This window comes from Phaeovulum sp. W22_SRMD_FR3, assembly GCF_052113705.1.
Classification (GTDB): Bacteria; Pseudomonadota; Alphaproteobacteria; order Rhodobacterales; family Rhodobacteraceae; genus JBGQOG01.
In genome coordinates, this window is record NZ_JBGQOG010000013.1 from 54,820 (window position 1) to 111,316 (window position 56,497).

51 protein-coding genes and 1 tRNA gene (1 of these 52 cut by a window edge) are annotated in these 56,497 nt (G+C 65.7%); 17 read left to right on the forward strand and 35 right to left on the reverse strand.

The window, feature by feature from the left end:
• Window positions 1-324: 324 nt before the first annotated feature.
• Genes ACEN2S_RS15710 through ACEN2S_RS15725 form a run of 4 tightly spaced genes read left to right on the forward strand, consistent with a single transcriptional unit; the run spans window position 325 to window position 4,268 of the window.
• Complete coding sequence (locus ACEN2S_RS15710; protein WP_441867581.1) at window positions 325-1,740, forward strand: circularly permuted type 2 ATP-grasp protein; 1,416 nt, start codon at window positions 325-327, stop codon at window positions 1,738-1,740.
• A 6-nt stretch (window positions 1,741-1,746) separates the two neighbouring features.
• Window positions 1,747-2,700, forward strand: a complete 954-nt coding sequence (locus ACEN2S_RS15715) for an alpha-E domain-containing protein (protein WP_441867583.1) — start codon at window positions 1,747-1,749, stop codon at window positions 2,698-2,700.
• Entirely contained in the window at window positions 2,697-3,509 is an 813-nt protein-coding gene (locus ACEN2S_RS15720; protein ID WP_441867585.1) for a transglutaminase family protein, read from the forward strand. The genes ACEN2S_RS15715 and ACEN2S_RS15720 overlap by 4 nt, the downstream gene beginning before the upstream one ends.
• A 33-nt stretch (window positions 3,510-3,542) precedes the next feature.
• Window positions 3,543-4,268, forward strand: coding sequence for a peptidase (locus ACEN2S_RS15725; protein WP_441867587.1), 726 nt, complete (start codon window positions 3,543-3,545; stop codon window positions 4,266-4,268).
• Between the two features lie 89 nt (window positions 4,269-4,357).
• Here the strand turns inward: ACEN2S_RS15725 and ACEN2S_RS15730 are convergent, their stop codons facing one another.
• Complete coding sequence (locus ACEN2S_RS15730) at window positions 4,358-5,377, reverse strand: alpha/beta fold hydrolase (protein ID WP_441867589.1); 1,020 nt, start codon at window positions 5,375-5,377, stop codon at window positions 4,358-4,360.
• Complete coding sequence (locus ACEN2S_RS15735; protein ID WP_441867591.1) at window positions 5,377-5,664, reverse strand: SCP2 sterol-binding domain-containing protein; 288 nt, start codon at window positions 5,662-5,664, stop codon at window positions 5,377-5,379. Before ACEN2S_RS15735 ends, ACEN2S_RS15730 begins: the two co-directional genes overlap by 1 nt.
• Before the next feature lie 76 nt (window positions 5,665-5,740).
• On the opposite strand from ACEN2S_RS15735, the gene ACEN2S_RS15740 reads away from it, so the two are divergent.
• From ACEN2S_RS15740 to ACEN2S_RS15760, 5 genes are all read left to right on the forward strand, one after another.
• Window positions 5,741-6,301 carry a tetratricopeptide repeat protein gene (locus ACEN2S_RS15740; protein ID WP_441867593.1) on the forward strand — a complete coding sequence of 187 codons (561 nt, stop codon included), beginning with the start codon at window positions 5,741-5,743 and terminating at the stop codon, window positions 6,299-6,301.
• A gap of 15 nt (window positions 6,302-6,316) precedes the next feature.
• A complete protein-coding gene (locus ACEN2S_RS15745) occupies window positions 6,317-9,238 on the forward strand; it encodes a helicase-related protein (RefSeq protein ID WP_441867707.1) in 2,922 nt (973 codons plus the stop codon).
• The gene (locus ACEN2S_RS15750) at window positions 9,238-9,609 is read left to right on the forward strand and encodes an RNA-binding S4 domain-containing protein (RefSeq protein WP_441867595.1); all 372 of its coding nucleotides are present in this window, start codon (window positions 9,238-9,240) and stop codon (window positions 9,607-9,609) included. Before ACEN2S_RS15745 ends, ACEN2S_RS15750 begins: the two co-directional genes overlap by 1 nt.
• 107 nt (window positions 9,610-9,716) lie before the next feature.
• Window positions 9,717-10,055, forward strand: a complete 339-nt coding sequence (gene fdxA / locus ACEN2S_RS15755; protein ID WP_441867597.1) for a ferredoxin FdxA — start codon at window positions 9,717-9,719, stop codon at window positions 10,053-10,055.
• Between the two features lie 344 nt (window positions 10,056-10,399).
• The gene (locus ACEN2S_RS15760) at window positions 10,400-10,909 is read left to right on the forward strand and encodes a CarD family transcriptional regulator (RefSeq protein ID WP_441867599.1); all 510 of its coding nucleotides are present in this window, start codon (window positions 10,400-10,402) and stop codon (window positions 10,907-10,909) included.
• A gap of 353 nt (window positions 10,910-11,262) precedes the next feature.
• Here ACEN2S_RS15760 and ACEN2S_RS15765 read toward each other — a convergent pair whose 3' ends face one another.
• From ACEN2S_RS15765 to rlmB, 4 genes are all read right to left on the reverse strand, one after another.
• Complete coding sequence (locus tag ACEN2S_RS15765; RefSeq protein WP_441867601.1) at window positions 11,263-13,113, reverse strand: monovalent cation:proton antiporter-2 (CPA2) family protein; 1,851 nt, start codon at window positions 13,111-13,113, stop codon at window positions 11,263-11,265.
• Between the two features lie 169 nt (window positions 13,114-13,282).
• Complete coding sequence (locus ACEN2S_RS15770) at window positions 13,283-17,539, reverse strand: hypothetical protein (protein WP_441867603.1); 4,257 nt, start codon at window positions 17,537-17,539, stop codon at window positions 13,283-13,285.
• A 302-nt stretch (window positions 17,540-17,841) separates the two neighbouring features.
• On the reverse strand, window positions 17,842-18,273 hold the full coding sequence (locus ACEN2S_RS15775) for a CoA-binding protein (RefSeq protein ID WP_441867709.1): 432 nt from the start codon (window positions 18,271-18,273) through the stop codon (window positions 17,842-17,844).
• A gap of 182 nt (window positions 18,274-18,455) precedes the next feature.
• Window positions 18,456-19,244: a 23S rRNA (guanosine(2251)-2'-O)-methyltransferase RlmB gene (gene rlmB, locus ACEN2S_RS15780; protein ID WP_441867605.1), complete on the reverse strand. Its 789-nt coding sequence runs from the start codon at window positions 19,242-19,244 to the stop codon at window positions 18,456-18,458.
• Window positions 19,245-19,430: 186 nt separating this feature from the next.
• Between rlmB and ACEN2S_RS15785 the strand changes: the two genes are divergently transcribed.
• Window positions 19,431-19,514 (forward strand) — tRNA-Tyr (locus ACEN2S_RS15785).
• A 97-nt stretch (window positions 19,515-19,611) separates the two neighbouring features.
• Here the strand turns inward: ACEN2S_RS15785 and ACEN2S_RS15790 are convergent.
• Complete coding sequence (locus tag ACEN2S_RS15790) at window positions 19,612-20,559, reverse strand: AraC family transcriptional regulator (RefSeq protein WP_441867607.1); 948 nt, start codon at window positions 20,557-20,559, stop codon at window positions 19,612-19,614.
• Window positions 20,560-20,778: 219 nt separating this feature from the next.
• On the opposite strand from ACEN2S_RS15790, the gene ACEN2S_RS15795 reads away from it, so the two are divergent.
• Entirely contained in the window at window positions 20,779-21,777 is a 999-nt protein-coding gene (locus tag ACEN2S_RS15795) for a hypothetical protein (RefSeq protein WP_441867609.1), read from the forward strand.
• Between the two features lie 54 nt (window positions 21,778-21,831).
• Here the strand turns inward: ACEN2S_RS15795 and ACEN2S_RS15800 are convergent, their stop codons facing one another.
• From ACEN2S_RS15800 to ACEN2S_RS15880, 17 genes are all read right to left on the reverse strand, one after another.
• A complete protein-coding gene (locus ACEN2S_RS15800) occupies window positions 21,832-23,049 on the reverse strand; it encodes a DegT/DnrJ/EryC1/StrS family aminotransferase (RefSeq protein ID WP_441867611.1) in 1,218 nt (405 codons plus the stop codon).
• 98 nt (window positions 23,050-23,147) lie between these two features.
• Window positions 23,148-24,455, reverse strand: a complete 1,308-nt coding sequence (locus ACEN2S_RS15805; RefSeq protein WP_441867613.1) for an NAD(P)/FAD-dependent oxidoreductase — start codon at window positions 24,453-24,455, stop codon at window positions 23,148-23,150.
• Window positions 24,452-25,822, reverse strand: a complete 1,371-nt coding sequence (locus tag ACEN2S_RS15810; RefSeq protein WP_441867615.1) for a glutamine synthetase family protein — start codon at window positions 25,820-25,822, stop codon at window positions 24,452-24,454. Before ACEN2S_RS15810 ends, ACEN2S_RS15805 begins: the two co-directional genes overlap by 4 nt.
• Before the next feature lie 64 nt (window positions 25,823-25,886).
• Window positions 25,887-26,576, reverse strand: a complete 690-nt coding sequence (locus ACEN2S_RS15815) for a type 1 glutamine amidotransferase (RefSeq protein ID WP_441867617.1) — start codon at window positions 26,574-26,576, stop codon at window positions 25,887-25,889.
• 259 nt (window positions 26,577-26,835) lie between these two features.
• Window positions 26,836-28,167: a glutamine synthetase family protein gene (locus ACEN2S_RS15820; protein WP_441867619.1), complete on the reverse strand. Its 1,332-nt coding sequence runs from the start codon at window positions 28,165-28,167 to the stop codon at window positions 26,836-26,838.
• Window positions 28,168-28,170: 3 nt separating this feature from the next.
• The gene (locus ACEN2S_RS15825; RefSeq protein WP_441867621.1) at window positions 28,171-29,007 is read right to left on the reverse strand and encodes an ABC transporter permease; all 837 of its coding nucleotides are present in this window, start codon (window positions 29,005-29,007) and stop codon (window positions 28,171-28,173) included.
• On the reverse strand, window positions 29,004-29,885 hold the full coding sequence (locus ACEN2S_RS15830) for an ABC transporter permease (RefSeq protein WP_441867623.1): 882 nt from the start codon (window positions 29,883-29,885) through the stop codon (window positions 29,004-29,006). Before ACEN2S_RS15830 ends, ACEN2S_RS15825 begins: the two co-directional genes overlap by 4 nt.
• 58 nt (window positions 29,886-29,943) lie before the next feature.
• Window positions 29,944-30,663 carry a transporter substrate-binding domain-containing protein gene (locus ACEN2S_RS15835; protein WP_441867625.1) on the reverse strand — a complete coding sequence of 240 codons (720 nt, stop codon included), beginning with the start codon at window positions 30,661-30,663 and terminating at the stop codon, window positions 29,944-29,946.
• A 50-nt stretch (window positions 30,664-30,713) separates the two neighbouring features.
• Window positions 30,714-31,490: an ABC transporter ATP-binding protein gene (locus tag ACEN2S_RS15840; protein ID WP_441867627.1), complete on the reverse strand. Its 777-nt coding sequence runs from the start codon at window positions 31,488-31,490 to the stop codon at window positions 30,714-30,716.
• 207 nt (window positions 31,491-31,697) lie between these two features.
• Complete coding sequence (locus ACEN2S_RS15845) at window positions 31,698-32,141, reverse strand: TerB family tellurite resistance protein (RefSeq protein WP_441867629.1); 444 nt, start codon at window positions 32,139-32,141, stop codon at window positions 31,698-31,700.
• A gap of 229 nt (window positions 32,142-32,370) precedes the next feature.
• On the reverse strand, window positions 32,371-32,664 hold the full coding sequence (locus ACEN2S_RS15850; RefSeq protein WP_441867631.1) for a DUF1330 domain-containing protein: 294 nt from the start codon (window positions 32,662-32,664) through the stop codon (window positions 32,371-32,373).
• Between the two features lie 42 nt (window positions 32,665-32,706).
• Window positions 32,707-33,627: a PhzF family phenazine biosynthesis protein gene (locus tag ACEN2S_RS15855; RefSeq protein ID WP_441867633.1), complete on the reverse strand. Its 921-nt coding sequence runs from the start codon at window positions 33,625-33,627 to the stop codon at window positions 32,707-32,709.
• A gap of 87 nt (window positions 33,628-33,714) precedes the next feature.
• A complete protein-coding gene (gene ppk2 / locus ACEN2S_RS15860) occupies window positions 33,715-34,641 on the reverse strand; it encodes a polyphosphate kinase 2 (protein WP_441867635.1) in 927 nt (308 codons plus the stop codon).
• A gap of 135 nt (window positions 34,642-34,776) precedes the next feature.
• Entirely contained in the window at window positions 34,777-36,420 is a 1,644-nt protein-coding gene (locus ACEN2S_RS15865) for a CTP synthase (protein WP_441867637.1), read from the reverse strand.
• Window positions 36,421-36,665: 245 nt separating this feature from the next.
• The gene (secG, locus tag ACEN2S_RS15870; RefSeq protein WP_441867639.1) at window positions 36,666-37,028 is read right to left on the reverse strand and encodes a preprotein translocase subunit SecG; all 363 of its coding nucleotides are present in this window, start codon (window positions 37,026-37,028) and stop codon (window positions 36,666-36,668) included.
• 225 nt (window positions 37,029-37,253) lie between these two features.
• On the reverse strand, window positions 37,254-38,138 hold the full coding sequence (gene purU / locus ACEN2S_RS15875; protein ID WP_441867641.1) for a formyltetrahydrofolate deformylase: 885 nt from the start codon (window positions 38,136-38,138) through the stop codon (window positions 37,254-37,256).
• Window positions 38,139-38,673: 535 nt separating this feature from the next.
• Entirely contained in the window at window positions 38,674-38,997 is a 324-nt protein-coding gene (locus ACEN2S_RS15880; protein ID WP_441867643.1) for a 2Fe-2S iron-sulfur cluster-binding protein, read from the reverse strand.
• Window positions 38,998-39,234: 237 nt separating this feature from the next.
• Here ACEN2S_RS15880 and ACEN2S_RS15885 point away from each other — a divergent pair, with 237 nt between their 5' ends.
• Window positions 39,235-39,816: a peptidoglycan-binding domain-containing protein gene (locus tag ACEN2S_RS15885; RefSeq protein ID WP_441867645.1), complete on the forward strand. Its 582-nt coding sequence runs from the start codon at window positions 39,235-39,237 to the stop codon at window positions 39,814-39,816.
• A gap of 263 nt (window positions 39,817-40,079) precedes the next feature.
• Here ACEN2S_RS15885 and ACEN2S_RS15890 read toward each other — a convergent pair whose 3' ends face one another.
• The 11 genes from ACEN2S_RS15890 to ACEN2S_RS15940 form a co-directional block, all read right to left on the reverse strand.
• Window positions 40,080-41,573 carry a DegQ family serine endoprotease gene (locus tag ACEN2S_RS15890; protein WP_441867647.1) on the reverse strand — a complete coding sequence of 498 codons (1,494 nt, stop codon included), beginning with the start codon at window positions 41,571-41,573 and terminating at the stop codon, window positions 40,080-40,082.
• A gap of 269 nt (window positions 41,574-41,842) precedes the next feature.
• Window positions 41,843-42,742 (reverse strand): protease modulator HflC, encoded by a 900-nt coding sequence (gene hflC / locus ACEN2S_RS15895; protein ID WP_441867649.1) that lies wholly within the window; start codon window positions 42,740-42,742, stop codon window positions 41,843-41,845.
• A complete protein-coding gene (gene hflK, locus ACEN2S_RS15900) occupies window positions 42,742-43,917 on the reverse strand; it encodes an FtsH protease activity modulator HflK (RefSeq protein WP_441867651.1) in 1,176 nt (391 codons plus the stop codon). Before hflK ends, hflC begins: the two co-directional genes overlap by 1 nt.
• Before the next feature lie 57 nt (window positions 43,918-43,974).
• Window positions 43,975-45,336, reverse strand: a complete 1,362-nt coding sequence (gene gor, locus ACEN2S_RS15905; protein ID WP_441867653.1) for a glutathione-disulfide reductase — start codon at window positions 45,334-45,336, stop codon at window positions 43,975-43,977.
• Window positions 45,337-45,338: 2 nt separating this feature from the next.
• The gene (gene rpiA / locus ACEN2S_RS15910; protein ID WP_441867655.1) at window positions 45,339-46,127 is read right to left on the reverse strand and encodes a ribose-5-phosphate isomerase RpiA; all 789 of its coding nucleotides are present in this window, start codon (window positions 46,125-46,127) and stop codon (window positions 45,339-45,341) included.
• A gap of 72 nt (window positions 46,128-46,199) precedes the next feature.
• Complete coding sequence (locus ACEN2S_RS15915) at window positions 46,200-46,805, reverse strand: DUF1638 domain-containing protein (RefSeq protein WP_441867711.1); 606 nt, start codon at window positions 46,803-46,805, stop codon at window positions 46,200-46,202.
• A 126-nt stretch (window positions 46,806-46,931) separates the two neighbouring features.
• A complete protein-coding gene (locus ACEN2S_RS15920) occupies window positions 46,932-47,090 on the reverse strand; it encodes a hypothetical protein (protein ID WP_441867657.1) in 159 nt (52 codons plus the stop codon).
• A 103-nt stretch (window positions 47,091-47,193) separates the two neighbouring features.
• A complete protein-coding gene (locus tag ACEN2S_RS15925; RefSeq protein WP_441867659.1) occupies window positions 47,194-47,886 on the reverse strand; it encodes a corrinoid protein in 693 nt (230 codons plus the stop codon).
• 237 nt (window positions 47,887-48,123) lie between these two features.
• A complete protein-coding gene (gene bmt, locus ACEN2S_RS15930) occupies window positions 48,124-49,137 on the reverse strand; it encodes a betaine--homocysteine S-methyltransferase (protein WP_441867661.1) in 1,014 nt (337 codons plus the stop codon).
• Between the two features lie 477 nt (window positions 49,138-49,614).
• Window positions 49,615-51,642 (reverse strand): phosphatidylglycerol lysyltransferase domain-containing protein, encoded by a 2,028-nt coding sequence (locus tag ACEN2S_RS15935; protein WP_441867663.1) that lies wholly within the window; start codon window positions 51,640-51,642, stop codon window positions 49,615-49,617.
• A gap of 340 nt (window positions 51,643-51,982) precedes the next feature.
• On the reverse strand, window positions 51,983-52,297 hold the full coding sequence (locus ACEN2S_RS15940) for a DUF1476 domain-containing protein (protein WP_441867665.1): 315 nt from the start codon (window positions 52,295-52,297) through the stop codon (window positions 51,983-51,985).
• A 261-nt stretch (window positions 52,298-52,558) separates the two neighbouring features.
• On the opposite strand from ACEN2S_RS15940, the gene purC reads away from it, so the two are divergent.
• The 5 genes from purC to ACEN2S_RS15965 all read left to right on the forward strand — a co-directional run.
• On the forward strand, window positions 52,559-53,320 hold the full coding sequence (gene purC / locus ACEN2S_RS15945) for a phosphoribosylaminoimidazolesuccinocarboxamide synthase (protein ID WP_441867667.1): 762 nt from the start codon (window positions 52,559-52,561) through the stop codon (window positions 53,318-53,320).
• Between the two features lie 14 nt (window positions 53,321-53,334).
• Window positions 53,335-53,574 (forward strand): phosphoribosylformylglycinamidine synthase subunit PurS, encoded by a 240-nt coding sequence (gene purS, locus ACEN2S_RS15950; RefSeq protein WP_441867669.1) that lies wholly within the window; start codon window positions 53,335-53,337, stop codon window positions 53,572-53,574.
• 107 nt (window positions 53,575-53,681) lie between these two features.
• A complete protein-coding gene (gene purQ / locus ACEN2S_RS15955) occupies window positions 53,682-54,350 on the forward strand; it encodes a phosphoribosylformylglycinamidine synthase subunit PurQ (RefSeq protein ID WP_441867671.1) in 669 nt (222 codons plus the stop codon).
• A 237-nt stretch (window positions 54,351-54,587) separates the two neighbouring features.
• The gene (locus tag ACEN2S_RS15960) at window positions 54,588-56,300 is read left to right on the forward strand and encodes a sensor histidine kinase (RefSeq protein WP_441867713.1); all 1,713 of its coding nucleotides are present in this window, start codon (window positions 54,588-54,590) and stop codon (window positions 56,298-56,300) included.
• Between the two features lie 6 nt (window positions 56,301-56,306).
• Window positions 56,307-56,497, forward strand: partial view of a sigma-54-dependent transcriptional regulator gene (locus ACEN2S_RS15965; RefSeq protein ID WP_441867673.1) — the 5' portion only. Its footprint extends 1,141 nt past the window's final position; 191 of the gene's 1,332 nt are visible here — the first part of the coding sequence; the start codon lies at window positions 56,307-56,309; the stop codon falls past the right edge of the window.

Below are 56,497 nucleotides of genomic sequence, written 5' to 3' on the forward strand. Positions count from 1 at the left end.
TGGGGCGTTGGGCCCGGTGGAACAGGCGTCGGGCGCAGGCGGCAGGCGGCAGTCTGGCGGAAGTCTGGCTGCGGTCAGCGCGACAGCTGCCGGTGCGCCAGATGCGGGCGCTGAACCGGCGACGCAGGGGGCAATGGGGCCGCCGTTGAGGGGAAGACGACCGATGGTGGGGCATTTTGGCGGAAAATATGCCTAAATTTTGGGCAAATGCGCGCAATCGCGGCGTAAAACGAGAGGGTTGACGTCAGAACGCCGGGGCCCGCCTTTCCTTCCCCGGGACGCTGCCTAATGATTGGACATCAGCCGGAGGAATCAGCGCGAGCCATGCCAGCCGAATTTTTCAATGAAATGTATCAGGGGGGCGCCGTTCGTGCCCCATACGCGCAACTGGAAGACTGGATGCGGGCGATGCCTGCGGAATTCCGTCAGATGAAACAGGCCGAGGCCGAAGCCCTGTTCAGGCGCATCGGCATCACCTTCGCGGTCTATGGCGAGGGCGGCGATCCGGATCGGCTGATCCCGTTTGACATGTTCCCCCGGGTCTTTACGCAGCATGAATGGCGCAAGCTGGAAAAGGGCATCCGGCAACGGGCCCGGGCGCTGAACGCCTTTCTGCTTGACGTTTATGGCCGCGGCGAGATTGTACGGGCGGGGCGGATCCCGGCGCGTCTCGTCTATCAGAACGAGGCCTATGAGGCCGCCGTGGTGGGCTTTGCCCCGCCGCGCGGGGTCTACAGCCACATCGTCGGCATCGACCTTGTGCGCACCGGCCCCGATGAATTCTATGTGCTGGAAGACAACTGCCGCACCCCCTCGGGCGTCAGCTATATGCTGGAAAACCGCGAGATCATGATGCGGATGTTCCCGGCGCTCTTTCAGCAAAACCGGATCGAGCCGGTGGATGGCTACCCGGACGCGCTCCGCCGCACCTTGGCCAGCGTGGCACCGGCGAAATGCGACAGCGACCCGACGATTGCCATTCTGACGCCGGGCCATTTCAACTCGGCCTATTACGAGCACAGCTTTCTCGCCGATCTGATGGGGGTCGAGCTGGTCGAAGGCGCCGACCTTTATGTCGAGGGCGGCTTTGTCTGGATGCGCACAACGGAAGGCCCGAAGAAACTCGATGTGATCTACCGCCGGATCGATGACGCCTATCTGGACCCGCTGTGCTTCCGCCCGGATTCGATGCTGGGCGTGCCGGGGCTGATGGATGTCTACCGCTCGGGCGGGGTGACCATCGCCTCGGCGCCGGGGGCAGGGGTGGCCGATGACAAGGCGATCTACACCTATGTGCCGGAAATGATCCGCTTCTACCTTGGGGAAGAGCCGATCCTGAACAATGTGCCCACCTGGCAATGCGCGAAAGCGGATGAGCTGAAATATGTGCTCGAACATCTGGGCGAATTGGTGGTGAAAGAGGTGCATGGCTCGGGCGGCTACGGCATGCTCGTCGGTCCCGCTTCGACCAAGGAACAGATCGAGGCGTTCCGGGCGCGGGTGATCGAGAATCCCTCGAACTATATCGCGCAGCCGACGCTGGCGCTTTCCACAACGCCGACATTCGTCGAAAGCGGGATTGCGCCGCGCCACGTTGACCTGCGACCCTATTGCCTTGTGGGCGACCGGATCGAGCTGGTGCCGGGCGGTCTGACCCGCGTGGCGCTGACCGAGGGCAGTCTGGTGGTGAACTCGTCGCAAGGTGGCGGCGTCAAAGATACCTGGGTACTGGCGGAGTAAAACATCATGCTAAGCCGGACGGCGGAAAATCTCTTTTGGATCGGGCGCTATATGGAGCGCGCCGAGACCATGGCGCGGCTTTTGGAAGTGGGCGCCCGCATCGCGCTGATGCCCTCGGCGGGGCATGGCTACCGCAATGAATGGGACAGCCTGTTGCAGGCCTCGGGCACGGCCGATGGCTTTGCGGCCAAATATGGCGACCCGGTGCAGCGCAACATCGAAAGCTATCTGTTCTTTGACCGCGACAACCCCTCCTCGGTGGCCTCCTGCCTCGACAAGGCGCGGGAGAATGCGCGCATCGTGCGGACCGCGCTGACCACACAGGTGTGGGACGCGCTCAACACCGCCTTTCAGGAGATGCGGCAGCTGGAGCGCAAGGCGCGCTCGGAACTCGAGCTGACGCATCTGACCGAATGGACGATGCGGCATGCCGCGATGATGCGCGGCTCGATCGACGCCACGCTTTTGCGCAACGATGGCTATGATTTCCTTGGCCTCGGCTATGCGCTGGAGCGGGCCGACAACACCGCGCGGCTGATGGATGTGAAATATTACGTCCTGTTGCCCCGGGTGGATTTCGTCGGCTCCGGCCTCGACAATTACCAATGGCAGACGCTGTTGCGCGCGCTTTCGGCGCACCGGGCCTTTCACTGGGCCTATGGCGGCGACATCACCGCCCGCAAGATCGCCGATTTCCTGATCCTGAACCCGCAATGCCCGCGCTCGATCGTGACGGCGACGGGGCAGGCGCTGGAGCATCTGGAGCGGCTGGCGCGCGGTTATGGCACCAGCACCGATGCGCAGGTGCAGGCCCGTGTGTTGCGCGCGAAACTGGCCGATACATCGGTGGAGGACATCTTTGACGAGGGGCTGCACGAGTTCCTCTCGCGTTTCGTGCGCGAAGTGGGCACGCTGACCAGCACCATCCAGGATGCCTATCTGAGCGGGGGAGCCAGATGATACTGACGGTCAATCACGTCACCACCTACCGGTATGAAGAGCCGGTGCGCGGTGCGATGCAGAGCCTGCGGCTGTTTCCGGCCAGTTTTGAGGGCCAGAAGGTGCTGGATTGGGAGGTGGACGTGCCGGGCGGTGTGCGCGGCGGTACCTTCCGTGACGGCGCGGGCGACAAGGTTGAGGGATGGTCGGTGCGCGGGCCGCTGGAGGCCGTCTCGGTGACCGTGCGCGGCACGGTGGAAACCGCCGATACCGCAGGCGTTCTGCGCGGCCTGCGCGAGGTGATCTGCCCCGAGGCCTATCTGCGCGGCACCAAGGTGACCGAGGCGGATCTGGCGCTGACCGAGCTGGCGCGCGGCATTGCCGCCGAAACGCAGGAACCGCTGGACCGGGCGCATCGTCTGGCCGATGCGGTGGCGGGGGCCATCGAATATGTCTCGGGCAGCACGCAGTCGCACACCAGTGCCGCCGAGGCGCTGGCGCAGGGCAAGGGGGTCTGTCAGGACCATGCCCACGCGCTGATCGCCTGTGCCCTCGTGCTCGAGATGCCCGCCCGCTATGTCTCGGGCTATCTTTACGCCAACAAGGACGGCCAGGCCGAAGAGGCGGCGCATGCCTGGGCCGAGATCCATGTGCCGGGGCTGGGCTGGGTCGGCTTTGACGCCGCCAATGCCTGCTGCCCGGATGAACGCTATATCCGCCTGGGGTCTGGCTTTGATGCCCGTCTGGCGGCACCCATTCGCGGCGTGGCGCGCGGGGGCGGGGCCGAAGAGATGGAAGTCGCCGTTGCAGTTGTTGCGTCGCAGCAATAAGGTGCGGCGATTGCGCCGAGCGGAGTTCCGGAAATGACCTATTGCGTGGGATTGCTGTTGAACGACGGGATCGTTCTGCTGTCCGACAGCCGGACCAACGCCGGGTTGGACAATATTGCGACCTACCGCAAGATGTTCATCTTTGAGGATGCGGGCGAGCGGGTGATCACCGTGCTGACCGCCGGATCGCTCTCGGTCACGCAAACCACCATCGCGCGGCTGCGCGAGGCGATTGACGATCCGAACGCCAGCGCCGATAGCTCGATCATGCTGGCGCCGACCATGCTCAAAGTGGCGGAATTGATTGGCAATACCTTGGCCGGTGTCCGCTCGGACATTGATTGCAAGATGAATGCCGCCAAGGTCTCGACCTCGGCCTCGATGATCGTGGCGGGGCAGCGCGCGGGTGGCGCCATGCGGATGTTCCTCATCTATCCGGAGGGGAATTTCATCGAGGCCACCGAGGACACCCCCTTCCTGCAGATCGGCGAGCATAAATATGGCAAGCCGATTCTCGACCGGGTGGTGCGACCGGAAACCAGCCTGGCAGATGCGCAAAAGGCGGTGCTTTTGTCGATGGATTCGACCCTGCGCTCCAACCTCTCGGTGGGCATGCCGCTCGACCTCGCGGTGATCGAGCGCGACGATTGCAAGGTGACCATGCGGCGGCGGATCGAGGCGGGCGATCCGGATTTCGCCCGGATGAGCGAAGGCTGGTCCAAGGCGCTCCGCGACGGGTTCACGCAGATCAAACTCTGACCGCCGGGCGCCGGAGGCCTGTTGGTGCCGCCGCCGGACCGTCTGTGCGCGGGCCTCGCGCGCAGGAATTGGCCTCGGCTGCGGTTCGATTATACCGCGCTGGGCGCTTCCGGCACCATCGGCGCGGTCGGGTCATCATCTTCGTGCCGCGCGCCATAGAGCAAGGCCGCCGCATCGTAATAGCTGGCGCGGCGCGCCGGCGTTTCCATCATCACCTCGTGCTCGCCGCCCTCGATCAGCATCAGATGGCCATTGGTCCAGCGGCCCATCAATGCGCGCACCGGGGCAGGGTCGATGATCCGTTCATCGGTGCCGATGCTGGCAAAGGCGGGCAGGTCGGGGGCGGGCAGCGCGGCCAAGGCGGCGCATTCGCGCAGACCCGCGCGCAGCCAGCCAAAGGTCGGTCCCGCCAGCGTCAGCGCCGGAACCTCATGCAATTGCCGCACCATAAAGTCCCACATTTCCGGGTCTTTGGTCAGCATATTGTCGGCATAAGGCACTTTCAGCACATAGGTCACGGGACCGGTGCCGGGGGCATAGGTCCGCCCAAAACCCAGACCGCAGAGCAGGTTGGCAAGGGCGGGCGCGATGGCGGCTACCGGGGGCGGCAGCAAAATGCCCCACATCGGCGCCGAGAAGACCGCCGCGGCAACCGGCAGGCCATTGTGCAGCGCGCGCAGGCCGATGGTGCCGCCCATCGAATGCGCCATCAGGTAATAGGGTTCGGGCAGACCCTGCGCCCGGGCCGCAGCCACCACCGCGCGGACATCGCGCTGATAGGCGTCAAAATGGCCGATATGGCCTTTGAGCGGGTCCGCAATCACCCGGTCGGCCAGCCCTTGGCCGCGCCAGTCCACCGTCAGCATCGCATAGCCCCGCGCGGCAAGATCCGCCGCGGCAGGGCCGTATTTCTCAATATATTCCGTGCGCCCGGGAAACAGCAGCACCGTGCCGCGCGCGGGGCCCTGCGCGGCGGCAGGCCCCGGCCAGATGGCGATGCGGATCCGCACCCCATCCTCGGCCCGCAGCCAATAGGCGCGCCCCCCCGCCGGTGCCGAGGCCACGGCCTCATGCAGCGGGGCGGCTTCCATCCCGGGCAACAGGGACATCAGCTGAGCGCCGAACCGAGCTGCATCGCCAGACCCATCGCGCCGTCGATCTTCAGCTTGCCGGTCATGAAGGCCATCGTCGGGTTCACATCGCCCTCAAGGATGCCCTTGAAGGTTTCCGGGCTCGCGGTCAGCGTCACATCCGCCTCATCATCGCCCAGACGCACGCCGTCCGGGTCCGCAATGATCGACCCTTCGCCCTCGAGGACGAATTTCGCCACCGAGCTGAACCCGTTGGGCAGTTTCGCACTCAGCGCGGCCAGTGCCACGTTCAGGACTTCGCTCATAATCTTCCTCCGAAAGTGATCGCCGAAGTCTCGCTTTCTCCGACGTTTGCGTTACAACATCGTTATGGGCAGCACTTTGGCAATTCACAAACGTATCGTTGCGGCACTTTTCGCCGCGAGCCTGCTCATGCACGGGGCCGAGGCACAGCAAGTGCCGCAAGATCCGGCGCTGGACGGGCTGTTTTCCGAACTGGCGGACCCCTCGAACGAGGCCTGGGGCCGCGCCGCTGCCGATATCCAGCGGATCTGGTCGCGCTCGGGCTCTGCGTCGATGGATCTTTTGCTCAAGCGCGGGGAGCAGGCGCTGGACGCGGGCGATCTGACGCAGGCCATCGCGCATCTGACCGCGCTGACCGATCATGACCCGGATTTCGCCGAAGGCTGGAATGCCCGCGCCACCGCCTATTACATGCGCGGCGATTACGGGCAGGCTTTGGCCGATATTGCCAAAACCCTCGCGTTGCAGCCGCGCCATTGGGGGGCGCTCGCGGGGCTGGGGGCGATTCTCGATGATATGGGCGAGACGAAAAAGGCGCTGGCCGCCTATCAGGCCTCGCTGGCCTTGAACCCGCATCAGGACGATGTCACGGATGCGGTCGCGCGGCTGGAAGGCCTGCAGTCGGGGACCAGCCTTTAAGGATTCAGAACGATGATGGAAGGGCGGATCACGGCGGTTCTGGGACCGACGAATACCGGCAAGACGCATTACGCCATCGAGCGGATGCTGGCGCATCGCACGGGCATCATCGGCCTGCCGCTGCGGCTTTTGGCGCGCGAGGTCTATGACCGCATCGTCAAGGCGCGCGGCCCCTCCGTCGTGGCCTTGGTCACCGGGGAAGAGCGGATCGTGCCCGACCGGGTGCAATATTGGGTCTGCACCACCGAGGCGATGCCCGATGCGATGGGCTGCGATTTTCTGGCCATCGACGAGATCCAGCTTTGCGCCGACCCCGAGCGCGGCCATGTGTTCACCGACCGGCTCTTGCACGCCCGCGGCCTGCACGAGACGCTGTTTCTGGGGGCAGAAACCATGCGCGGCGCGATTGCCGCTTTGGTGCCGAAAGTGCAGTTCACCCGGCGCGAGCGATTCTCCGAGCTGACCTGGGCCGGTTCGAAAAAGACCAGCCGGATGCCCGAACGCAGCGCGATTGTCGGGTTTTCGGTGGATAATGTCTATGCCATCGCAGAATTGCTGCGCCGTCAAAAGGGCGGCTGCGCGGTGGTGATGGGGGCGCTGAGCCCGCGCACCCGCAATGCGCAGGTCGAGCTCTATCAGAACGGCGAGGTGGACTATCTGGTGGCCACCGATGCCATCGGGATGGGGCTCAATCTCGACATTCAGCATGTGGCGTTTTCCTCGACGGCGAAATTTGACGGGCGGCGGATGCGGGCGCTGTTTCCGCATGAGCTGGGCCAGATCGCCGGGCGCGCGGGGCGGCACACGCAAAACGGCACCTTCGGGGTGACGGGTGAGGCGGGGCCGCTCACGCCCGAAGTGATCGATGCGGTGGAAAACCACCGTTTTGCGCCGATTCAGCGGCTGCATTGGCGCAATTCGCGCCTCGAATTCGGCAAGGTCGAGCGGCTGATCCAGAGCTTGGAAGAGAACCCCAAGGACCAATGGCTGACCCGCGCCCGCGATGCCGATGACCTTCTGGCGTTGAAAGCCCTCTCGGATCTGCCCGAGGTGCGGGCACGGCTGACGCATCCGTCGGATGTCAGAATGTTGTGGGATGTGTGCCGCATCCCCGATTTTCGCTCGATATCGGGGGCGGAACATGTCACGCTTCTGGCGCGCATTCATGGCTTTTTGCACGACACGGGGCATGTGCCCACGGACTGGCTCGCGGGGCAGATTGCGCGCATTGACAAGACCCAGGGCGACATTGATGCCCTCTCGAAACGGCTCGCTTTCATCCGCACCTGGACCTATGTCGCGCAGCGCAAAGGATGGGTGGATGACGAAAGCCATTGGCGCGGCGAGACTCGCGCTGTAGAAGACCGCCTGTCAGATGCGCTGCATGGTGCGCTGACCCAACGATTTGTGGACCGGCGCACTTCTGTGCTCTTGCGCCGGCTCAAACAGAAGGAGAGCCTTGTGGCCGAGGTGAACGACAAGGGTGAAGTGATGGTTGAAGGCGAATTCGCTGGCCGTCTTGAGGGTTTCCGCTTCCGTCAGGACGCGACCTCTTCGCCCGACGAGGCGAAAATGCTGGCGCGGGCGGCTTACGAGTCTCTCAAGCCCGAATTCCACCTGCGGGCGGACCGGTTCTACAATGCACCGGACACCGAGATGGATTTCACCGAGCAGGGGGGCCTGATGTGGGGCAACTCCGCCGTGGGCAAGCTGGTGAAAGGCGCCGATGCGCTGCGTCCCTCGGTTGAGGCTTTCGTGGATGAAGAGGCTGGGTTCGACGTGACCGAGAAGGTCCGCCGCCGGTTGCAGCATTTCATCGACCGCAAGGTCGCGGCTTTGTTTGACCCGCTGCTGGCGATGAGCCGCGATGAGGCCCTGACCGGGCTGGCACGCGGTTTCGCCTTCCGTCTGGTCGAGCATCTGGGCGTCTTGCCGCGCGACAGCGTCGCCGCCGAGGTGAAAGAGCTGGATCAGGAAGCCCGGGGCGCCCTGCGCAAGCATGGCGTGCGCTTTGGCCAATACACGATCTTCCAGCAGGCGCTTTTGAAGCCCGCGCCGACGCGGCTGCGTCTGGTGCTCGCCTCGCTCTGGGACGGCCTCGATGTCTTCCCCGAAAGCCCGCCGCCGGGTCTGGTGACCATCCCGAACCTGCCGGATGTGCCGCAGAATCACTATACGCTGGCGGGCTATCACCCGGCAGGCGCCCGCGCGATCCGCATCGACATGCTGGAACGTCTGGCCGATATCCTGCGCGGTCAGGACAGCCGGGGCGGCTTTGAGGCCACGCCGGACATGCTGTCGATCACCGGGATGACGCTGGAGCAGTTCTCGGATCTGATGGGCGGTCTGGGCTACAAGGGCGAAAAGGCCGAGCGCGAGAAGGCGAAGGCCGCTGTCGTGGCGAAACCGGCGCCGGTGGCGGAGGGCGACGCCCCGAGCAACCCGATCCCGGAAGGAGCCTCGCCGCTGGCCGAAGCGGCCGCCGAGGCCGAGGCTGAGGCCGTCGCGCCCGAGATGGAGGTTTACTACACCTTCACCTGGGCGCCGCGTCCGCGCGGTCCGCGCCGGGATGGCGGCGACCGGGGCAACCGCCCCGCCCGCACCGAGGGCGACGGCGCAGGCCGTGCCCGTGGCGACCGTCCGCAAGGCGACCGTCCGCAGGGGGATCGTCCGCAGGGTGACCGTCCGCAGGGCGAACGCCGTGGCGGTGGCAAGCCGCAGGGCAAGCCGGGTGGCGGCAAGCCGCAGGGCGACCGCCCCGAACGGTCTGGGGAGCGGTCGGGCGACCGCGGCGGCTACAAGGGCGGCAAGCCCGGGGCCAAGCCCAAGCGCGACGACAACACCCCGCGGGTGTTTGAGGCGCGTCCGCCGAAAACGGACAAGATCGACCCCGACAATCCGTTCGCCGTTCTCGCGGCGCTGCGCGACAAAAAGTAATGTCGGGCGCAGGTTCGGAACGGATCCGGATCGACAAATGGCTATGGCACGCGCGGTTTTTCAAATCGCGCGGGCTGGCAGCGGGGGCGATTACCTCGGGCGCGGTGCGGGTCAACGGCCAACATGCCGAACGCGCCAGCCGCCTCGTGGGCCCCGGAGATGTCCTGACCTTTGTGCAGGGCGGGCGCGTGCGGGTGGTGCGGCTGAACACCATCGCCGAAGCGCGGGCCGGGGCGGCACTCGCCCAACAGCTTTACACCGATCTGCAACCTGTTCCCGCGCCGCGCGACGCCGCCCCGGGCGCGGCGGCATCCGCGCCGGAAGGGGCGGCTGTTCCCGTGACACCCGATGCGCCGGAACGCCCGTTCTAAGGCCGGACGCATCGCCACAGCAGTTGCCTTTCCTGCGCGCCCTCTCTTGATTGATCGGGCCTTGGCGGCTAGGTAGGCGCGAAACCTCTCTGATCCCGGGTGCAAAAATGACCTATGTCGTCACCGACAACTGCATCGCCTGCAAATTCACCGATTGCGTCGAAGTCTGCCCCGTGGACTGCTTCTACGAAGGTGAGAACACGCTGGTGATCCACCCCGACGAATGCATCGACTGCGGCGTCTGCGAACCGGAATGCCCGGCCGACGCCATCCGTCCGGACACCGAGCCGAACATGGACACATGGGTCGAGTTCAACCGCAAATATGCAGAGCTGTGGCCGGTGATCACCCAGAAGCGCGATCCGATGCCGGGCCATGAAGAGCGTGACGGCGAAACCGGCAAGCTGGAGAAATACTTCAGCCCGAATCCCGGCAAAGGCGATTGATCCGCGACCCGCTGCCGCCCGATCAGGGGGCGGCTGCCGGGTGATGACGGGCTGCCGATTCGTCCGAATCACCGGCCTGTGCACCGCCAAAGCGGTGAAAAGTTAGCTTTGTCGCACAAAAGTCGGCGAATCCCGCCCGAGGCGGGGGTCGCGGTCCTTTGAAATGGCCCTTTTTTGTGCTATATTCCTGTTACATGGGATCGGAACCCTTGACCCCCGCAAACCTGCTGACTGCGGAGGCTTTCCTAACGACATGTTGCCCGGCATCGGGGGAAGCAATTCTCCCGCGCTGGTTTTTGTGTCGCTGCGGCCAAGTGTTCCACCACCTTCGAGGAAGCCACTGAATGACCAAAACGAAGAAATCCGATTTCCGTCCGAACGAGTTTGTAGTCTATCCGGCGCATGGCGTGGGGCAGATCCTCTCGATCGAGGAACAGGAAATCGCCGGGCTGCGGCTCGAACTGTTCGTGATCTCCTTTGAAAAGGACAAAATGACGCTGCGGGTGCCCACCCATAAAGCGACCGAAATCGGCATGCGTTCGCTGTCGTCGCCCGATGTGGTGACCAAGGCGTTGGAAACGCTGAAGGGCAAGGCCAAGGTCAAGCGGGCCATGTGGTCGCGCCGCGCCCAGGAATATGAGCAAAAGATCAATTCGGGTGATCTCTTGTCGATCGCGGAAGTGGTGCGCGACCTGCACCGCTCGGACGATCAGCGCGAGCAGAGCTATTCGGAGCGTCAGCTTTATGAAGCGGCGCTGGAGCGTCTGACCCGCGAAGTGGCGGCGGTTTCCGGCACCGACGAAGCGGGTGCCGCGAAGAAAGTGGATGACGTCCTGGTCACCCGCGCCGCCTGATCCGGTACCGCAGAAATCCAAAAAAAAACCGCATCCGAAAGGCTGCGGTTTTTTTTTGCGCCGTGCCGGAGCCGCCGTGCCGGAGCCGCCGTGCCGGAGCCGCCGTGCCGGAGCCGCCGTGCCGGAGCCGCCGTGCAGGAGCCGCCGTGCCGGAACTGGAGTGCCGGAGCCGCGACCTGTCGGGTGCGGTCCGGCGGGTGTTTCGCGGCCCGGGGCAGGGCGCAACCACACGCAATGCCGGTTTGCCGGCGCCAGTGCTGCTGTCGGGGGACGGGGTGGCCCCCGGGGGGGCGGTGCGGTCGGATCCACTGGCACCCAGGCGCAGTTGCGCGGCGTTTGCCCTGAAGGGGTGCTTAGTCCTCTTCCTTTGCCTCGCCGCTGAACCGCTCCATCAGGGCGGTCTCCAGCCCCCGGTTCAGATCCTGGGCCCGTGCCAGATATTCCGAGTTTTCCTCGATCGGCACGCCGGGCTTCCATACCTCGGCCAGATCGCGCACCGCCGCGCGGTCGAGTTTAAAGAAGATCTTTTCCAGCTCGGAGGCCTCATATTCCGACAGGCCCGAGTTCTCCAACGCATAGCGCCCGGCGCGCAGGCTGGAATCAAACACCTCGCGGACGATGTCATTGGCCCCGGCGCGGTAAAGCTCGAACACATGCACCCGGTCGGTGGCGCGGGCGATGATATGCAGGTCGGGCCGCATCCGGCGGGCATAGGCGACCAGCCGGTTGGTGGCGGCGCGGTCATTCAGGCAGACCACCAGCACGCGGGCCTTGCCGATCCCGGCGGCGGCCAGAAGGTCGGGTCGCGTCGGATCGCCGAAATAGCTTTTGAAGCCGAATTTGCGCATCAGCTGGATGGTCTTCAGGTCATTATCGAGCACGGTAGTCTTGAACCCCGACATGGTCACCATGCGGTTCACCACCTGCCCAAAGCGCCCGATCCCGGCAATGATGATCGGCTGCTGATCGTCGATCGTATCGGCATCGGGGCTGTCGGTGTCCTCCTTCAGGCGGCGCACCAGCTTGTCGTGCAGAATGAACAGGAGGGGGGTCAGCAGCATCGACAACGCGATGATCAGCAACACCTTTTGCGCCAGCGCCGAGGGCAGGATCCGTTGCGCCACCGCAAAAGAGACCAGCACGAAACCGAATTCCCCCGCCTGTGCCAGCCCGAGACTGAACAGCCAGCGGTCGCGCTTGGGCAGCCGGAAAAGATGCCCGAGACCCCAGAGCAGCGCCGCCTTCAGCGCCACCAGCCCCGCCACGGCCCCCAGAATGGTGAAGGGCGCCGCCATCAGCACGCCAAAATCCATCCCCGCGCCGACGGTGATGAAGAAGAGGCCAAGCAGCAGGCCCTTGAACGGCTCAATATCGCTTTCCAGCTCGTGTTTGAACTCGCTCTCGGCCAGTACCACACCGGCCAGAAAGGTGCCCAGAGCGGGCGAAAGGCCGACCATCAGCATCAGGCTGGCGATGCCCACCACCAGCATCAGCGCCATGGCGGTGTTCACCTCGCGCAGGCGGGCCTGATGCACGAAGCGAAAGAGCGGGCTGACGAGGAAATGCCCGGCCAGCACCACGGCCCCCACGGCGCCCAGCGTGACCAGCGTCACCCCCCAGGCGGGCAGGCTGTCGAGGAGATGGGCTGCCACGTGATCGCCATTCTCGGCCTTGGCCAGCGCCCGCGCCCCCGGCAGCGCCAAAAGCGGCATGAGGGCCAGCATCGGGATCACCGCAATATCCTGCGTCAGCAGAACCGAAAAGGCCGAGCGGCCGCCATTGGTCTGCATCAGCCGCTTTTCATTCAGCGTTTGCAACACGATGGCGGTTGATGAGAGCGACAGGATCATCCCCAGCGCCAGCGAAATCTGCCAGTTCATGCCAAAGACCATGCTGGCCCCGGTGACCGCACCCATCGTCAGCACCACCTGCGCACCGCCCAGCCCGATCAGCTTGTCGCGCATGGCCCAGAGGGCGCGGGGTTCCAGCTCCAGCCCGATCAGGAACAGCATCATCACCACCCCGAATTCGGCGAAATGCTGCAGGTCGTTCATTTCCGAACCGCTGAAGCCGAAAACCGGCCCGATCAGGATCCCCGCGATCAGGTAGCCCAACACCGAACCGAGGCCCGCGCGTGTGGCCAGCGGCACCGCCACCACCATCGCAATCAGATAGAGCGTGGCCTGAAACAGAAAGTTTTCCATCTTCTCCTCGGGGTGCGGCGTGCAGGATGCGGCGTGCAGGGCAGGCGGCGGGCAGGGTGTGGGGCGCAGGCCTGCGAAAGGTGACGCCGGGGCGTCTCTTGGGCGGGCCTTTGCTTCAGACTAAGGGCAGGTCCGCTGACCGCAAGACGCGAGTGCCCTCCGCGCGGGCTCAGCTGTCCTGCAGCAGCTTCAGGACAAGGTTTTTGCCGCCCTTTTGATAGGTCAGCTGTTTGTCGCTGATGCCGGTGACCTGCCCGCCATCCAGTTTGTCACCCACCTGCACCTTGATGAACTTGCCGCTCGACAGCCGCACGAGGGCGCGGCGGTTGCTGCTGGCGCCATAGAGGCCGATCAGGTTGATCTTGCCGAGGCTGATCGCATTGGCGACGGTGGCCTCTTTCGCAACCGAGGCTTTGGTGGGCATCGAAGGGGCGGCTGCGGTGGGTTCGGGTTCGTCCAGCTCTTCCGGGGCGGGGATGCTGGCCTGGACGGCATCCGCCGGGCTGCGCGCGGCCGATGCGACGGGCGCGGCGCTGGCCACGGCAGGCGGCGCGGTGATCGGCGTTGCGGCAACGGCGGCGGCAACGGCGGCGGCGACCGCATCCTCCAACCCTCTCGGGCGGGCGTTCGGGCGCGGCGATGCCGGAACGGCGGCAGCGGTGGCGCTGGCGACGGCGGCGGCACGGGCCGCCTCTTCGGCGGCAGCAGCCTCGGCGGCCTTGGCCTCTTCGGCGGCGGCCTTGGCGGCGGCGGCGGTGATCGCGCTCGGACGGCTGCGCGGGGCAAAGGCGCCCAGCGGGTCCGAACTCGCGGGGCGCGCCAGGCTGGCTTCGTCAGCCGCGGGCAGCTCGATCACCGGAGCGGTGCCTGCCGGGCCCGTTACCGGCGCGCTGATCGGCACCAGATCTGCCGGTCGCGCCTTTGGCTTGAAGGGCGCGAGGGCCGGATCGGCATAGGGGGCGGGTGCGGCGGGGTCGCCCGCAACCGGGGCATTGCCGGCGGGTTCTGCCGTGGGTTCTGCGGCGGTCCCCGCGGCGGGAACCCCGGTGCCCGCTTCGGCGGTTGCCTGCGGTTCGGTGGCGCCCCGCAGGGCCTCTGCGGCGGCTTCGATGGCGGCGGGGCGCGGCCCGGTGACCGTCTCGGGCCGTCCCGCAAAGAGCGCGATGCCCTCCGGCGTCACCACGCCTTGCGGCGTGGGCACGACATCGCCTTCGGCGTCGAGCCGGGCGATCTGCGCATAGGGCAAGGGCGCGGGCAGGGTGTTCGGGGTGGCATCGCTGCCCAGGGATGCCGCTGGCGGCAAAGCGCTGCCCGTCGGCGCGCGCAACTGCGGATCCGGCGAGGCGAGCGTGGTCAGAAAGTCAGGCTCGGCATCGGGTTGCGGTGCCACGCTCTGGGCATTCTGACCGTCGGGGACGGCCGCCGCAGGGGCGTCTTCGGTCGGGGCCACCGTCTCCGCTGTCCCTGATTGCGGCGCTGTGGGCAGCAAGGGCGCCAGATCGCTCCCGGTATCTGCCGTCTCAACGGCATCCGGCGTTGGCGTCGCGGTTGTCGCGGGGGCTTGGGCATCCGCCGTCCCGGTGGCGGTCGCGGCCGCCTCGGGGAGCGGCGCGCCAGTGCCATCGGCGGGCGCCGGGGTCAGAGCGGTTTCCGTGCCGCCCGGCGCTGCGGTTTCCGTGCCTGCTGGCGCGGGCAGAGCGGCGGTTGCGGCGCTGTCACCCGTCATCGGCGCTGATGCGGCCTGTGTGGGTTCATCCTCCGGCACGCCGGGTGTCGGGCTGCTCAGGGTCGCCCAGATGGCGGCCCCGGCCATCACAACCAGCAAGGATCCGGTGAGCATCAGCCCCAGATAGCGCGGCTTGCCGCGTTGCGGCGCGGGATAGGCGGCCAGATCCTGCGGCGCCCGGCCGGCTTTCGCCTGTGACATCTGCGGCGCCATCGCAGCGCCACCCGCCAGGGCTGCATCGTCAAGCGCGGCCGCGGGGGCGAGGGTCGCCGCCAGCTTCTGTGCCGCCGCATCGCTGAGCGCATTGGCCTTTGCCGGTTTGCCCTCTGGCGCGGCGGGGGGCAGGCCGTCGGCCTTGGCCTTGCTGCTCCGGCTGGTCAATGCGGCGCCGAGCACGCTGGCGCCTTTCTTCAGACTGGCGGTCGGGCCGGGGCCAAAGCTGACCTTCGGCCCCTTATGGCCACCGGCGGCGATCTTGGCTTTGGCACCTGCGTCGGCGGCCTTGGCCGTGACCGGCGCGGGCGGCGGCGGCAGGTCCGGCACCGACAATTCCGGTGAGATCACCGAAGCGATTTTCGCGGATTGCGGCGTCTGCCGTTGGGCCGCATCGCCCAGAGGCGCGCGGGGCGGGGCGGCGAACCGGGGGCGATGGGGTGTCTCTTGCGCCGGGGTGGCACCCTCTTGACGGCGCGAGGTGAAGCGGGGCGTCGCGCGCAGATCGGCGCTGCCCGCCGGTGCCGGGCTGCCCTCGGCCGAGGCCGTCAGCGGCGCGGAGGCTTTCACCGGTGCGCCCAGATCATCGTCAAAGCCCACCGCAACGAAGGGCGCTTCTTCCGGTGCGTCCTTCGGTGTGCTCAGCGTCAGGTTGCGCAGCATCTGCGCGACGGGCCGTTGCGCCGTCAGCAATTTGTCGGTGGCGGCGGGGGCCTCGTCCGACCGGGTGGTCTGCAGCAATTCCGTGAACCGCGCCCGGGGCGGTTCGGGGGTCCCGCGGGGCGCGGGTTCGGGCGGCGTCGGCAGCGCAAAGGCCACCGTCGGCGCCGGGGTCACCGGCGGGGTTGCAACGGGCAGCACGATTTTCGGTGCCGCTGTGGTGGTATCCTCGCGCGGCAGCGCATTTATCGCGGCGGACAGGGCGAGGTCAAAGTCCGGCGGTGTCACCCGCGTCCCGGACGTCGATTGCGCCGCTGCATCGGCCGGGCCGTCTGCGGGCAGATCCGTGGCAGAGTCCGCTATTTCAACAGGGCTTTGTGCAACATCCGCCGCCTCCGGGGCGGCCATATCGTCAGCCCCGGCCATATCGACTCTGTCGGCCATATCGCCAGCGACGGGCATGTCTTCAGCCTCGGGCATGGCAGAGGCGGGCGTGGCATAGCCTGCCGCGCGGTCGATCCAGCCGCCAAGATCCGCGGGTTGTGCCAGGGTTACCTGGTCGGGCGCCGCTTCGGCCTCCGGCGCCACCGGCGGCTCTCCTGCGGGGGCTGCGCCGAGGTCAAAGCGCAGGCTGTCGTCCGGCTGCTCCTCGGCGAGGGACGCTTCCGCGATATCTTGCGGCGCGTCAGACGGCACAAAGCCCGCCGTCGCGGGGATCTCGCGGGCGGCAAACGCCCCCGCATCCGGGCGCGGTGCGGCCTGTGTCCTGAGGTTGATCGTCAGGCTGGGCTGCCGCACCGGGGCGCTGTCCCCGGCGGCGACCGCCGGGACCCTCTCTTCCGCGGCGGCGGTGGTGTCAGGGGCCAGACCGGCGTCCGCGCCTGCATCTGCGGGCAGGTCCGGCGTTTCTGCCGCGTGGCCGTCCGTCGCCGTGGTGAGGGTGACATCCGCGTCATCGAGGCGATCCGTCCCCGCCGCTGCCGCATCCGCCGCGTCCGGGCTCTGCGCGAGGGGGGCGTCGCCGTCTGCAATGTCGTGTGAGGCGGCTTCGGGCATCACGATGTCCGCCAGCGCTGCCGGTGCCGTTTCAGCCGCGCTCCATTCCGCGCCGACCGTGTCGGCCAAGGGCGTCTCGGCCACGGGCATCTCGGATTCCTGCGCCCCGGCGTCGGGGGCCAGATTGCCGGATGCCGCAGTTTCAGTCCGCGCGCTGTCGGGCTGGGGGGCGACCAACGTCGCGGCATCATCCGGCTGCGGCACAATGGCCGAAGCCGCCGCGAGGCTGGAGATGATGCGTATCGGGTCCTGATCGCGGTCCAGACGCGCGCCCTCGGGCAGGTGCTGGGCGGCATGACGGGTCAGGCCAAAGAAGGGCTCGCCGGAATATTTGCCTGCGGGCGGAATCGCCACGAAAGACACCGGGCCCAACCCGTGTTCTTCGGCAAAGGCCTCGGCCTCATCCAGCGTCTCGCGGGCGACAACGGCCACGCGGACAATCTCGCCGGTGCCCGACCAGTCGAAGGCCAGATCCGCCGCCGCATAGGGGGTGCGCCCCTCAAGGGCCCGGCTGATTTGCCGGCGCCGCCGGGCCGCATCCGGTCCCCGCGCCTCCAGCTCCAGATAGAGGATCTGGCTGTCGGGAATCACCAGCTTTGTGATCACACCCTGCGGTGACAACCCCAGCGCGGTGCGGCGCAGGCTGGCCATCGCTTGCGGCAGGTCAGGGGTGTCCATCAGGACATGTCCCACCTCCAGCCAGCCGGCGGGGGTGCGGTGCAAAAGGCCGAGGCCTTCCTGCGACAGGTTGAGCGCAAAACTTGGTTTCATACCGGGGCTCTAACATAAAGTGGGCCGCTGCTGAAACAGGGCACAGGGGTCAATTATGGTGGTAGAGCAAGAAATGGCGCATGAAAACCCGGATACGAAAATGTGCGTGCAGATCAGCACCCCATAGGCGGGGAATTGCAGATGCCGCCGGGCCGGAAGCCAATCAGATTGACAGCCGGGCGGGGCGGGTCAAGCGGCGCGCCACGGGCCGGATCCATCGCCGGTGCGGCCGCCCCCTTGCCCGGAAGGCCCGGCGCCAGAGGGTGCGGCGTCAGAGTGTGCGACGCCAGACGGTGGTGGCGTCAGAGGCCGAGGCGGGGGATCTCGATTTTCGGGCAGCGGTCCTCGATGACGGTCAGCCCGGCGGCGCGGGCTTCGGCAGCGGCCCCGGCATGCGCCACGCCGATCTGCATCCAGATCACCCGCAGATGCTGCAGCTGCGCGAGGGCCTCGGCCACAATGCCCGGCACGGCCTCCGGTGCGCGGAAAATATCCACCATATCCACCGCGATCTCGGCGGGAATGCTGGCCAGATCGGCATAGACCGTCTCGCCCAGCAGCGTGCCACCCGCCAGACCGGGGTTGACCGGCACGATCCGGTAGCCGCGCGATTGCAGGAAGGCCGCAACCCCGTAAGAGGGGCGGGCGGTGTTTTGCGACAGGCCGACCACGGCGATCACCTTCGCCTCGGTCAGCACGCGGCGCAGGGTGGCATCGGTCTCGGGGGTGTTCATCTGGCTCATTCGGGCAGCCTTTCAGAAAAAAGCGCCCGGGCCAAGAGGCCGGGCGCGAGTGGCGGAACGAGGGACAGTGCATAAAACAAGGCAGTTCCGGTGCCGTGCTTCGTCACTATGATGTAGGCGTGTAAAATCGGGGTTAAAGGCCCTGTCCCTCTGACTCGCGCAGTTGTGAGAATTCAGGCGCCGCGCGTGACCGCCGCATAGAGCGCCACCGCCGCCGCGTTCGAGACATTGAGCGAGCCAAAGCCGCCGGGGAAGGGGATCTTGACCAGCGCGTCACAGGTCTCGCGGGTCTTTTCGCGCAGGCCCGGGCCTTCGGCACCCAGCACGATGGCGACAGGGCGGCTGCCGGTGGTGGCCAGCTTTTCGCCCAGCGTCATTTCGGCCGCGCCGTCCAGCCCGATCAGCACAAAGCCCATGTCGCGCAGTTCCACCATCGCATCCGACAGGTTGGTCACCCGCAGATAGGGCTGGCGTTCCAGCGCGCCGCTGGCGGTTTTCGCCAAAGCGCCGGTTTCGGGCGCGGAATGGCGCAGCGGCGCAATCACCGCCCGCGCGCCAAACACTTCGGCCGAGCGCAGGATGGCCCCCACGTTATGCGGATCGGTCACCCGGTCGAGCAGCACCACCAGCGGCGCGCCGGCGCCCGACAGGCAGACCTCTTCCACGCTGCCCCATTGCAGGGGTTTCACCTCGAGCGCCGCGCCCTGATGCACCGAATCCGGCGAGAGCGGCACATAGCTGTCGAATTTGCGCGGATCGACGATCTCGGGCTGCAGGCCGCTTTTCAGGATCGCATCGCCCAGCTTGTCGGCGGCATTCTTGGTCACCACCAGCTGCAGACGCTCGCGCGCGGGGTTCAGCAGCGCATCGCGCACCGCATGCAGGCCGAACATCCAGACAGTTTCGGCGGCGGCGGCCCGTTTGGCGCGTTCTTTATCAATCACCCAGGTCGGTTTTTTCATCTCTGGCCCCGTTGCATGCGTTTCAACCCGGGTTTTCGCCGGGTGCTGGTTGCTTTCTACCTGCGCCGAAACCCCCGTGATGGCAAGCCCTGCGCGCTGAAGAGGCCTTCGTGAAGTTTCTGTGATTTTCGTGCTTGACGCCCCCCGGACCCTTCGGTATCCAGCGCCCCACACGCAAGAGATTGCGGGCGACGAGCTGCAAGGTGCGGCAGCGGACTGTAACTCCGCCGGGGAGACCCACGCCTGGTTCGATTCCAGGGTCGCCCACCATCCCCCCTCAGGATCGGTGGTTTGACACGCGCAAGGCTGTCGCTTTGCGCGCTGCTGTCATTAAAAATTCATGCATTAATTCAATAACTTGCCGAGGCTATTCCAGCGGAAGGAAAAGTTCGGTCAGTGCCGCGCTTGCGGGCACGTCGGGGTAAAAGCGCAGCCGGCGTGCATAGGGCGGATGCGCCCGCGGTCTGCTGCCGCTGCCGGGAAGCCAGTCGCGGAACAGGCGTTCAAACCCCGGCCCGATGGCCGCATCATCCCCGATGACGCGCAAGACCGCGACCCGCCCTGCGGGGATGGTGTCGCGCCGCATATCAGCCTGCCCGGCGCAATATTGCGCGGACAGCCGGGCCGGGGGATGCGCCAGGCAGAGGTCAAGCCGGAAGGCTTCGGGCGGCGTGACGCCGGGGGGCGTGTGAAAGATGTTATAGGTGGCGTGGTGCGCCGGGCCGAGGCCCTCGGCGCGCCGCCAGTTGATGAAGCGCCGCAATGTATCGCCTAATCCCGCCACCGGGCCGCGATGTTCCAGGACAATCACCGGAATCGCAGGGACATCGCGGATCTCGATCTTGGGCAGCGGGTCTGGTGCGGGCATGTGCAGGCTCCTGATTTGGGTGAGGGGGGCGCAGGCCGCCTGCCAGCGTGCCCAGGCGGGGCGGCTGCGGAACTGGCGCGGGCTTTGGCCGCTCAGGCGGCGAAAGGCGCGGGCAAAGGCCTCGGGGGTGGCGTAACCGGCCTCCAGCGCGATGGTCAGCACGCTGAGGCCGGGGCGGAAGGCCAGCTGCAGCCCCGCCCGCCGCATCCGCACCAGCTGTGCATAGCGGGAGGGGCTCAGCCCGAGGCGGCGGTGAAACTGCCGCTGCAAATGCGTCGCCGACAGCCCCACCGCCTGGCCAAGGCCGCGCAGGGCGGTTCGTGGCAGATCGGGCAGGGTTGACTCACCCTCCAGTTGCATCAACGCCCGGGCCAGCGCGAGGGGCAGGCGCGCGCGCGGCGGGGCGGGGTCACTGCCGCTCTCGCGCGGCGCGGGTCGCTGGGTCATGGGGCCTCCTGCTGCCCACAATAGCGGCGCGTTTCGCGAAAAACCTGTCCGTTCTTGCGCTTGCGCGCGAAAGGTCGTGCAAAAATGCCCCGCCGTTGCCCCATTCCTTGGAATGTGCTCTATAGCCTTTTGCAGGTGCGGCATTCCTGATTATACTGGTGGCTGACACGAGTTACGCCCGCGGTGCTGCGGGCGCGCTGCATAAAGTGAGGCTTGCCTATGACTTCGGAACTGGCGCCGTCGTTGCCGTATAATGTGGTTTGCGTGGCGCAGGCGGGGCGGTTGGAATTTGAAGCCCTGGTCTTTGTGTCCAGCTTTCGCGCCCATAATCCGGATTTCGCCGGCGAGCTGCTGATCGCCGAGCCGCAGCCGGGCGACCGCTGGAAAAGTGATCCGCGCATCACCGAGCCGTTCCGCACGCAGCTGGAAAAGCTGGGCGCGCGCATCGTTCCTTTTGAGAACCGGCATTTTGGCCAGTCCTACCCCTATGGCAACAAGATCGAGATGCTCTCGGCGCTGCCCGCCGCCCCGTTTGTCTTCTTTGACACCGACACCGTCTTTACCGGGCCGCTGTCCGAGGTGGGGTTTGATTTCACCCGCCCCTCGGCCTCGATGCGGCGCGAGGGGACATGGCCGGAGCCGCCGCTCTATGGCCCCGGTTATGCCGGGATCTGGAAGGTGCTCTATGACCGCTTTGGCCTCGATTTCGAGACGAGCCTCGATCTGAGCCAGCCGGATGAATATTGGGAGCGCTATCTCTATTTCAACGCAGGCTGGTTTTTCTACCGCGACCCGCAGGTGTTCGGCGAGATGTTCCTGCGGTTTGCCCGCTCGATCCGCGATGAGACGCCCGATGAGCTTGCCTGCCAGAGCCTTGACCCCTGGCTCGATCAGGTGGCGCTGCCGCTGGTGATCCATGCTTTGGGCGGCGGGCGGCCGGGGCCGGAGCTGGCGGGCCTCGATGGCGCGGTGACGACGCATTACCGCGCGCTGCCCCTGCTTTATGCGCGCGACAGCGAGGCGGCGGTGGAGGCGGTTGAGGCGGCCTGTGCGCCCAATGCGGTGAAAAAGCTGATGAAAGCCTCAGACAGTTTCAAAAAGCTGGTGTTCCAGGGCAAGGGCCGCAAATTGCGCGGCAAGTTCGATCAAAAAAACCTGCCCAAACGCGAGCAGGTTCTGCGCAATGCGATCAAACGCGAAGGGCTGTGGCTGCGCTGAGCGGGGCTGCGCCGGGGCCTGCTGCGCGGCGCTGAGGGCGCCGCGCGAAGGTATTTAGCCGCGGATCTCGCTGGCCGCGCTCAGGATAGCATCGGCGATGTAATCCAGATCGTCGCGGGTCAGACGTGCGGGCAGGCGGGTGTCGCAGGCGCGCATCAGCATGGCGCGGGTCTGCGGCAGTTCCGGCAGATCGCCGAGGAACTGCCAGTTCCAGAAGGCGCGGGCATTGTCCTGCGAAAGGCCAAACACCTGCACCGAGACGCCACGCGCCTTGCAGGCATCCTGAAAGGCGAGCGCCTCGGCATCGGTCCAGTCGCCCGTCAGGTTGAACTGCAGCGAATCCGGCGCGCGGGTTTCCGGCGCGAGGGCAGGGGGCACATCCAGCGCCGGATGGCCGTTCAGCCGGTCGGCGACATAATCATGATTGGCCAGCCCGTCGCGCACCCGGCGCGGCAGTTCCGCCAGCTGCGGCCGGATCACCGTGGCCGAGAGGTTCTGCATGCGGGTGTTGTAGAGCGGCAATTTGTTCTGCCACAGGTGATAGCTGTTCTGCAGCCCCGGATGTTTCTTCCAGTTATGCTCATAGGCGCCCGACATGATGACGGCGCGGGCGGCGATCTCCGGGTCATCGGTGACCATGATGCCGCCTTCGCCCGCGTTGATCATCTTGTAGGATTGAAAGCTGAAACAGCCGACCTTGCCCAAAGTGCCGATGTTGCGCCCGTGCCAGAGCGTGCCAAGGCTGTGCGCCGCATCCTCGATCAGCGGCACGCCATGCTTTTCACAGAGCGCAATGATGGCATCCATGTCCGAGGTATGGCCGCGCATATGGCTGATCAGCACGGCCTGAATGCTGTCGTCAAATTTCGCCTCAAAATCCGCCATGTCGATGCGGTAATTGCTGCCGACCTCGACCAGCACCGGCACGCAATCGGCATGCACCACCGCCGAGGGCACGGCGGCAAAGGTGAAGGCGGGGATCAGCACCCGCGCGCCGCGCGACAGATCCAGCGCCTTCAGCGACAGGAACAGCGCCGCCGAACAAGACGCCACCGCCAGCGCGTAACGCGCGCCCAGCATCTCGGCAAATTCCGCCTCGAGCAGCGCGACAGGCGCCCCCTCCGGCGCGGTATAGCGGAAGAGATCGCCCGTGCTCAGCAACCGTTCGATCTCGGCGCGGGCCGAGGCCGGGATCGGCTCGGCATCATAGCAATTGGGGGCGGTGCGGGGGGCGTAGGCATGCGAAGCGGGGCTTTGTCCGTCGGGGGCCATGTACATTTCCTGAAAGTCAGTTTCAGGAAATGTGTAAGGCTTTGGGGTGCAAAAGGCCAAGTGAAAGTTTTGTGTCGGCGATTTAGTGCCGTTACGTCCTAGCGCCCCAACCTGTCGCGCAGCGCATACCAGGACATGCCGGCCACCAGCATCGGCCAGCGCAAAAGCGCGCCGCCCGGAAAGGCGGGCATCGGCAACCGCGCCATCACGTCGAACCCGTCGCCCGTCGCGGTGATCGCCTCGGCCATCAGCTTGCCCGAGAGTGTCGCCAGTGCCACGCCATGGCCGGAAAAGCCGCTGGCCGAGAGGGTATTCGGTGCGGGACGGCGAAAGCAGGGCATCCGGTTCAGCGTGATCGCCAAAGTGCCGCCCCAGGCATGGGTGATGCGCACATCCGCCAGCCCCGGATAGACCTCGAGCATCGGCTTGCGCACCTTGGCGGCAATGTCGCGCGGAAAGCGGTAGGTCACGGTCTCGCCGCCGCCAAAAATCAGCCGTTTGTCCTCGGACAGACGCCAGTAATTCACCACGAACTTCGTGTCATGCGCGGCGATATTGGCGCGCAGAACCTCTTCGGCGCGCGCGCCCAGAGGCTCGGTCGCGACGATGTAATTGTTGATCGGCATCACCCGTGCCGCCACGGAAGGTTCCAGCCGGTCCAGATAGCCATTCGCCGCCAGAATGACGTGATCGGCGGTGATGTCGCCGCCGGTGGTGGTGATCCTGCTGGGGCTGGTGGCACTGCCGTGCTGCACGGCGGTCACTTCGCTGCCCTCATAGAGCACCGCCCCCGCCGCCTCGGCCAGCCGCGCGAGCCCGAGCGCGAGGTTCAGGGGATGCACATGCCCCGCGCCATGGTCAATGTCGCCGCCGATATAGGCGGGCGAGGGGATCAGCGCGCGCAAACCCTCGGCATCCAGCGGGGTGATCTGGTCATAGCCATAATGCTGCGCCAGATAATCGGCCATCTGATGCGCATGGCGTACTTCTGCCGGGTGCCGGGCGGCATGGGCAATGCCCCGGTGACAGGGCACGCCCGCCGCATCCGCCAGCGCATAGGTCAGCGCCTTGGCCTCCTCGGCCATGTCCCAAAGCCGCCGCGCGGTGCCGCGCCCGGCCATCTTTTCCAGATCGTCCACCTCCAGCCGCTGGCCAGAGCCGATCTGCCCGCCGTTGCGCCCCGAGGCACCAAAGCCGATCTTATGCGCCTCGACCAGCACCACCCGACGCCCGGCCCCGGCCAGATGCAGCGCCGCCGAGAGGCCGGTATAGCCGCCGCCGATTACGCAGACATCGGCCCGGACCGCGCCGCGCAGCGGGGGGCGGTCGGGGGCCGGATCGCGGGTCTCGGCATAAAGGCTCGCGGGGTATTGGCCCCGCGCGTCATTGGCGTGCAACAGGTTCATACGTTCAGCAACAGATGCTCGCGCTCCCAAGGGCTGATGACCTGCAGGAACTCTTTGTATTCGTTGCGCTTCACCGCCTCGTAGACGCCGCAGAACTCCGGCCCCAACACATCGCGGATCGGCGCGCAATCGGCCAGAAGGTCGAGCGCATCGCCCAGATTATAGGGCAGGTCGGTGTCGCTCATATAGGCGTCGCCCAGACATTCCGAGCGCGGCATCTTGCCTTCCTTCAGCCCGAGATAGCCGCAGGCGAGGCTGGCGGCAAAGGCCAGATAGGGGTTGCAATCCATCCCCGCCAGCCGGTTCTCCAGCCGCCGCCCGGAGGGGTCCGAGATCGGGATGCGCAGCCCGGTGGTGCGGTTGTCGCGGCCCCATTCCAGATTGATGGGCGCGGCAAAATCCGGGACATAGCGGCGGTAGCTGTTCACATAGGGCGCCAGCAGCGCGATCACCGCCGGCAGATAGGTCTGCATCCCGGCGATGAAATGCAGGAATTGCGGCGTCTCGCCACCATCCGGGCCCGAGAAGATATTCTGCCCCGTCGCCATATCGGTGATGGAATGGTGGATGTGCATCGCCGAGCCCGGCTCGCCCTCGATCGGTTTCGCCATGAAGGTGGCAAAGCAATCATGGCGCAAAGCCGCTTCGCGGATCAGCCGTTTGAAGAAAAAGATCTCATCGGCCAGCTTCACCGCATCGCCGTGGTTCAGGTTGATCTCGATCTGCCCGGCGCCGCCCTCTTGCAGGATGCCGTCAATCTCGAAGCCCTGCGCCTCGGCAAAGTCATAAATGTCGTCGATGACCTTGCCATATTCGTCGACGGCCGACATCGAATAGGCCTGTTTGCCCGCCGCCCGGCGGCCCGAGCGGCCCATCGGCGGGATCACCGGCTGGTTGGGGTCAATGTTGCGCGCGACGAGGAAAAATTCCATCTCGGGCGCCACCACCGGCCGCCAGCCCTCGGCGGCATAAAGATCGAGCACCCGGCGCAACACGTTGCGCGGCGCGGTGGGCACCGGATTGCCCTGCTGGTCGATCGCATCATGGATCACCTGCAAGGTGACATCGGCGGTCCAGGGTGCGGCGGTGGCGGTGGAATAATCCGGGGTCAGGATCATATCCGGCTCGGTAAAGGCGCCGCTGGGATTGTCGGTCCATTCGCCGGTGATGGTTTGCAGAAAGATCGAGTTCGGCAGAAAGAACCGCTCCTGCTTGGCGAATTTCGAGGCGGGCATCGCTTTGCCGCGCGCCACGCCGGCGATATCGGCGAGGATGCATTCGACCTCATCCAGCCGCCGCCCGGCGATATAGTCGCGTGCGGCCTGCGGCATCAGGTCTTTCCAGTCGGGTTTCGGGCTGGCATTCATCGTGGGTCTGCCTTTCGGGTAAAGCCTTTGGGGTCAGAAATATTGTCAGCGCGCGCGGTCGCGGTCAGGCCGCAGTGCCACGCGGCTGTTTGAAAAACGCGGCAATCCGGTCCGCCATCACCTGCGCGGCGATGGGCGTGCCCAACCGCGCGGTGGCGGCATCGAGCAAGGGATCGGGCACCACGCCACGCCCGCGGGTGTCGATCAGCCCCTGCACAAAATCATCGCCAAACTCGGGATGTGCCTGCACGGTAAAGGCGCGGTCGCCATAGACCAAAGCCGCGTTCTCGCAAAAATCGCTGCAGGCCACGGCGCGGGCGTCCTCGGGCGCGCGGGTCACCTGATCGCGGTGCCAGGCGTTCAGCGTCAGGCTTTGCCCTTCAAAATCATAGGTTTGGGGGCCAACGGCCCAGCCGCCCGCATAGCGCTCAACCCTGCCTCCCAGCGCCTGCGCGATGATCTGATGGCCAAAGCAGATGCCCACCAAGGGCACTTCTGCGGCATAGGCCGCGCGGATGAAATCCTCGAGCCTCGGGATGAAGGGATGATCTTCGTAGGCGCCATGGCGCGAGCCGGTGATCAGCCAGCCGTCGCAGTCATGGATGCCCTCGGGGAAATCCATCGCCTCCACATGATAGGTGCGAAAGCGCAGCCCCTGTTCGGCGAGCAGGCGGTGGAACATGTCGGGATAATCGCCCATCTCGTCCCGAAGCGCGTCGGGTGATTGGCCGGTTTGCAAAATGCCGATCAGCATGGAGTGCCTTTGAGTGAGGATGCCCCAGCCTACCCCCGGCGCCCGCAGAGGTGCAAGGGGGGGCGTGGCGGCAGGGAACCATTGAAGACAGCGCCGCTGGAACTGTCGCCGGGGGGCCGCCTGCCCCCCGAACCCCCCGGGGATATTTCGGACGAAGCAAGCGCAAGCCCGCATTTGGTCCCTTGCTCCGTGAAGAGGATAAGACGGGCATTTGCTTCGTTGCAAATATCCCCGCCGGAGGCTTCCGCCGTGCGGGCGGTCAGACCGTGTCGAGGTAGAGCTCTGACTGCTCCTGATCCGACAATTCGGCCATATAGTGGATTTCCTGCCGTTTGGTCATCAGGAAGGTGTCGATCAGCTCATCGGGGAAGATGCGGCGGATCTGGCGGCTGGTTGCGAAACAATCGATGGCTTCCTGCCAGGTGCCGGGCATCTGCGGCAGGCCCTGTTCATAGGCATTGCCGATGATCGGATCCGGGGCCGGGGTTTGATCCTCGATCCCGTTCAGGGCGGCACCAAGCACGGCGGCGATGGTCAGATAGGGGTTCACATCGCCGCCCGCCACGCGGTGCTCGATCCGACGGGCGGCGGGAGAGGAGGCGGGCACGCGCAGCGCCGCGGTGCGGTTCTCATAGGCCCAGCCGATGCCGGTCGGGGCATGCGCGCCAGGTACCAGCCGGTCATAGCTGTTTTCATGCGGCGCGAAGATCAGGGTGGAGCCGGGCAGCGCCTGCAAGAGGCCCCCCACCGCATGGCGCAATTGGTCCGAACCTTCCGGGCCGCCGTTGTTGAAGATGTTGTTGCCTGCCGCATCCAGCACCGAGAAATGCATATGCATGCCATTGCCCGACCAGATGTCATAGGGTTTGGCCATGAAACTCGCCGCAAAGCCGTTGGAGCGCGCCAGCCCCTTCACCAGCATCTTGAAGAGCCAGGCGTCATCCGCCGCCTTCAGCGCGTCGGACTGGTGCATCATATTGATCTCGAACTGACCCGGGCCCGCTTCGGAAATCGCGGTATCGGCGGGAATGTCCATCGCCTCGCAGGCGTCGTAGAGCTGGGTGAAGAAAGCGTCGAACGCGTCGAGCGCGCGCAAGCTCAGCGTCTCGCCCCCCGTGCGGCGTTTGCCCGAGCGGGGGCTGGGCGGCACCCGCAATGTCTTGCCGGAATCGTCGATCAGGAAGAACTCCAGCTCGGTCGCCACCACCGGGGTCAGCCCCGCCGCCGTGTAGCGCTTGAGCACATGCGCCAGCACCTGACGCGGATCGCCCATATAGGGGCGGCCATCCATGTGGAACATCCAGATCGGCAAGAGCGCCGTGGGTGCCTCCAGCCAGGGCATCGGCATGAAGCCACGTTCGGTCGGCATCAACACGCCATCGGCGTCGCCGGTTTCAAACACCAGGGGACTGTCTTCGATATCCTCGCCCCAGATGTCGAGGTTCATCACCGAGAAGGGAAACCGCGTCCCCTCGGTCGCCACCTTCGAGGCAAAGCGGGCCGGAATGCGTTTGCCGCGCGCCACCCCGTTCAGATCCGCCGCCGCCACGCGAATGGTGCGCACTTCGGGATGTTCGATCAGCCAGTCCATAGGTCACCTGATGATTTGCGGCCTGATCCGGAGGCGGGGGCGGGCCCCCGGCAGATGGCGGTTCAGGCGGCGGTTGATCATCCCAAAGAGGCCAATCAGCGTCAGCGTGAGACAGATGAAATAGAAGGCCGCAATCGGGTAAGGGATGAAGGGATTGAAGGTCTTGTCGGCAAAGTAGCTGGCATAGTAGAGCGCATCGCCCTTTTGCTGGAAGGCCGGGAAGCCCGAGAAATAGACCAGCGTCGTGGCGTGAAAGAGAAAGATCGCCTCATTCGTATAGGAGGGCCACGCTAGCCGCAGCATGGTGGGCCACAAAACCCGGGTGAATTTTTTCCAGCCGGTCAGCCCATAAGCATCTGCCGCCTCGATATCGCCCTTTGGCACCGAGCGGAGCGCGCCATAGAAAATCTCGGCGGAATAGGCGGCGGTGTTGAGGAACAGGACCAGAAGGGCTCCGGCCCAGGCTTTGGTCATCCAACTGGTGGCCAGTGTGATGGTGGTGAAGCCGAGCGACACCTCAAACCCGGCGCGCGGGAGCAGCACCAGCGCCTCATAGGCCAGATAAAACTGGATGAAGAGCGGTGAGCCGCGGAAGACAAAGATGAACCATTCGGCGGGTTTGCGCAGCCAGGCACTGCGGGCGGCCTTGGCCATCGCCAGCGCATTGGCGAGGAAAAAGCCAAACGTCAGCGCCAGAAAGCCAAAGTAGAGGTTCCAGATCAGCCCGGAACCGATCAGCGTGAACTGCTGGCAGAGGTTGAAATCGGTCTTCGGCAACAGCCGCTCCCCGATGCCGATCGAGCGCAGGCCGTAGTCGAGGATGGTTTGCACGCAGCTCATACGGCGGCCTTTCGCATTGCTTCGCCCGCCATCGTCGCCTGCCCGCGTGACAGCCGCGCGGTGATCCGCTTGAGCACGGTTTCCGAGATTTTGGTCATCGCGAGGTAGAAGAACAGCAGCGCCAGGAAGTACCACACGCGCCAGTCGGGATGCGGATATTCAAAGGCCTGACTTTTCTGGGCCCCGAGTTCGCGCGCCCAATAGACGATGTCTTCGACACCGAGCAGGAACAAAAGCGGCGTCGCTTTCAACAGGATCATCCAGAGGTTCGACAGGCCCGGCAGCGCATAGACCCACATCTGCGGGATCAGCACGCGGCGGGTGACCTGACGCGGGCTCATGCCATAGGCCTCGGCGGTTTCGAGTTGCGCGCGCGGCACGGCCTGCATGGCGCCCGAGAGAACATTCGCGGCGAAGGCCCCGAAAACAATCGCAAAAGCCGCCACGGCCAGCCAGAAGCCATAGATCTCATGCACCCATTGCGGGCTGCTTGACTGCGGCATCTTGGCCGCGGCGCAGACCACGAAATCGGCGCCCTGTCGGATCGGCTGATCCCAGTCGGGGCATTTGATCTTGTGGCGCAAAAGCTCGATCCCCTGATCCATCGCGATGGGGACGAAGAGGAAGAACAGGATGTCGGGAACGCCGCGCACCATTGCGGTATAGGCACGGCCAAAGATGCGCAGCGGCAGGAACGAGGCGCGCGCCGCCAGCGCGCCGCCAAAGCCGAAGGCCAGGGCCACCGGCGCCGTGACGAGGATCAGCAGCAGCACGGTTCCGAAGGACATATAGAACAGAAACTGCTTGCCCGTGGTCAGGTAGCACAGGAGCCAGGCGAGGCCCTCAAGGGTCTTGGGATCGACGCAACTGTCAAACATGATGTATGGCGGCGCCGGGGAGAGCGGGCCTTGCCTGCCTCCCCGGCGCCTGTCCTGATCAGAAGGTTTTGGCTGCGGGGCCGAACCATTTCGTGATCATCGTATTGAGCGAGCCATCGGCTTTCAACTTGGTGATCTCTGCATCGAACTTCTCGCGCAGGGCGGTGTCGGACTGACGCAGCGCCATGCCGACGCCGTCGCCCAGCTGCACCGGATCGGCAGCCCAGACCAGTGCGCCGCCGCTTTCGGCCTCAAAGGCGGTCAGCGCGTCGAGATCGGCAAAGACCGCATCGGCTTCGCCGTTCTTCACCGCGGCGATCGTGTCGTCGAGAGTGGGGAACTCGGCCAGCGTCGCGCCGCTTTTGGCGACGTAATCGGCCTGAATGGTGCCGGTCTGCGCCGCCACAACGCCCTTGATATCGGCATCGGCGCTCAGCGCCAGATAGCGGCTGTCGGCCGGCGGGATGTAGTTTTGGGTGAAGCTCACCACCTGCTTGCGCTCATCGGTGATGCTCATGCCCGCCATGATCGTGTCGTAGTTCGAGGACACGAGGTTGGGGATGATCGAATCCCAGTCATTGGTGACCCATTCGCAGGTCAGGCCCGCGTTTTTGCACAAAGTGTCGCCCAGCTCGCGCTCAAACCCGTCAACTTCGCCTTTGTCGTTGATGAAGTTGAACGGAGGATAGGCGCCCTCGGTGCCCATGCGCACGGTGTCGGCCATCGCGGCCCCGGCGGTGAGGGCGAGCAGTGCGGTGGTCAGGATCAGTTTTTTCATGGTTTTCCCCGTTTGGTGGTTTTTTGATTGAATTCAGTCGTTTGGTGGTGTCAGCCAACCATTGTTGCCGACAGGAACTGGCGCAGGCGGTCGGTCTGCGGATTGCCAAAAAGCGTCTCTGGCGCGCCTTCTTCTTCGATCAGGCCCTGGTGCAGGAACACGACATGGTCCGAGACATCCGCCGCCAGGCGCATGTCATGCGTCACCAGAATCATCGTGCGGTGTTCGCCCGCCAGATCCTTGATGACCTTGACCACCTCCTGTTGCAGCTCGGGATCGAGCGCGGAGGTCGGCTCATCGAACAAAAGCGCCTTGGGTTCCATGCAAAGCGCGCGGGCAATCGCCGCGCGTTGCTGCTGGCCGCCCGAGAGCTGCGCGGGCCAGGCGTCGGCCTTGGAGCCGATGCCCACCTTGTCCAGCAGCGCGCGGGCGCGGGCCTCGACCACGGCGGGGTTTTCCCCCAGCACGGTCACCGGCGCCTCCATCACGTTCTGCAAGATGGTCATATGCGACCAGAGGTTGAACTGCTGAAACACCATGGCCAGATTGGTGCGGAACCGGGTGACCTGCGCGCGGTCGGCGGGCTGACGGCGCAGGCCCTCGCCCTTCCATTTCACCGCTTCGCCATCAAAGAGCACATCGCCCTGCTGGCTGTCTTCCAGCAGGTTGCAGCAGCGCAGCAAGGTGGATTTTCCCGAACCGGACGAGCCGATCAGGCTGATCACCTGTCCGCGTTCGGCCGTGATCGAGACCCCTTTCAGGACCTCCAGCGGGCCATAGGCCTTATGAAGGTTGCGAATTTCGATTACGGGAGATGCTGCTGTCACGGGGGGCTCTTTTGCTCTGTTCAGAGCATTGGGCGTGATTTTTGGGTCGAATGCAACGTCTCTGTGACCGCTTACGCTGGGGTATCTACCGTTTTGGACAGTCATATTTGTCAAAGTGGAAAAAGGTATGAAGCACTGCCCTGAATCGGAGCACCCGCTGAACGGGGCAGCGCTGCTGTAACCGCCCCGTCGGCGTTGACTCACGAATCAATCACGCCGCGCCTGTACCCTTTGCCGCGCGAGGGCGGAATCGCGGTCGTTCACCCCCAGTAGGTTGGCGGCAAGGCGGATCAGCGCCTCTTCCTGCGCATCGCGGATGCCATCGGCCAGCGCCACATCCCACAAGGCCTCGACCACGCTGGCGCGGTCCTCATAGGCGATCTTGTCCTTCAGCGCGCGGGTGAAGCGGACCGTGTCGGGGGCTTCTGCCTCGACCGCTTCGGCGCGGTGGCGCAGATCGCCCGCTTCGTCGACGCTGAGGCCACGGCGGCGCGCCAGAACCCGGTCAATCCGGGCCTTCTCGGCGATGGTGTAAGTGTCATCCGCGCGGGCCAGCCGCACAAGCAGCGCCGCCAGCGCCAGTTCGGCGTCGGGGGCGGTCAGGGGATGCGGGGCGGGGCCGACCAACGCGGCAAGGAATTGTTTCAGCATGGAGCAAGGATAGGCCCCGGCGCGCAAAAGGGAAAGCCGCAGCACGGAGGCGTGATCGCCGGGGCGGGGGCGTGCTGTCCTGCGGGTTTCGCCGCGCGCCGCGCCCCTGAGGCACATGCTTGCGGCCCGTGCTTGCCGAGGCCGTGCTTGTGGCGCCTGCTTGCTGACACGCGTGATCTCTGATCGGCCGGTCTCTCTCAGGGACCGCGTGGTTGAACACGGTGGGGGCTCAGCCCTCCCAGCCCTCGACAATCGCCACATCGGCCGTGCTGACGGGCTGGCGCAGCGCGAGGGCGGCCTGATACTCGGGGCTCTGGTAGCAGGCGCGGGCGGTGGCAAGATCGGCAAACTCGATCACCACACTGCGCGGGCGCATTTCGCCCTCGACCAGCTCTTGCGCACCGCCCCGCACGAGGAAACGCGCGCCATATTTGGCGAAAGCCGCGGCATTGGCGGCGCGGTAGGCCTCATAGGCGGTCGGGTCGTCGATCGTCACATGGGCGATCCAATAGGCTTTCGGCATAGGATGTCCTTCAGGGATAGGGTGTTTCGGCCGCCTGGCGGTTCAGCGGTGCGGCAGGGCGGTGATGAAGCCCTGACTGATGGGCACCGCCGCCCCCGCCACCCGCACCACGCGCAGACCCGCAGCGTCTTGCTCTACCGTCAGAGAGATCCGGCTGGCGCGGCCCATCTCGATCCCCTGATGCAGGGTAAAGCGCATCTCGGGCGCGGTCAGCACCCCGGCGGCGCGCAGTTGCGCCGCGAGAATGGCGCTGGCCGAGCCGGTGGCCGGATCCTCGGGAATGCCGTCGCCGGGGGCAAACATGCGGGCGTGAAAACTGTCCGGGCTTTCCTGAGCATAGAGATAGGCCGCGCCCACCCCGGCCGCCTCCATCAGCGCCGACCAATGCGGCTCGATCGGGCGGGCGCGGGCGAGGGCGGCACGGTTGGCCAGCGGCAGATAGAGAAAGGCCGGGCCGCCCTGCCAGATGCCGGGGCGGTGGCTGGTAAAGCCCAGCTCGCCCGGCGCCAGATCGAGCGCGGCGGCGATCAGCTCGGGGCGCAGCGCCGCCCCCTCATAGCCGGGCAGGGCGTGGGGCAGGACGGGGGCGACAAATTCTCCGGTGACCTTGCCCGCGCGGCGCTGCACGGCGACGGGGACCAGCCCCGCCACCTCCTCCAGCGTGACCAGCATGTCGAAATCATCCTCATCCGCCGCATGCGCCTTGCAGGCCAGATGCACGGCGCAGCCCAAAGTGGGGTGCCCGGCAAAGGGGATCTCGGCGGTGGGGAAAAAGATGCGCACCTTGGCGCTGTGCGCCGGATCATCGGGCGGCAGCACAAAGATCGTCTCGGAGAGGTTGAACTCACGCGCGATCGTCTGCATCTGCCGGTCGCTCAGCGCCTCGGCCCCCAGCACCACGGCCAAGGGGTTGCCGGTATAGGGCGTGTCGGTGAACACATCGAGCGTGTGGAATTCCAGCATCGGGCCTCTCCTGTCGGTTGTGCAGAGGGTAGGCCCGGTGGGTGGCGGGCCGCAACCATTGTTGCGACCCGCACAGGGACCGGCGGATCAATATTTCGCGGGCACGTAAAGCTCGGGCGGCAGCACGGCGCGCTCATATTTCGGGTTGAACACCCGCTCGGGCAGGCTCACCTCTTCATGCGGCACCGGCCCATAGGGGATCAGTCCCAGAAGATGGTCGATGCAGTTCAGCCGGGCGCGCTTTTTGTCGTTGCCTTCAACGATATACCACGGCGCCTCGGGGATGTTGGTGCGCGCCATCATCTCTTCCTTGGCCTTGGTGTAATTCTCCCAGCGCACGCGGGATTGCAGGTCCATCGGCGACAGCTTCCACTGTTTCATCGGATCATGGATCCGCATGAGAAAGCGCATTTGCTGCTCTTCATCGGTGATCGAGAACCAGTATTTCACCACCCGGATGCCCGACCGCACCAGCATCCGCTCAAATTCCGGCACGTCGTTGAAGAACTGCTCGACCTGATCTTCGGAGGCAAAGCCCATCACCCGCTCAACCCCCGCACGGTTGTACCAGCTGCGGTCAAAGAGCACGATTTCACCGCCCGCCGGCAGATGCGGCACATAGCGCTGGAAATACCATTGCGATTTTTCACGGTCCGACGGGGCGGGCAGGGCCACCACCCGCACCACGCGCGGATTGAGGCGCTGGGTGATCCGCTTGATCACCCCGCCTTTGCCCGCCGAGTCGCGCCCCTCAAAGATCACCACCACCTTTTCCTTGTGATGGCTGACCCAATCCTGCAGCTTGATCAGCTCGGATTGCAGATGGATCAGGCTGTGGAAATAGGTGTGGCGGTCAATCGATTCCGGGTGCTGCGCCTTGTAAATGCGCGAAATTTCCAGGCTGAGCTGGGCATCTTCCAGCTCCAGCTCATAATCCTCATCCAGCGTATCGGCCAGCTCGGCCTCCAGCCAGTCAAGACCGGGGTTGGAGCCGGGGGTGTGGGGGCTGTTCATCGGGGCATCCTCGCGCGCGTGTTCGCCGCCTTAGAACATGGTCCTGTAACGGTGCTGTAACAGCCGCGCGGTGGCGACGAAAAAGGCCGCCCCGGAGGGCGGCCTTGCATTCAGATACCGGGGAGGGCGTCCGGGTCAGACCAGACGGCTCATTTCCTTGGCGGCTTTCACAAAACCGGCAAACAAAGGATGCGGCGCGAAGGGTTTCGACTTCAGCTCCGGGTGGAACTGCACGCCGATGAACCAGGGATGGCCCTTATGCTCGACGATCTCGGGCAGGCGGCCATCGGGCGACATGCCGGAAAACTCCAGCCCGCAGCCTTCCAGCGCCTCGCGGTATTTCACATCCACCTCATAGCGGTGACGGTGACGCTCCTCGATGTCGCAGGTGCCGTAAACCTCGGCCACGCGGCTGCCGTCTTTCAGGCTGGCGGAATAAGCGCCGAGACGCATGGTGCCGCCCTTGTCGTCGTCAAGCTTGCGCTCAACCCGGTGGTTGCCCTGCACCCATTCCTTGAGGTGATAGACGACCGGGGTGAAGCGTTTCTTGCCCGCCTCATGGTCGAATTCCTCGGAACCCGCATCGGTCAGACCGGCGAGGTTGCGCGCGGCTTCGATCACCGCCATCTGCATGCCAAGGCAGATCCCCAGATAGGGAATGCCCTTTTCCCGCGCGAATTGCGCCGCACGGATCTTGCCCTCGGTGCCACGCTCGCCAAAGCCGCCGGGCACCAGAATCGCCTGGAAGCGCTGCAGATGCGGCGCGGGGTCTTCGCGTTCAAAGATCTCGGCGTCGATCCATTCTGCCTTCACCCGCACGCGGTTGGCCATACCGCCATGGGTCAGCGCCTCGGCAATGGATTTATAGGCGTCTTCCAGCTGGACGTATTTGCCAACAATGGCCACGCGGACCTCGCCCTCGGCATTCTCCAGCCGGTCCATCACATCTTCCCAGCGGGTCATGTCGGGCTTCGGTGCGGGCGAGATGCCGAACGCATCCAGCACCGCCTGATCGAGACCCGCGCGGTGATAGGCCAGCGGCGCCTCATAGATGGATTTCAGGTCATAGGCGGGGATCACCGATTCCGGCCGCACGTTGCAGAAGAGGGCGATCTTGGCGCGCTCTTTCTCCGGGATCGGATGCTCGGAGCGGCAGACCAGAACGTCGGGCTGCAGGCCGATCGAGCGGAGTTCCTTGACCGAGTGCTGGGTGGGTTTCGTCTTCAGCTCGCCGGAGGCCGCCAGATAGGGCAGCAGGGTCAGGTGCATGAAGATGCACTGGCCGCGCGGCTTGTCCTGGGCGAATTGGCGGATCGCTTCAAAGAAGGGCAGGCCTTCGATATCGCCGACGGTGCCGCCGATCTCACAGAGCATGAAATCCACCTCATCATCGCCGACATTGATGAAGTCTTTGATCTCATTGGTCACATGCGGAATGACCTGAATGGTCTTGCCGAGGTAGGCACCCTTGCGCTCTTTCTCGAGCACGTTGGAATAGACGCGGCCCGAGGAGATGGAATCGGTCTTGCGCGCCGAGACGCCGGTGAAACGCTCGTAATGGCCAAGATCGAGGTCGGTTTCCGCGCCATCGTCGGTGACGAACACTTCGCCATGTTCAAAGGGCGACATCGTGCCGGGGTCGACGTTCAGATAGGGGTCGAGCTTGCGCAGGCGGACCGAAAAGCCGCGGGCCTGCAACAGGGCACCAAGCGCGGCCGAGGCCAGCCCTTTGCCCAGTGAGGACACCACGCCGCCGGTGATGAAAACATATCTCGCCATGCTGGTGGCTCCCGTGATGGTCAAATTCAATGATTCTGCCGACGCCTTGGCGCCTGCATCACGGGATTTGACAGATAGCAGAAAAGCAAACGGTCCGCAACCGGACCGCAAGCACTGGTTTATATTTTGCTTGGACACCCAAGTGCTTGTGTGCACAGCGCATTACCGGCGGGCCGGATGCAGGGTGGGATGCGGGGCGCGCGCATCTGGGTACAGAGGCGGGCCCCGGCTTTGCCGCTCTGGCCTCAGTTGGCCGGCGGCGGGGTCAGCGGCGCGTCGGTCGAAGCCGGCGGCAGTTCGATATCGGGCGCGGCCGGGGTCACCGGCGCGGTTTCCACCGGAGCCGAGCCGCCCAGACGGTCAACGACCGAGCCACCGGCGCTGTTTTGCGCGGCAATCACCGTCAGCGCGATCGAGGTGCCGATGAAGCAGACGGCGAAAATCCAGGTGAGTTTGGTCAGCGCATTCGCGGCCTGACGGCCCGACATCACGCCGCCGCCACCGCCGCCCCCCATGCCGAGGCCACCGCCTTCGGAGCGCTGCAAAAGCACGACACCGATCAGCAGGAGCGCGAGGATCAGATGGACGATGAGGATGACGTTTTCCATAAATCCTGTAGCCTTGGTTCGGAACTGACGCGCCTATCTAGGCGCAGATGCCGGGCGGCGCAAGGCGTTTTCCGCCGGGGGTGCGGTTTGGGCGCATGTGGGTGGCCAAGCTGTTGGTCGCGGGGGGAAAGGCGGCGCAAAAGGAAAAGGGGGGCGCTGCCCCCCTCGGCCTTGCGGCCTCTCCCCCCGGGATATTTCGAACGAAGCAATGGGATATGTGGTCTCTCAGCCCATGCGTTCGGAGGCGTAGGAACCGGGGCTGGCGGGGAAGACCACGGTCTTGTTGCCGTTCTGGAAGACGCGGTGGTGGATATGCGCATGGATCGCGCGGCTGAGCACCTGCGCCTCGACATCGCGGCCGAGCGAGACGTAGTCTTCGGCGCTTTGCGCATGGGTGATGCGGACGGTGTCCTGCTCGATGATCGGGCCCTCATCAAGGTCGGCGGTGACGTAATGGGCGGTGGCGCCGATCAGTTTCACGCCGCGCTCATAGGCCTGTTTATAGGGGTTGGCGCCTTTGAACGAGGGCAGGAAGGAATGGTGGATGTTGATGATCCGGCCCGACATCTTCTTGCAGATCGCATCCGAGAGCACCTGCATGTAGCGGGCGAGCACCACAAGCTCGGCGCCCGAATCCTCGACCACGGCCATCAGACGGGCTTCGGCTTCGGGTTTGTTCTCCTTGGTCACCTTGATGTGGTGGAAGGGGATATCATGGTTCACCACCACCTTTTGATAGGTCAGGTGGTTGGAGACGACGCCGACAATGTCGATCGGCAGCGCGCCGATGCGCCAGCGGTAGAGCAGGTCGTTCAGGCAATGGCCGAAGTTCGAGACCATCAGCAGGACCTTGGTCCGCTCCAGCCCCGGGGTGATCGCCCATTCCATCTCAAATTCGGTGGCGATGGGGGCAAAGCCCGCAATCAGTTCCTCGGCCTTGGCGCCGGTTTCCGACACGAAGGTGGTGCGGGTGAAGAAATTGCCGGTCAGCGGATCGTCGAATTGTGCGGAATCGGTGATGTTGCAGCCCGCTTCGGCCAGATAGCCGGAGATGGCGGCAACGATGCCGCGGCGCGAGGGGCATTTGACGGTCAGGACATAGGCGGTCATCGGGATTCCTTCACTTCGGTCGGCCGGGGGCCGGTGCGCATTTCACTTGCCGCACCATCGGGCCAGCGGCGCTATCGTGCCAGCCCTGAAACGACCCGCCTGACGCGAAAGGCGACGACATTTCGTCAAGACGCCGCGCGCTTGGGCGGCACAGGTTTCCGATAGTGGAGGCGGGCCGGACGCCGGGGGCGCAGGGTGATGCGCGACGGGCCGCGGCGGGGCGGGCGGGCAGGGGCCTCTGGCCGCAGTGACGACGCGCCGGGCGCCGCACCGGGGGCGCGATGTGAGGGCCGGTTGCGTGGCGTGATCGATGGGGGGAGGGGGAGGCTGAAGGGGCCGGTCGCCCGGGCAGGGGCGCGGTGCGGTCCCCCGGCGCCGCGCTGCGCCGCGATCTGGCGGGACGGCGTTGCGGCCCGGATGCTGTCCGGGTGCAACCGGCCTGCGGCCGGGCAGGCAGCGGGCGAGGGGGGCAGCGTGCGGCTTGGCCGCCTGCCCCTCTCCAATCCTTCGGGGGAGGTTCGTCAGAACCGGCTGGTCAGATCTGCTTCTCGGGCAGGTTGACCACCAGCCCGTCAATCGCATCGGTCACCTTGATCTGGCAGGTCAGCCGCGAGCGGACCGGATCGGGTTTCCAGGCGAAATCGAGCATGTCTTCTTCCATCGAATCCCGGGCGGGCAATTTCTCGACCCAGTCGGGCGCCACATAGACATGGCAGGTCGAACAGGCGCAGGCACCGCCGCAATCGGCATCGATCCCCGGCACGCCATTGTCGCGCGCGCCCTCCATCACGGTCATGCCCGTGCGGACCTCGACGACATGCTCGGTTCCGTTGTGTTCGACATAGGTGATCTTTGCCATGGCTGTGCATCCTCATCGGCTGGGGCAGGGTCGGGCGTCGCGCCGCGGTTCGGAGCAAGACTTAGGATATCATTCCGCCCGGCGCCAGTGGGCTGCGGGCAAAATGCCGTGCGGGCGCGCGGCCGTCAGGGCGGGGGCGCGGGGCAGGGGCGGGCAGGGGCGGGCGGCGGGGCCGCTCTTCCCGTTGCGGCTGCAAGCGGTTAAGGTGGAGCGCTGTCGGGCATTGCGGAGGACTGAATGCGAAGGAAGCTGGGCCGGTACGGGTCGCATGCGGTGACGGCGACGCTTTGCGCGGTGATCGGCGTCGCTCTTTGGCTGCCCGCCCGGGCACAGGCCGAGGAGATGTCGCTTGCCGGGCAGATCGAGCTGAAAGAGCCGACACCGCAGCCCGGCGTCTGCTACGTCATCCAGACCAAACCGGCGGTTTTTGAAACCACCACCGAACAGATCCAGGTCTCGGCCGAGCGGCGCGATCCGAAGACGGGCGAGGTGATCCGCCCGGCGCGCTACCGGACGGAAACCCGGCAACGGATGGTGTCGGCGCGGGTGCCGCAATGGTTCCGCACCCCCTGCCTCGAGCAATTGACCGATGACGGAATCGCCACCTTGCAGCGCGCGTTGCAGGCCCGGGGCGTCTTTCGCGGCGAGATCACCGGGCGTTACGACCGCGCCACGCAGCGGGCGGTGCATGTCTGGCAAAAGGCGCGCGGCCTCGACAGCGGCAAGCTCTCGTTCCAACTGGCGCGCGAATTGGGGCTGGTGCCCTGGGAGACCCCGCCCGAACCGCTGACCGATGTCGGCAAGACGGCCGGCGAGTGATCTGACCCGAGGCATTTTGCCCGCTGATGTCGCCCGCCGCGGCCTCCGCGAGCGCAGGGGACCCTAGGGAGAACAGGGGCCGCCCCAGGATCAGGCGGCCGCCGTAGGATCAGGTGGCCGCGGGGGGAGCAGGCAGCGGCCGGGACCCCCGCACCAGCAGGCGGACCGCGCCGGACCCGCCCCTGCCATTCATCCGCCATCCCACGCAAAAAGGGCGCCCGTGGGGGCGCCCTTTTCCGTGCAGGTCAGGGAGGGCCTGCAGTTTATTGTTCGACGGGCAGCCCGACAAAGCGCGGCTCACCATCGCGGCGGATCAGCAGCAAGAGCGACTTGCGGCCCGCTTCCTTGGTCTCTTTCACGCGGTCGGTCAGGTCCGACAGGCTGGTCACCGGCAGCTGGTTCGCCTCGGTGATCAGATCCCCCGGGCGCAGGCCTTTTTCCCAGGCCGCCGAGCTGTCATCAACCTCTTTGACGATCAGACCCTTGGTGTCCTTCGGCAGGCTCATCTGCTGCGCGATGTCGCTGGTCAGCGGCGCAATGGTCATGCCCAGAAGGTCTTGCTCGCTGTCCTGCGGCTTGGTCACGGCAACCGGCACCGCTTCGCCTTCCGCGGTCTCGCGGCGGCCCAGCGTCACCAGCAGCGTTTGGCTTTTGCCATCGCGCAGCACGGTCACGCGCACCGCTTCGCCCACCGGCGCATCGGCCACACGGCGCACCAGATCGCGGGTGTGTTTCACTTCGCCACCATCAAACGAGGTGATGATATCGCCCGCTTTCATCCCCGCATCCGCCGCCGGACCCTCCGGCACATCGGTGACCATCGCACCTTCCGCCGAGGCGAGGCTCATGGCATCGGCCATATCCTGCGTCACGTCCTGGATTTTCACGCCCAGCCAGCCGCGGCGGGTCTCGCCGAATTTCTGCAGCTGATCAACGACTTTCGACACCACATTCGAGGCCATCGAGAAGCCGATCCCGATCGAGCCGCCGTTCGGCGACAGGATGGCGGTGTTCATGCCGATCACCTGACCGTCCATGTTGAACAGCGGCCCGCCCGAGTTGCCGCGGTTGATGGCGGCATCGGTCTGCAGGTAATCGTCATAGGTGCCCGACAGCTCGCGGTTGCGCGCCGAGACGATCCCGGCGGAAACCGAGAAGCCCTGACCCAGCGGGTTGCCCATGGCCATCACCCAGTCGCCCACACGCGACTCGTCACTGTTGCCAAAGCTGACGAAGGGCAGCGGCTTGTCGCTTTCCACCTTCAGAAGCGCCACGTCGGTCTTCGGATCGGTGCCGATCAGTTTGGCGGGCAGATGCGCGCCCGAGAAGAATTCGATCTCGATGGAATCGGCGTTTTCGATCACGTGGTTGTTGGTGACGATATAGCCGTCTTCCGAGATCACATAGCCCGAGCCGAGTGCGTTGGAATGCTGCGGCTGGTTGTTCCCGCCCTGCGGCCCGCGCAATTCGGGGAACAGATCGCTGAACGGGCTGCCCTCCGGAAACACCGGATTGCCATTCGCCGGGGCGGCGATCGTGGTTGAGGTGGTGATGTTCACCACCGCCGGGCTGACCTTGTCGGCCAGATCGGCAAAGCTTTCCGGGGCGCCACGCGCCGCCGAGGGCGCGACCTGGCCCACCACGAGGGCGATGGCCAGCATGCCTGCCCCCACCATCTGAATGATACCGGTTTGCGGTTTACGGCGCGCCGGAACGCCACGCTTGACCACAGCGCGGAAAATCGCCTGCGAAGTCATTGACTACTCCCTTATCCTGAGGTGCGCGGGGTTCCGCCGAAAGCGTCCTGCGCATGCTCTGGTTTCATACCTTTGCGGCAGTTTGTGCAAATGAAAGCCCATCGCGCCGCGTCACATGGGCGTGAGCCTAACGGGGATTGCGCGCGAGGGGTAAAAAAAGGGCCGGTCCTGACGACCGGCCCCTGGTATTTTTCACCGCCACCCGCGCCACCCGCCCCGGCACCAAGGATGCCGGGATGTGCAGTGTCCGCAGGATGGCAAGATCCTGCTCAGCGGATTGGCACCGTTTCGGTGTCGCCGGTCGGGGCCTGATCGTTCCGCATATATTCAAAGAACTGGCTGTCGGGCTGCATCACGATCTTGGAATTGCCCGATTGCAGCGCCCGCTCATAGGCGGTCAGCGAGCGGGTGAAGGCAAAGAACTCCGGGTCGCGGCCAAAGGCCTCGGCATAGATGCCGTTCCGGGTTGCATCGGCTTCACCGCGGACCACTTCGGCCTGCTTTTGCGCCTCCGAGGTCAGCTCGATCACCGTCCGGTCGGCGGTGGCGCGCACGCGCTGTGCCGCCTCGCCGCCGCGCGCGATCTCATCCGTGGCTTCCCGCTCGCGCTCGGCCCGCATCCGGGCAAAGGTCGAGGCAAGGTTCTGCTTCGGCAGATCGGTGCGCGTCAGCCGCACGTCGATGATCTCCACCCCGATCGAGGCCGATTTGAGGCGGGCCTGGTCACGGATGCGGTTCATCAGCGGCGTGCGGTCATCCGAGAGCACGGTGGTCGAGGGCACGGTCCCCATTACCTCAAAGATCTCGGCATTGATGATCTGGTCGAGCAGACCCCGGGCGCGGGCTTCGCCGCCGGTGCCCACCGCTTCGCGGAATTTCACCACATCGACGATGCGCCAGCGCGCGAATGCATCCACCACCAGACGGCGGTCATCGAGCGGTGTGACCTCCATCGGCTGCGTCGGCAGGCTCAGGATGCGGTCGTCATAGGTGACCACGTCCTGAATGAACGGCAGCTTGAAGGATAGACCCGGCGCTTCCTTGACGGCTTTCACCTGACCGAATTGCAGCACCAGCGCCTTTTCGCGTTCATCGACGATGAACACCGACGACATGCCGACAAAGATCACAGCGGCGACGGCGGGGATCAGAAGTTGCTTGCGAAACATCAGTTGCTCCCCGTGTTGCTGGTGTTGGTGGCGGGCGCCGTCGGCGCACGGTTCAGCTGATCCAGCGGCAGATAGGGCACGACCCCGCCTTCGCCGGTCACCCCGTCGAGGATCACCTTATCCATCCCCGAGAGCACTTTCTCCATGGTTTCGAGATACATCCGGCGACGGGTCACTTCCGGCGCCTTGACGTATTCGGCATAGATCGCGTTGAAGCGGCTGGCTTCACCTTCGGCCTCGTTCACCACCTGGGCGCGGTAGCCTTCGGCCTGTTCCACCAATTGTGCCGCTTTACCGCGCGCGGCGGGCAGCACTTTGTTGGCATAGGCATCGGCTTCCTTCTCCAGCCGGTCGCGCTCTTGCTGCGCGGCCTGCACTTCGCGGAAGCTGTCGATAACTTCGCTCGGCGGGTTGGCGGAACCAAAGTTGATCCGCACCACGCTGATCCCGGCGTTATAGCTGTCGAGCGTGCGCTGCACCGCCAGTTTCAGATCGGCGGTGATCGCGCCCCGGTCGCGGTTCAGGATCGGCGCCAGTTCGCGCCGCGCGATGATGTCGCGCATGGCGGATTCCGACACGGCCCGGATCGTGTCTTCCGGATCGGCGAGGTTAAAGAGATAAAGCTCCGGATCGGCGATGTTCCAGATCACCTGGAAATCCACATCGACGATGTTCTGGTCGCGCGTCAGCATCAGCCCGGAATCGGTCGAGTTTTCCGGCCCGGTGCCAATGTCGGTCGTCCGCTCGCGCGTCACCGGCACGATCTCATGCGTGACCACCGGCCAGGGCGCGAAATTCAGACCCGGCTGGCCGATCTGATAGCTTCTGCCGAACAAAAGCTCGACCGCCAGCTCATCAGGTTTCACCGTGTAAAAGGACGAGAAGGCCCAGACACCCACCGCCGCCAGCACCGCAATGCCGATGGTGCCGCGGTTGAAGGCCGGGCCCGAGGGCAGGCCGGAGCCGCCGTTGCCGCCACCCGGGCCGCGCCGGTCTGCGCCGCCGCGCCCGCCCATCAGGACGCGCAGCTGCTCAGAGCCCTTTTTCATCAACTCATCGATCTCGGGGATCTGCGGGCCTTCACCCGGCCGTTTGCCGGGACGACGCCCGCCCGCATTGCGGTCGTCGTCGTCATTGTTGCCGCCACCGCCGCCCCAGGGACCTCCGTTGCTCATCCGTTCCTCGCTTTTTTATCTACTTCGCTGTGCAGTTGGGCACGAAATTGTGAGATTTCAAGCCGTCCGTGTCGGTTTGCGCATCGTGACCAGCTCTTCTGCCATGGTCGGATGCACCGCGCAGGTGCGGTCAAAATCCTCTTTTGTTGCGCCCATTTTGACCGCAATCCCGGCCAGTTGGATCATTTCGCCCGCTTCAGGTGCGACAATATGGCACCCCAGCACTTTGCGGGTCCGGGCGCAGACCACGAGTTTCATCAGCACTTTATGCGTGCGGCCGGCAAAAGCGGTGCGCATCGGCTTGAACGTGGTCGCATAGACCTCGATCGGGCCTTGGGCGCGGGCCTCTTCCTCGGTCATCCCCACGGTGCCAAGTTCACAGGGCTGCGTGAAGACGGCGGAGGCCACCAGATCGTGGTCGGGCTGGCGCGGTTTGCCGCCAAAGACCGTATCGGCAAAGGCATGACCCTCGCGGATCGCCACCGGGGTCAGGTTGATGCGGTCGGTCAGATCGCCCACGGCATAGATCGAGGGGACCGAGGTCTGGCTCCAGCCATCCACCACCACTTCGCCATTGCGGCCAAGCTGCACGCCCAACGCCTCCAGCCCGAGGCCCTTGCTGTTCGGCTTGCGCCCGGTGGCATAGACCACGGCGCCGAAGACCCGCTCGGTCCCGTCGCTGGCCTTGACCAACACGCCGCCCGCCGCCTTCTCCATCGACACCACATCGGTGCCACACATGAGGTTGACGCCGCCCGCGGTGATCTGCTCGGCCACATGGCCGCGCGCCTCATCGTCAAAGCCGCGCAGGATCTGGCTGCCGCGGTAAAATTGCGTCACCTCCACCCCGAGGCCGTTGAGGATGCAGGCGAATTCGCAGGCGATAAAGCCGCCGCCCACCACCAGCACGCTTTCCGGCAGCCGGTCGAGCTTGAACACCTCATTCGAGGTCAGCGCCAGCGCCGCCCCCGGCACATCGGGCACGAAGGGCCAGCCGCCGGTGGCCAGCAGGATGTGCTTGGCGGTCACCGTGGTGCCATCGGCCAGTGCCACCGTATGCGGATCGGTCAGCGTGGCGCGGCTGTCATAAACCGTCACCCCCGCCGATTTCAGCCCGCCACGATAGGCGGCCTCCAGTCGGTCCAGCTCGGTGTCGAGCCGGGCGCGGAAGGTGCCCCAGTCGAAGCCTGCGGCGATCACATCCCAGCCATAGGCGCGGGCGTCTTCCATCGCGGCGGGATAGGAGGAGGCAAAGACCATCAGCTTTTTCGGCACGCAGCCGCGGATCACGCAGGTGCCGCCCATGCGGTATTCTTCCGCAAGGCCCACCCGCGCCCCATGTTCCGAAGCCGCGATCCGCGCCGCGCGCACGCCGCCCGAGCCGCCGCCGATGACGAAGAGGTCGTAGTCGAAAGTCATGTTCAGTCGCCCAGATCCGAGAAGAGATTGTCGTTTTCCATGAAGTCGATCTTGTCGTGGCTGACCTTGCCTTCATTGATGTCGCGCAGTTCCACCCTGCCGTCGCCATGGCCGATGATCACGATGTCGGCGATGTCGATGAAGAGGCCGTTCTCGACCACGCCGGGGATCTGGTTCAGCACCAGTGCCAGCTGCCGCGGATTGCCGATGCGGTTCAGATGCAGATCGACGATGTAATTCCCCTCATCGGTGACAAAGGGTTGCGTGCCGTTCAGCCGCAGCGTCGTGTTGCGCCCCAGCACATCCATCGAGACCAGCGTCTCCTCGATCAGCGCGCGGGTGGTCTGCCAGCCAAAGGGCACCACCTCAACCGGCAGCGGAAACGCCCCGAGCTGCGCCACTTCTTTCGCGGCATCCGAGATGACGATCATCTGATCCGAGGCGGTGGCCACGATCTTTTCCTGCAAGAGCGCACCGCCGCCGCCCTTGATCAGGTTCAGGCCCGGGTCGAATTCATCGGCGCCGTCAATGGTCAGATCCAGCCATTTCGCCTCATCGAGGCCGACAACGGTGATCCCCACCTGCCGCGCCAGATCGGCGGTGCGGCTGGAGGTGGGCACGCCGGTGATCTTCAGACCCTCTTCGCGCACCAGTTCACCCAGACAGCGCACCATCCAGGCGGCGGTCGAGCCGGTCCCGAGGCCGACCCTCATGCCGTCCTCCACGAAGTCAACCGCCCGGCGGGCGGCGGCGAATTTGGCCTTGTCGATCGGGGAAAGTTCTGCGGGCATCGGGGGCTCCTTCAAACGGTCCCCGGCGTTATAGGCAAATACCCCCCCGCGCGCGAGACCAAAACCGCAGGATCAGAGCGCGGCGAGGGCAGGGGCCAGATCGCCATAGCCGGTGGAGCGGCGCGCATAGGCCAGCCCCAGCCGCGCGGCGGCGGCTTCGGCCAAAGCATCGAGGGCAGGGTCCTCGGTCTGCGCCAGATAGACCAGCTGTTCGTAATGGCCGAAATACATGTCGCGCAGCTCGGGATGCCGGTCGAGGCCCATCGGCCGCCAGACAAAGGCATCGAACTGCCGCACCAGAAAATCGGTCAGATAGAAAGAGGTGAATTCGGTCTCGGCATGCGCAGCAAAGGTCTCATTGCCTTCGAAAAACGCATAGCAATGCGGCCCGGCCACCATCTCGACCCCCAGCGCCGCACAGCGGGCCTGCAAGAGGCCGCCAGTGCCGCAATCGGCATAGACCACAAAGATCTGTGCGTAATCGGGGCGGTGTTTGCGCACCGCCGCCTCCACCGCATCGGCGATCCGTTCGGGCCAGAGATGCAGATTGGCGGGCAGGCAGGTCAGATCGAGATGCGCCCAGCCATTCGCGGCTTTCAGCGCCAGGATTTCCCGCGCCAGCGCCCCGCAGGCGATCAGCAGCACCCGGTCTTTCGGGGCCGCGGTCGCGCCGACCATCAGCGGCAATCCCGCCTCGGTCAGCGCATCTTCGGTCAGCGCAGCTTCAGTCAGCGCGCCGGGCGCGAGAGCCTCATGGCCCTGCGGCAGATCCGCGGGGCACATCTCAGCGCGCCCGCATCCGGCTCACTCCACCCGTGCCATCAGCCGCACCAGCCCGGCCCCGGCCAGCAGCCCGAGCCCCAGCAGGGGAAGCGGCAGACCGGCATGGGCGGCGAACCACAAAGTGGCACCGGCGGCCAGAATGACAGCGATGATCAGCGCGAGAAAATGGGGAAGCGGCATGTTGGTCCTCCGTCTCCCCAGTATATGGGAACAAGCCCCGATGATTCCAAGGGATTTGACGCGCGGTCAGCCCGCGCGCCGTAAATTTCAGCACGCGCGGCGCTCACATCTGATTATGACGGCGCGCGACAAAGCTCTTGGCGGTTTCCACGGCCACCGCCGCATCGCGGCAATAGGCATCGGCACCGATGGCCCGGCTGAACTCCTCGTTCAGCGGCGCGCCGCCCACCAGCACGATGTAGTCATCGCGGATGCCTTGGGCGACCATCGTGTCGATGACCACTTTCATATAGGGCATGGTGGTGGTCAGCAGGGCCGACATGCCAAGGATGTCGGGCTTTTCCGTCTCCAGCGCTTCCAGATATTTCTCGACCGAATTGTTGATGCCGAGGTCGAGCACTTCAAAGCCCGCGCCCTCCATCATCATCGCCACGAGGTTCTTGCCGATGTCATGGATGTCGCCCTTGACGGTGCCGATCACCATCTTGCCCATCCGCGGCGCGCCGGTTTCCACCAACAGCGGCTTCAGAATGGCCATGCCACCCTTCATCGCATTGGCGGCCAAAAGCACTTCCGGCACAAACAGGATCCCGTCGCGGAAATCGGCGCCAACGATGGTCATCCCCGCCACAAGCGCCTTGGTCAGCACGTCATAGGGGGTCCAGCCGCGCTCGAGCAGGATGTTCACCGCCTCTTCGATCTCTTCCTTCAGACCGTCATAGAGGTCGTCATGCATCTGCAGGACCAGTTCGTCATCGCTGAGGTCGGACAGGATGATATCGTCTTCGTCGGCCATGGCTCTCTCCCTGACGTTGTCTGTAGAATTTAATGCGATCAAAAACGCCGCGTCACTTGGCAAATTGCGACATGGCACAGAGGGGAACCGACCTGCCCGCCGCAGCCTCTCCAAAAGCTGCCCCGGGATGACACCGCAACCGGGCCCGGTGTCCGTCCAACCCCTCAGGCTTGCTTCGTTCAAAATATCCCCGCCGGAGGCTTCCCCGGCCGGGATTCCGCGCGCCGGGCCGGGGTCTTACCCCCGCCGCCGCCCGCGCCGTTCGCGCCCCGGGCCCGTGTCTTCGCCGGTGCCGTCCGTGGCCGAGGAAAACCCGCCGAGCTTTTCCGAGATCAGCTCCAGCGTCGGGCGCGGCCCGCGCGGGGTGTTTTCCAGCGCCGCCCGCATCGCCTTCAGATGTTCGGGCATGGTGCCACAGCAGCCACCGATGATCGTCGCACCCGCGTCGCGCGCCAGCACCGCATATTCCCCCATCAGTTCCGGCGTGCCGTCGTAATGGATATGCCCGTCGTGGTATTTCGGGATGCCCGCATTGCCCTTGGCGATCAGCGGCCGCTCGGTGCCCGCCGCGACAAAGCCACAAAGCGTGCGCATCAGATCACTCGCCCCCACGCCGCAATTGGCGCCAAAGGCCAAAGGCGGGTTCGGCAGCTTCTCGACCATCGCCGCCATCTGCGCCGAGGTGACGCCCATCATCGTGCGCCCCGCGGTGTCAAAGCTCATCGTGCCGCACCAGTCCATGCCCGCCAGCGCCGCCGCTTCGGCCGCGGCCTTGTATTCCTCGGGGGCCGAGATCGTCTCGACCCAGAGCACATCGGCGCCGCCCGCCTTCAGCCCCTCGGCCTGTTCATGGAACATCTCGACGGCCAGAGCATGGGTCAGACTGCCCATCGGCTCAAAAATATCCCCCGTCGGCCCGACCGAGCCCGCCACGATCACCGGACGCCCGGCGGCATCGGCGATCTCGCGGCCCAAAGCGGCGGCGACGCGGTTCAGCTCGTGCACCTGGTTCTGCGCATTGTGCAGCTTCAGGCGGCTGGCGTTGCCGCCAAAGGAATTGGTCAGGAAGATGTCCGACCCCGCATTTACCGCATTGCGGTAGAGGGCGCGGATGTTGTCCGGCTGCTCAAGGTTCCACATCTCCGGCGCATCGCCGGAAGAGAGGCCCATGTTGAACAGGTTGGTGCCGGTGGCGCCATCGGCCAGAAGCCAGTCGCGGGTGGTCAGCAGACGGGAGAGCGCATTGGTCATCGGCGGCCTTTCTCGGTGGTCGGTCCTGCGTCAGCGCCGGACCTGTCTCAGCGGTGGGTCGGTCTTGGTGGTGGGTCAGTCTTGGTGGTGCGTCGGTCTTGGTGTTGGATCTGGCACGGCGTTGGGTCTGGCGGCAAGGCCGGAGCGGTGGGTTTCCCTGATCTGCCATGCGGCGCGGGACTTGGCAAATTTTTCCTCTCCGCCAAAGGGGCTGCCCGGGCGCCGCCGCCGAGAGGGGAGGTCCCGGGGGCGGTGCCGAGATGGGGCCGCCACCGCGCGGGATCAAGCCCTGCGCGCCGGTGGTTCTGTCTCCCGGCCTATGCCGGGGACCTATCCCCGGGGGCAGCCCGACGGATGCGGACCACAGGGGGAGCGTGGGACAATCCGCAGCGAGTCCCCGGGGGGCGTCAGCACGTCAGACCGGGGCAACCGCGTGTCAGGTCGCGCCCCCCCTGCGCGTCTTTGCGCGGCGGCCTGTCAGCGGCCGGTCTGGCCGGGCAGGGGGGCGGGGCGCCGGATGGTACGCGCGATGTCGGCGGCGGCCAGCAGCAAGGTCACCGTGTTTGGCGCGGCGATGTAGCGGCGCTCCCAGCGGGGGGCGAAGCTGGCCTTGAACTGCGCGAGACCTGCGGCACCCGGTACGCCCTCGGCGCGGCGCCAGATGGCAGCGGCGGGGCCCGTGGTGCAGCTGCCGGTGGGCGGCAGCGCGGCGAGTGACAGACGTGGGCAGCCTTCGCGCCGGGCCTGGTCCACCGCCGCCAGGATCAGCGCCTGCATCGTGCCATCGGGGGCATCGGCGGCGGGGCGCATCAGGTCCAGCACCCATTCCTGCGCATTGGCGTGGAAGGTGACATAGCCGACAAGCGTGCCGTTCAGATGCGCAAAGAACACCCGCTGTCCGGCGACATAGCCCGCCTCATACCGGCCCATGGAAAAGCCCCGCTCACCGCCGCGGGCCGCGACCCAGGCAGCACTCAGCGCCGCCATCTCGGCCTGCGGCAACCGGTCCGGCGCCTCGGTCACGCTGACGCCCGCCTTTTGGGCTTTGCGCAATTTACGGCGCAGACCGGCGCGCTCGGGCGTGTCGAGGCTGAAGGTGGCAAGGTCGAGAACGGCTTCGCGGGCGACGGGGGCCACAGCCCAGCCGGCGGCACGGACCTTGCTCGCCTGACGGGTGCCGATCTTGTACAGGCAGGCCACCCGCCCGCGCGCCCGCGACTCTTGCCGCAGGGCCCCGAGGAGGCGTTGCGCCGGACCTCTGGCGCCGAACGGGTCCAGAAGACCGACCAGCGCCTGCGGTGTCTCGCCGATCATCCAGCCCGCACGCGCACCCTCAAACAGCAGCACCTGATGCTCGCCCTGGCGCAACAGGCCCAGCTCGGCGCGCGGTGCCGCCTCAACCAAAGCGGCGATTCGCGGGGTGAGCTCGGGGGCGGCGGGCACCACGAGGCGGCCCGGGGTGCTGGCGGCGGGGCGGCTGAGCGCGAGGGCCAGGCCCCCCAAAGCGGCGGGCAGCGCGAAATAGACCATCCGCCAGGCCAGCACCGCGCCGAGCAAGGGGGCCGGATCATCGCCGGGCAGCAGGCTGACCAGCGCCAGTTCAAACGGGCCGACCCCGCCGGGGGTGCCGGAGACAAAGCCGCCCCCCAGCGCCAGCAAAAAGGCCGGGAACAAGAGGCCGAAGTCCAGATGCAGCGATTGCGGCACCAGCACCCAGAGCGCCACGGCGGCGGCCACGGTGTCGAGCGCCGCCAACACCAGAATCCGCATCATCACCGGCAGGCTCGGCAGGCGCAGGACCAGTTTGCCAAAGCGCACACCGGGCGCGATCAGCGCCATGGCGCCAACGGCCAAAGCGGCGCCCAGACCGGCGGCGCCGATCATCGCGCCGCCCGGCAGCGCGCCGGGAAAGATCACCAGCGTCACGGCGGTGATCACCGCCCAGCCGGCCAGAAACGAGACCGCGACGGCGGCGGTGATGCGCGTCGCCTCCACCAGTCCGAGGCTGGGCAGCATCCGCCAGCGCACCAGCGCCCCGGTGACCAGCCCGAGGCCGAGCGTCTGGCTGATGGCAATGGCGGTGGCCCCGGCGCGGCGGGTGGCGGCTTCGGGCAACCCGGTCCCAAGCGCGCGGTGCAGCACGGCATCATATTGCCCCAGGGCCCAGAAGCTGATCGCGGTGGCGGCAAGTGCGGCCAGCCATTGGTGCAGCGACACCTGATGCAGCGTGGCCATGATGTCTTCGAGGTCGAGATGGGCAATGCGGTCGCGCAGCAGCAGCGCGAAAAGGCCGAGCACCGCGATGGCGCCGATCTGACGGATCACCGCGCGGCGCAACCCGGGCAGGCCTGCGCGCGGCGCGGGGTCCAGCGCTGCGGTGTCGAGCGGATCCGGGTCCAGCCCGTCGCGCCCGGCCAGCGCGCGGCCGATGATGCCGCGCGACCACACACGCCCCGGCCGCTCGCGGGCAATCACCCGCGCCACAAAACCCTTTTTACCCGACATCGTACAACCCCTGCACCCGGCCAGACTGTGTCCGGCCACACCCCAATCCGCGAAGGCCACCCCGCCTTCCTCTTCCTGAGTACGGCTCTTGGGTTCATGTGCCGTTAACAGCGGCAAAAAAACCTGTCTCCGCTCCCGGCGCAGAGGCTGCGCCCGGCAGATTTTCCCCGAAGGTCGAGGCGGGGACAGCGGATGGGGGGAGAGAGCAGGGGCGAGGGGAAAATTGCCCCGGCACCGGGGAGCACTGTCGGATCTGCGCCTTGCCCCGGGGGGGCGAAGGCTATCCGTGGTGCGTGAATGGCGGGCCGTGAAGCGCGGCCGCAGGGCCCGCCGGAAGCGCTCAGGCTTCGTTCATCAGTTGGGCTTTGGCGGCGGCGGCGCATTCCGCATATTTCGCGCTGAGTCGCGCGCTGTCCGTCAATGTCCCCAGATCGGCCGCCAGCTTGCGCAGCACATCGTCATGGCCAGCCTCTTCGAAATCGGCGGCGATCACCTCTTTGGCATAGGCCTCGGCCTCGGCGCCGGTCTTGCCCAGCAGGTCGGCCGCCCAGAGGCCGATGAGTTTGTTGCACCGGGCTTCGGCGCGAAATTTCATCTCGGCATCATGGGCATACTTGTTCTCAAAGGCGCGTTCGCGATCGTCGAAAGTGGTCATTTAAGGCCCCTCCAGGCTGTGTCGATGCCCTATCATATGTCTGCGGCCCCCCCATGGTGCAAGACCGCGGTGGCGCTTGTGCGGATTTCGCGGCCGGTACCAGGCCCAAAACCGGCCAAACGGGGGTGTTTGCGCGTTGCAAGGCCGGAAAATCCGCTTTGCCTTGCGGCAAGCCGCGCCTTGCCCTATAGCGGCGAAAAGGGCGCATAGCCCAGTCACGCGGCCCCGCAGAGGGGGACGCGGCAGCGATACGGAGCACCCATGGCACCTCGGCGCAAGAAGATCTACGAAGGCAAAGCAAAAATCCTGTATGAAGGCCCGGAGCCGGGAACCCTTGTGCAGTATTTCAAGGACGATGCGACCGCCTTCAACGCCCAGAAAAAGGACGTGATCGAGGGCAAGGGCGTGCTGAACAACCGCCTGTCCGAGTTCTTCATGACCGGGTTGAACAACATCGGCGTGCCGACGCATTTCATCCGCCGCATCAACATGCGCGAGCAGCTGATCCGTCAGGTCGAGATTGTGCCGCTGGAAGTCATCGTGCGGAACTTTGCAGCGGGCTCGATGTCGAAACGTCTGGGCATGGAAGAGGGCACCGCCCTGCCGCGCCCGATCGTCGAATACAGCTATAAAAACGACGCTTTGGGCGATCCGCTGGTGCCGGAAGAATATATCGTCGCCTTTGGCTGGGCCAACCAGCAGGATCTCGATGACATCGTGGCGCTGGCGCTGCGGGTCAATGATTTCCTCGCGGGCGTGTTCTACGGCGTCGGCATCAAGCTGATCGACTTCAAGATCGAGATCGGCCGCGTCTGGGAAGGCGATTACATGCGCCTGATCGTGGCGGATGAAATCTCGCCCGACAGCTGCCGCCTGTGGGATGTGAAGACCGGACAAAAGCTGGACAAGGACGTGTTCCGCCGCGATCTCGGCTCGCTGACCGATGCCTATACCGAAGTGGCGCGCCGTCTGGGCGTGCTGCCCGCCAATGCCACCAACATCAAGCCGACGCTGATCAACTGAAAGGCCCCGAAGCAATGAAAGCACGTGTTCATGTCATGCTGAAGGATGGCGTTCTGGACCCGCAGGGCGAGGCCGTGCGCCACGCGCTGGGAACTTTGGGTTTCGCCGGGGTCGAGGGTGTCCGTCAGGGCAAGGTGATCGAGTTGGATCTGGCCGCGACCGACAAGGCAGCGGCCGAGACCGAGGTGAAGGCGATGTGCGAGAAACTCCTCGCCAACACCGTCATCGAAAAATACACGATCGAGATCGCCTGAGCGATCCTCTGAGCAAATGGCGGGGCCCGGGGTTTGCCGGGCTCCGCTTTTGTCGGATCTGCTGCGGATCCGCCTGTTTTCAGCCTTCAGAACCAGAGGTTTCGCCGATGAAAGCCGCCGTCATCACTTTCCCCGGGTCCAACTGCGACCGTGATCTTGCCCTGGGCTTTGAGAAGGCGGGGGCCGAGGTCATCCGCGTCTGGCACAAGGACACCGAGCTGCCCGCAGGCATCGACATTGTCGGCGTGCCGGGCGGCTTTTCCTATGGCGACTATCTGCGCTGCGGCGCGATTGCGGCGCAATCGCCGGTGGGCCGTGCCATTGCCGATTTCGCCGGCAAGGGCGGCTATGTCATCGGCATCTGCAACGGCTTTCAGATCCTGACCGAAATGGGCCTGCTGCCGGGCGCGCTGATGCGCAATGCCGGGCTGAAATACATCTGCAAGCCGGTGACACTCCGCGTCGCCACCGCCGACAGCGCCTTTACCGCAGGCTATGCCAAGGGCGATGAAGTGACCTTCCCGATCGCGCATCACGATGGCAATTATACCATTGATGCCGAGGGTTTGGCGGCACTTGAGGCCGAAGACCGCGTGGCCTTCCGCTATGCGCAAAACCCCAATGGCTCGATGGCCGACATCGCCGGGGTGCTCTCGGGCAACCGCCGGGTGCTCGGTATGATGCCGCATCCTGAGCGGGCGATGGAAAACGCGCTGGGCGGCACCGACGGATCGGCGCTCTTCCGCGCGTTGACCGGGATGATGGCGCAAGCGTGATCACACGCGCTTGAGACAGGGCGCGCGCGGGGCTAGACTGCGCGCATGAGCGACACCGCAGAACCCACAAAGGCTGACCGGCCGGACCCCGAGGTCCCGCAGCCGGAGGCCGCCGCCGCCACGCCCGCCGCAGAGCCGCGCCGCCATGCCGTGCGCGGCTTCCGTCGCAATGATGGGGGCGGGCCGCAGCCTTCCGCTGACGAAACCGGTGCACGGCAGCGTCCCTGGATTACCCGGATGGCTGTCGGCGCGATTCTGATGATCGCGGTCGGGGTGATCTGGGCCACCAATTCCTGGCTGAGCGACCGGTTCACCGAGACCACGCGGGTGCGGGCCGAGCTGCGGCTGGCGCTCTATTCCGGCAATATCCTGTCCGAGCTGCAACGCACGGCGGTGGTGCCGCTCTTGCTTGCGCGCGATCCGGCGCTGCTCAGCTCGCTGAATTCAAACGATTATTCCATCACCTCGCAGCGGTTGATCTCGGCCAAGAAAGAGATTGCGGCGGCCTCGATCCGGCTTTTGGATGCTTCCGGGCGGACGGTGGCCGCGACGGACCGGCAGCTGCTCGGGGCCTCCTATCCGCAGGCGCCGTTTTACGTCGATGCCCTGCGCTCACGCGAGACGGTCTTTTCGGTGTCGGAGCGCCCGACGGGGGGGACGGAGTTCATCTATTCCCGCGCGATGACCGTGGATGGCCGTCTGGCCGGGGTGATCGTGGTCGAGGCGGAGCTGTCGAAGTTTGAGCGCAGCTGGGCGGGCATTTCCGATGCGGTGGCAGTGGTCGACAGTTCTGGTCAGATCATCTTGGCGACCGAGCCGAAATGGCGCGGCCTGACGATGGAGCAGGCGCTGACCGCGCGCTCGGCGCCCTCGGCGATCCTGCGCGCCTTTCAGGTGACGGCCGATTGGGCGAATGAGCCGCCAGACGCCTATCTGAAAGGGGCCGCGGTGATGCGGACCGAGACGCGGCTGCCGTTCCGCGGCTGGCGGATGATCGCCTTCACCACCTATGATTCGATCCGCGAGCGGGTGAATGCGGTGTTGGCGCTGGAGATCATGGGCTTTGCCATCCTGCTGGCGGTGGCCTTTTACCTGCTGTCGCGGCGCGCACGGGTGCAATCGGCCGCCTACTTGCGCGAATCGGTGGAACTCCGGGCGCTGAACGCGCGTTTGAGCCGCGAGATCGCGGAACGCGAGCGGGTGCAAAAGGATCTGGCCGTGGCCGAACAGACGCTGGCGCAATCATCGAAACTGGCGGCATTGGGCGAAATGTCGGCGGCGGTCAGCCATGAGCTGAACCAGCCTCTGGCCGCGATGAAGACCTATCTCGCCGGGGCGCGGCTTTTGCTGCAACGCTCGCGCGGGGATGAGGCTTTGGCGTCTTTTCAACGCATTGACGATCTGATCGAGCGGATGGGCGCGATCACCCGGCAGCTGAAATCCTATGCCCGCAAGGGCGGCGAGGCGTTCGAGCCGGTGGATCTGCGCGCGGCCATCTCAAGTGCCTTGTCGATGATGGAGCCGCAGTTGCGCGCCCGCACGGTCAAGATCACCCGCACCCTGCCGCGCGGCCGGGTCTGGGTGATGGCCGACCGCATCCGTCTCGAACAGGTGATCATCAACCTGTTGCGCAACGCGCTCGATGCGACCAAGACCACGGGCGAGCCGCAGATCGACATTCTGCTGACCGCCGGGGAGAGCGCGGTGATGCGGGTGCGCGACAACGGGCCGGGTCTGACCGATCTGGAAAAATTGTTTGAGCCGTTCTGGACCACGAAAAAGCCCGGTGAGGGCACGGGGCTGGGGCTCGCGATCTCTTCGGGGATCGTCAAGGATTTCGGCGGGCGCCTGACGGCGCATAATGCCGAGGATGGCGGCGCTGTCTTCGAAGTGCAGCTGCCGCTTTTGGCCGAAAAAACAAAGGGCGAAACGCCCAGAGCAGCGGAGTAACTGCACATGGCACGGATGATGAAGGTCGCGATCGTCGATGACGAAGAGGATATGCGCCAATCGATCAGCCAATGGCTGGCCCTCTCGGGGTTTGACACCGAAACCTATGCCTGCGCCGAAGATGCGCTGAAGGTGATCGGCGTGGATTGGCCGGGGGTGGTCATTTCGGACATCCGGATGCCGGGGATGGATGGCAT

Bases quoted from the DNA above. Each gene is read 5' to 3' on its own strand.
- ACEN2S_RS15940 (WP_441867665.1), bottom strand. From the start codon at position 52,297: ATGACCACTTTCGACGATCGCGAACGCGCCTTTGAGAACAAGTATGCC.
- ACEN2S_RS15770 (WP_441867603.1), bottom strand. From the start codon at position 17,539: ATGAAACCAAGTTTTGCGCTCAACCTGTCGCAGGAAGGCCTCGGCCTT.
- ACEN2S_RS15750 (WP_441867595.1), top strand. From the start codon at position 9,238: ATGTCGGGCGCAGGTTCGGAACGGATCCGGATCGACAAATGGCTATGG.
- hflC (WP_441867649.1), bottom strand. From the start codon at position 42,742: ATGTTTCGCAAGCAACTTCTGATCCCCGCCGTCGCCGCTGTGATCTTT.
- ACEN2S_RS15830 (WP_441867623.1), bottom strand. From the start codon at position 29,885: ATGTTTGACAGTTGCGTCGATCCCAAGACCCTTGAGGGCCTCGCCTGG.
- ACEN2S_RS15890 (WP_441867647.1), bottom strand. From the start codon at position 41,573: ATGACTTCGCAGGCGATTTTCCGCGCTGTGGTCAAGCGTGGCGTTCCG.
- bmt (WP_441867661.1), bottom strand. From the start codon at position 49,137: ATGACCAATGCGCTCTCCCGTCTGCTGACCACCCGCGACTGGCTTCTG.
- ACEN2S_RS15855 (WP_441867633.1), bottom strand. From the start codon at position 33,627: ATGCTGGAATTCCACACGCTCGATGTGTTCACCGACACGCCCTATACC.
- purU (WP_441867641.1), bottom strand. From the start codon at position 38,138: ATGACCGCCTATGTCCTGACCGTCAAATGCCCCTCGCGCCGCGGCATC.
- ACEN2S_RS15720 (WP_441867585.1), top strand. From the start codon at position 2,697: ATGATACTGACGGTCAATCACGTCACCACCTACCGGTATGAAGAGCCG.
- purC (WP_441867667.1), top strand. From the start codon at position 52,559: ATGGCACCTCGGCGCAAGAAGATCTACGAAGGCAAAGCAAAAATCCTG.
- ACEN2S_RS15760 (WP_441867599.1), top strand. From the start codon at position 10,400: ATGACCAAAACGAAGAAATCCGATTTCCGTCCGAACGAGTTTGTAGTC.
- ACEN2S_RS15845 (WP_441867629.1), bottom strand. From the start codon at position 32,141: ATGCTGAAACAATTCCTTGCCGCGTTGGTCGGCCCCGCCCCGCATCCC.
- purQ (WP_441867671.1), top strand. From the start codon at position 53,682: ATGAAAGCCGCCGTCATCACTTTCCCCGGGTCCAACTGCGACCGTGAT.
- ACEN2S_RS15825 (WP_441867621.1), bottom strand. From the start codon at position 29,007: ATGAGCTGCGTGCAAACCATCCTCGACTACGGCCTGCGCTCGATCGGC.
- ACEN2S_RS15815 (WP_441867617.1), bottom strand. From the start codon at position 26,576: ATGCTGATCGGCATTTTGCAAACCGGCCAATCACCCGACGCGCTTCGG.
- gor (WP_441867653.1), bottom strand. From the start codon at position 45,336: ATGACTTTCGACTACGACCTCTTCGTCATCGGCGGCGGCTCGGGCGGC.
- ACEN2S_RS15835 (WP_441867625.1), bottom strand. From the start codon at position 30,663: ATGAAAAAACTGATCCTGACCACCGCACTGCTCGCCCTCACCGCCGGG.
- ACEN2S_RS15885 (WP_441867645.1), top strand. From the start codon at position 39,235: ATGCGAAGGAAGCTGGGCCGGTACGGGTCGCATGCGGTGACGGCGACG.
- ACEN2S_RS15935 (WP_441867663.1), bottom strand. From the start codon at position 51,642: ATGTCGGGTAAAAAGGGTTTTGTGGCGCGGGTGATTGCCCGCGAGCGG.
- ppk2 (WP_441867635.1), bottom strand. From the start codon at position 34,641: ATGAACAGCCCCCACACCCCCGGCTCCAACCCCGGTCTTGACTGGCTG.
- ACEN2S_RS15850 (WP_441867631.1), bottom strand. From the start codon at position 32,664: ATGCCGAAAGCCTATTGGATCGCCCATGTGACGATCGACGACCCGACC.
- purS (WP_441867669.1), top strand. From the start codon at position 53,335: ATGAAAGCACGTGTTCATGTCATGCTGAAGGATGGCGTTCTGGACCCG.
- rlmB (WP_441867605.1), bottom strand. From the start codon at position 19,244: ATGAAAAAACCGACCTGGGTGATTGATAAAGAACGCGCCAAACGGGCC.
- fdxA (WP_441867597.1), top strand. From the start codon at position 9,717: ATGACCTATGTCGTCACCGACAACTGCATCGCCTGCAAATTCACCGAT.
- ACEN2S_RS15765 (WP_441867601.1), bottom strand. From the start codon at position 13,113: ATGGAAAACTTTCTGTTTCAGGCCACGCTCTATCTGATTGCGATGGTG.
- ACEN2S_RS15745 (WP_441867707.1), top strand. From the start codon at position 6,317: ATGGAAGGGCGGATCACGGCGGTTCTGGGACCGACGAATACCGGCAAG.
- ACEN2S_RS15730 (WP_441867589.1), bottom strand. From the start codon at position 5,377: ATGTCCCTGTTGCCCGGGATGGAAGCCGCCCCGCTGCATGAGGCCGTG.
- ACEN2S_RS15725 (WP_441867587.1), top strand. From the start codon at position 3,543: ATGACCTATTGCGTGGGATTGCTGTTGAACGACGGGATCGTTCTGCTG.
- ACEN2S_RS15960 (WP_441867713.1), top strand. From the start codon at position 54,588: ATGGCTGTCGGCGCGATTCTGATGATCGCGGTCGGGGTGATCTGGGCC.
- ACEN2S_RS15915 (WP_441867711.1), bottom strand. From the start codon at position 46,805: ATGGTCGGCGCGACCGCGGCCCCGAAAGACCGGGTGCTGCTGATCGCC.
- ACEN2S_RS15805 (WP_441867613.1), bottom strand. From the start codon at position 24,455: ATGAACCTGTTGCACGCCAATGACGCGCGGGGCCAATACCCCGCGAGC.
- ACEN2S_RS15775 (WP_441867709.1), bottom strand. From the start codon at position 18,273: ATGAACACCCCCGAGACCGATGCCACCCTGCGCCGCGTGCTGACCGAG.
- ACEN2S_RS15925 (WP_441867659.1), bottom strand. From the start codon at position 47,886: ATGGCCGACGAAGACGATATCATCCTGTCCGACCTCAGCGATGACGAA.
- ACEN2S_RS15920 (WP_441867657.1), bottom strand. From the start codon at position 47,090: ATGCCGCTTCCCCATTTTCTCGCGCTGATCATCGCTGTCATTCTGGCC.
- ACEN2S_RS15715 (WP_441867583.1), top strand. From the start codon at position 1,747: ATGCTAAGCCGGACGGCGGAAAATCTCTTTTGGATCGGGCGCTATATG.
- ACEN2S_RS15880 (WP_441867643.1), bottom strand. From the start codon at position 38,997: ATGGCAAAGATCACCTATGTCGAACACAACGGAACCGAGCATGTCGTC.
- secG (WP_441867639.1), bottom strand. From the start codon at position 37,028: ATGGAAAACGTCATCCTCATCGTCCATCTGATCCTCGCGCTCCTGCTG.
- ACEN2S_RS15820 (WP_441867619.1), bottom strand. From the start codon at position 28,167: ATGGACTGGCTGATCGAACATCCCGAAGTGCGCACCATTCGCGTGGCG.
- hflK (WP_441867651.1), bottom strand. From the start codon at position 43,917: ATGAGCAACGGAGGTCCCTGGGGCGGCGGTGGCGGCAACAATGACGAC.
- ACEN2S_RS15735 (WP_441867591.1), bottom strand. From the start codon at position 5,664: ATGAGCGAAGTCCTGAACGTGGCACTGGCCGCGCTGAGTGCGAAACTG.
- ACEN2S_RS15800 (WP_441867611.1), bottom strand. From the start codon at position 23,049: ATGGCCCCCGACGGACAAAGCCCCGCTTCGCATGCCTACGCCCCCCGC.
- ACEN2S_RS15790 (WP_441867607.1), bottom strand. From the start codon at position 20,559: ATGACCCAGCGACCCGCGCCGCGCGAGAGCGGCAGTGACCCCGCCCCG.
- ACEN2S_RS15810 (WP_441867615.1), bottom strand. From the start codon at position 25,822: ATGAATGCCAGCCCGAAACCCGACTGGAAAGACCTGATGCCGCAGGCC.
- ACEN2S_RS15865 (WP_441867637.1), bottom strand. From the start codon at position 36,420: ATGGCGAGATATGTTTTCATCACCGGCGGCGTGGTGTCCTCACTGGGC.
- ACEN2S_RS15795 (WP_441867609.1), top strand. From the start codon at position 20,779: ATGACTTCGGAACTGGCGCCGTCGTTGCCGTATAATGTGGTTTGCGTG.
- ACEN2S_RS15710 (WP_441867581.1), top strand. From the start codon at position 325: ATGCCAGCCGAATTTTTCAATGAAATGTATCAGGGGGGCGCCGTTCGT.
- rpiA (WP_441867655.1), bottom strand. From the start codon at position 46,127: ATGCCCGCAGAACTTTCCCCGATCGACAAGGCCAAATTCGCCGCCGCC.